At 52.0% G+C, this 57671-nt stretch carries 50 protein-coding genes and 6 tRNA genes (1 of these 56 cut by a window edge); 25 read left to right on the top strand and 31 right to left on the bottom strand.

Annotation, left to right across the window (positions count from 1 at the left end):
* From JYB63_RS10740 to JYB63_RS10705, 8 genes are all read right to left on the bottom strand, one after another.
* Nucleotides 1-1831, bottom strand: partial view of a bifunctional diguanylate cyclase/phosphodiesterase gene (locus JYB63_RS10740; RefSeq protein WP_205657868.1) — the 5' portion only. 1028 nt of this gene lie to the left of the window's left edge; only the first 1831 of its 2859 coding nucleotides appear in the window; the start codon lies at nucleotides 1829-1831; its stop codon lies beyond the left edge, outside the window.
* Nucleotides 1832-1846: 15 nt separating this feature from the next.
* Entirely contained in the window at nucleotides 1847-3040 is a 1194-nt protein-coding gene (locus JYB63_RS10735; RefSeq protein WP_205657867.1) for a TonB-dependent receptor, read from the bottom strand.
* Nucleotides 3030-3455, bottom strand: coding sequence for a hypothetical protein (locus tag JYB63_RS10730; protein WP_243431931.1), 426 nt, complete (start codon nucleotides 3453-3455; stop codon nucleotides 3030-3032). The genes JYB63_RS10735 and JYB63_RS10730 overlap by 11 nt, the downstream gene beginning before the upstream one ends.
* A gap of 165 nt (nucleotides 3456-3620) precedes the next feature.
* Nucleotides 3621-3696, bottom strand: a tRNA-Glu gene (locus JYB63_RS10725).
* Between the two features lie 24 nt (nucleotides 3697-3720).
* A tRNA-Gly gene (locus JYB63_RS10720) sits at nucleotides 3721-3796 on the bottom strand.
* Between the two features lie 14 nt (nucleotides 3797-3810).
* Nucleotides 3811-3886: transfer RNA gene (locus tag JYB63_RS10715), tRNA-Glu, on the bottom strand.
* Between the two features lie 244 nt (nucleotides 3887-4130).
* Nucleotides 4131-4206, bottom strand: a tRNA-Gly gene (locus JYB63_RS10710).
* A gap of 42 nt (nucleotides 4207-4248) precedes the next feature.
* Nucleotides 4249-4324: transfer RNA gene (locus tag JYB63_RS10705), tRNA-Glu, on the bottom strand.
* A gap of 362 nt (nucleotides 4325-4686) precedes the next feature.
* Here JYB63_RS10705 and JYB63_RS10700 point away from each other — a divergent pair.
* On the top strand, nucleotides 4687-5772 hold the full coding sequence (locus JYB63_RS10700) for an ABC transporter substrate-binding protein (RefSeq protein ID WP_205657866.1): 1086 nt from the start codon (nucleotides 4687-4689) through the stop codon (nucleotides 5770-5772).
* A 19-nt stretch (nucleotides 5773-5791) separates the two neighbouring features.
* Nucleotides 5792-9280 carry a bifunctional diguanylate cyclase/phosphodiesterase gene (locus JYB63_RS10695; RefSeq protein ID WP_205657865.1) on the top strand — a complete coding sequence of 1163 codons (3489 nt, stop codon included), beginning with the start codon at nucleotides 5792-5794 and terminating at the stop codon, nucleotides 9278-9280.
* 912 nt (nucleotides 9281-10192) lie between these two features.
* Here the strand turns inward: JYB63_RS10695 and JYB63_RS10690 are convergent.
* The 6 genes from JYB63_RS10690 to radC all read right to left on the bottom strand — a co-directional run bounded on the left by JYB63_RS10690 (nucleotide 10193) and on the right by radC (nucleotide 15641).
* Nucleotides 10193-12367, bottom strand: coding sequence for an EAL domain-containing protein (locus JYB63_RS10690; RefSeq protein WP_205657864.1), 2175 nt, complete (start codon nucleotides 12365-12367; stop codon nucleotides 10193-10195).
* A 152-nt stretch (nucleotides 12368-12519) separates the two neighbouring features.
* Entirely contained in the window at nucleotides 12520-13413 is an 894-nt protein-coding gene (locus JYB63_RS10685) for an alpha/beta hydrolase (protein WP_205657863.1), read from the bottom strand.
* Between the two features lie 12 nt (nucleotides 13414-13425).
* The gene (gene mutM / locus JYB63_RS10680) at nucleotides 13426-14238 is read right to left on the bottom strand and encodes a bifunctional DNA-formamidopyrimidine glycosylase/DNA-(apurinic or apyrimidinic site) lyase (RefSeq protein ID WP_205657862.1); all 813 of its coding nucleotides are present in this window, start codon (nucleotides 14236-14238) and stop codon (nucleotides 13426-13428) included.
* Nucleotides 14239-14356: 118 nt separating this feature from the next.
* Nucleotides 14357-14512, bottom strand: coding sequence for a 50S ribosomal protein L33 (gene rpmG / locus JYB63_RS10675; RefSeq protein WP_205657861.1), 156 nt, complete (start codon nucleotides 14510-14512; stop codon nucleotides 14357-14359).
* An 11-nt stretch (nucleotides 14513-14523) separates the two neighbouring features.
* Nucleotides 14524-14760 (bottom strand): 50S ribosomal protein L28, encoded by a 237-nt coding sequence (gene rpmB, locus JYB63_RS10670; protein ID WP_205657860.1) that lies wholly within the window; start codon nucleotides 14758-14760, stop codon nucleotides 14524-14526.
* 182 nt (nucleotides 14761-14942) lie between these two features.
* Nucleotides 14943-15641, bottom strand: a complete 699-nt coding sequence (gene radC, locus JYB63_RS10665; protein WP_205657859.1) for a RadC family protein — start codon at nucleotides 15639-15641, stop codon at nucleotides 14943-14945.
* A 219-nt stretch (nucleotides 15642-15860) separates the two neighbouring features.
* Here radC and coaBC point away from each other — a divergent pair, with 219 nt between their 5' ends.
* The 6 genes from coaBC to JYB63_RS10635 are packed head-to-tail and all read left to right on the top strand — an operon-like array spanning nucleotide 15861 to nucleotide 21311.
* Nucleotides 15861-17063, top strand: a complete 1203-nt coding sequence (gene coaBC / locus JYB63_RS10660) for a bifunctional phosphopantothenoylcysteine decarboxylase/phosphopantothenate--cysteine ligase CoaBC (RefSeq protein ID WP_205657858.1) — start codon at nucleotides 15861-15863, stop codon at nucleotides 17061-17063.
* A 5-nt stretch (nucleotides 17064-17068) separates the two neighbouring features.
* Complete coding sequence (gene dut / locus JYB63_RS10655; RefSeq protein WP_205657857.1) at nucleotides 17069-17536, top strand: dUTP diphosphatase; 468 nt, start codon at nucleotides 17069-17071, stop codon at nucleotides 17534-17536.
* Between the two features lie 38 nt (nucleotides 17537-17574).
* Nucleotides 17575-19050 (top strand): phosphomannomutase/phosphoglucomutase, encoded by a 1476-nt coding sequence (locus tag JYB63_RS10650; RefSeq protein WP_205657856.1) that lies wholly within the window; start codon nucleotides 17575-17577, stop codon nucleotides 19048-19050.
* Nucleotides 19037-19945, top strand: a complete 909-nt coding sequence (argB, locus tag JYB63_RS10645) for an acetylglutamate kinase (RefSeq protein ID WP_205657855.1) — start codon at nucleotides 19037-19039, stop codon at nucleotides 19943-19945. Before JYB63_RS10650 ends, argB begins: the two co-directional genes overlap by 14 nt.
* Nucleotides 19945-20538: a nucleoid occlusion factor SlmA gene (slmA, locus tag JYB63_RS10640; RefSeq protein WP_205657854.1), complete on the top strand. Its 594-nt coding sequence runs from the start codon at nucleotides 19945-19947 to the stop codon at nucleotides 20536-20538. The genes argB and slmA overlap by 1 nt, the downstream gene beginning before the upstream one ends.
* Nucleotides 20539-20546: 8 nt before the next feature.
* Complete coding sequence (locus JYB63_RS10635; protein WP_205657853.1) at nucleotides 20547-21311, top strand: sulfite exporter TauE/SafE family protein; 765 nt, start codon at nucleotides 20547-20549, stop codon at nucleotides 21309-21311.
* Nucleotides 21312-21331: 20 nt separating this feature from the next.
* On the opposite strand, the gene JYB63_RS10630 is transcribed toward JYB63_RS10635, so the two are convergent.
* The 4 genes from JYB63_RS10630 to gpmI form a co-directional block, all read right to left on the bottom strand.
* Nucleotides 21332-22183: a divergent polysaccharide deacetylase family protein gene (locus tag JYB63_RS10630; protein WP_336510875.1), complete on the bottom strand. Its 852-nt coding sequence runs from the start codon at nucleotides 22181-22183 to the stop codon at nucleotides 21332-21334.
* Between the two features lie 8 nt (nucleotides 22184-22191).
* Nucleotides 22192-23511 carry a S41 family peptidase gene (locus JYB63_RS10625; RefSeq protein WP_205657852.1) on the bottom strand — a complete coding sequence of 440 codons (1320 nt, stop codon included), beginning with the start codon at nucleotides 23509-23511 and terminating at the stop codon, nucleotides 22192-22194.
* Nucleotides 23512-23573: 62 nt separating this feature from the next.
* Nucleotides 23574-24725: a murein hydrolase activator EnvC family protein gene (locus JYB63_RS10620; RefSeq protein ID WP_205657851.1), complete on the bottom strand. Its 1152-nt coding sequence runs from the start codon at nucleotides 24723-24725 to the stop codon at nucleotides 23574-23576.
* 37 nt (nucleotides 24726-24762) lie between these two features.
* On the bottom strand, nucleotides 24763-26313 hold the full coding sequence (gene gpmI, locus JYB63_RS10615; protein WP_205657850.1) for a 2,3-bisphosphoglycerate-independent phosphoglycerate mutase: 1551 nt from the start codon (nucleotides 26311-26313) through the stop codon (nucleotides 24763-24765).
* Between the two features lie 369 nt (nucleotides 26314-26682).
* Between gpmI and JYB63_RS10610 the strand changes: the two genes are divergently transcribed.
* From JYB63_RS10610 to secB, 3 genes are read left to right on the top strand one after another with little or no spacing between them, the layout of a single operon-like run.
* Nucleotides 26683-27096: a rhodanese-like domain-containing protein gene (locus JYB63_RS10610; protein WP_205657849.1), complete on the top strand. Its 414-nt coding sequence runs from the start codon at nucleotides 26683-26685 to the stop codon at nucleotides 27094-27096.
* 4 nt (nucleotides 27097-27100) lie between these two features.
* Entirely contained in the window at nucleotides 27101-27355 is a 255-nt protein-coding gene (gene grxC / locus JYB63_RS10605) for a glutaredoxin 3 (protein WP_205657848.1), read from the top strand.
* Between the two features lie 27 nt (nucleotides 27356-27382).
* Nucleotides 27383-27868, top strand: a complete 486-nt coding sequence (gene secB / locus JYB63_RS10600; RefSeq protein WP_205657847.1) for a protein-export chaperone SecB — start codon at nucleotides 27383-27385, stop codon at nucleotides 27866-27868.
* A gap of 64 nt (nucleotides 27869-27932) precedes the next feature.
* Here the strand turns inward: secB and JYB63_RS10595 are convergent, their stop codons facing one another.
* The 4 genes from JYB63_RS10595 to glnL form a co-directional block, all read right to left on the bottom strand.
* Nucleotides 27933-28265, bottom strand: coding sequence for a hypothetical protein (locus tag JYB63_RS10595; RefSeq protein ID WP_205657846.1), 333 nt, complete (start codon nucleotides 28263-28265; stop codon nucleotides 27933-27935).
* 24 nt (nucleotides 28266-28289) lie between these two features.
* On the bottom strand, nucleotides 28290-28754 hold the full coding sequence (gene trmL, locus JYB63_RS10590) for a tRNA (uridine(34)/cytosine(34)/5-carboxymethylaminomethyluridine(34)-2'-O)-methyltransferase TrmL (RefSeq protein ID WP_205657845.1): 465 nt from the start codon (nucleotides 28752-28754) through the stop codon (nucleotides 28290-28292).
* 64 nt (nucleotides 28755-28818) lie between these two features.
* Nucleotides 28819-30234, bottom strand: a complete 1416-nt coding sequence (gene ntrC / locus JYB63_RS10585; RefSeq protein ID WP_336510874.1) for a nitrogen regulation protein NR(I) — start codon at nucleotides 30232-30234, stop codon at nucleotides 28819-28821.
* Nucleotides 30227-31342: a nitrogen regulation protein NR(II) gene (glnL, locus tag JYB63_RS10580; RefSeq protein ID WP_205657843.1), complete on the bottom strand. Its 1116-nt coding sequence runs from the start codon at nucleotides 31340-31342 to the stop codon at nucleotides 30227-30229. Before glnL ends, ntrC begins: the two co-directional genes overlap by 8 nt.
* A gap of 624 nt (nucleotides 31343-31966) precedes the next feature.
* Here glnL and JYB63_RS10575 point away from each other — a divergent pair.
* Nucleotides 31967-32545 (top strand): porin, encoded by a 579-nt coding sequence (locus tag JYB63_RS10575; RefSeq protein WP_205657842.1) that lies wholly within the window; start codon nucleotides 31967-31969, stop codon nucleotides 32543-32545.
* Nucleotides 32546-32615: 70 nt separating this feature from the next.
* Here the strand turns inward: JYB63_RS10575 and glnA are convergent, their stop codons facing one another.
* Nucleotides 32616-34019: a glutamate--ammonia ligase gene (glnA, locus tag JYB63_RS10570; protein ID WP_205657841.1), complete on the bottom strand. Its 1404-nt coding sequence runs from the start codon at nucleotides 34017-34019 to the stop codon at nucleotides 32616-32618.
* A gap of 642 nt (nucleotides 34020-34661) precedes the next feature.
* Between glnA and typA the strand changes: the two genes are divergently transcribed.
* The 8 genes from typA to JYB63_RS10530 all read left to right on the top strand — a co-directional run bounded on the left by typA (nucleotide 34662) and on the right by JYB63_RS10530 (nucleotide 45288).
* Nucleotides 34662-36479, top strand: a complete 1818-nt coding sequence (gene typA / locus JYB63_RS10565; protein WP_205657840.1) for a translational GTPase TypA — start codon at nucleotides 34662-34664, stop codon at nucleotides 36477-36479.
* A gap of 148 nt (nucleotides 36480-36627) precedes the next feature.
* A complete protein-coding gene (gene pip / locus JYB63_RS10560; RefSeq protein ID WP_205657839.1) occupies nucleotides 36628-37578 on the top strand; it encodes a prolyl aminopeptidase in 951 nt (316 codons plus the stop codon).
* Nucleotides 37579-37818: 240 nt separating this feature from the next.
* Nucleotides 37819-39297, top strand: coding sequence for a Na+/H+ antiporter NhaC (nhaC, locus tag JYB63_RS10555; protein ID WP_243431930.1), 1479 nt, complete (start codon nucleotides 37819-37821; stop codon nucleotides 39295-39297).
* A gap of 200 nt (nucleotides 39298-39497) precedes the next feature.
* Complete coding sequence (gene dtd, locus JYB63_RS10550) at nucleotides 39498-39935, top strand: D-aminoacyl-tRNA deacylase (RefSeq protein ID WP_205657838.1); 438 nt, start codon at nucleotides 39498-39500, stop codon at nucleotides 39933-39935.
* Between the two features lie 3 nt (nucleotides 39936-39938).
* Nucleotides 39939-40832 carry an AEC family transporter gene (locus tag JYB63_RS10545; protein ID WP_205657837.1) on the top strand — a complete coding sequence of 298 codons (894 nt, stop codon included), beginning with the start codon at nucleotides 39939-39941 and terminating at the stop codon, nucleotides 40830-40832.
* Between the two features lie 112 nt (nucleotides 40833-40944).
* Nucleotides 40945-42255, top strand: a complete 1311-nt coding sequence (gene bioA, locus JYB63_RS10540) for an adenosylmethionine--8-amino-7-oxononanoate transaminase (protein ID WP_205657836.1) — start codon at nucleotides 40945-40947, stop codon at nucleotides 42253-42255.
* A 35-nt stretch (nucleotides 42256-42290) separates the two neighbouring features.
* Nucleotides 42291-42722, top strand: coding sequence for an acyl-CoA thioesterase (locus JYB63_RS10535; RefSeq protein ID WP_205657835.1), 432 nt, complete (start codon nucleotides 42291-42293; stop codon nucleotides 42720-42722).
* Between the two features lie 241 nt (nucleotides 42723-42963).
* Nucleotides 42964-45288: an FdhF/YdeP family oxidoreductase gene (locus JYB63_RS10530; RefSeq protein WP_205657834.1), complete on the top strand. Its 2325-nt coding sequence runs from the start codon at nucleotides 42964-42966 to the stop codon at nucleotides 45286-45288.
* Nucleotides 45289-45478: 190 nt separating this feature from the next.
* Here JYB63_RS10530 and JYB63_RS10525 read toward each other — a convergent pair whose 3' ends face one another.
* A complete protein-coding gene (locus tag JYB63_RS10525; RefSeq protein ID WP_205657833.1) occupies nucleotides 45479-47074 on the bottom strand; it encodes a BCCT family transporter in 1596 nt (531 codons plus the stop codon).
* A 119-nt stretch (nucleotides 47075-47193) separates the two neighbouring features.
* On the opposite strand from JYB63_RS10525, the gene JYB63_RS10520 reads away from it, so the two are divergent.
* Nucleotides 47194-47826, top strand: a complete 633-nt coding sequence (locus tag JYB63_RS10520) for an ankyrin repeat domain-containing protein (RefSeq protein ID WP_205657832.1) — start codon at nucleotides 47194-47196, stop codon at nucleotides 47824-47826.
* Nucleotides 47827-47893: 67 nt separating this feature from the next.
* On the opposite strand, the gene JYB63_RS10515 is transcribed toward JYB63_RS10520, so the two are convergent.
* The 7 genes from JYB63_RS10515 to hemA all read right to left on the bottom strand — a co-directional run bounded on the left by JYB63_RS10515 (nucleotide 47894) and on the right by hemA (nucleotide 53341).
* Entirely contained in the window at nucleotides 47894-48247 is a 354-nt protein-coding gene (locus JYB63_RS10515; protein WP_205657831.1) for a RidA family protein, read from the bottom strand.
* Between the two features lie 157 nt (nucleotides 48248-48404).
* Nucleotides 48405-48755, bottom strand: coding sequence for a RidA family protein (locus JYB63_RS10510; RefSeq protein WP_205657830.1), 351 nt, complete (start codon nucleotides 48753-48755; stop codon nucleotides 48405-48407).
* A gap of 187 nt (nucleotides 48756-48942) precedes the next feature.
* A complete protein-coding gene (locus JYB63_RS10505) occupies nucleotides 48943-49356 on the bottom strand; it encodes a CoA-binding protein (protein WP_207758360.1) in 414 nt (137 codons plus the stop codon).
* A gap of 19 nt (nucleotides 49357-49375) precedes the next feature.
* Nucleotides 49376-50125 carry a HesA/MoeB/ThiF family protein gene (locus JYB63_RS10500; RefSeq protein ID WP_205657828.1) on the bottom strand — a complete coding sequence of 250 codons (750 nt, stop codon included), beginning with the start codon at nucleotides 50123-50125 and terminating at the stop codon, nucleotides 49376-49378.
* A gap of 17 nt (nucleotides 50126-50142) precedes the next feature.
* Nucleotides 50143-50982 carry a peptide chain release factor N(5)-glutamine methyltransferase gene (gene prmC / locus JYB63_RS10495; protein WP_205657827.1) on the bottom strand — a complete coding sequence of 280 codons (840 nt, stop codon included), beginning with the start codon at nucleotides 50980-50982 and terminating at the stop codon, nucleotides 50143-50145.
* Nucleotides 50982-52070, bottom strand: a complete 1089-nt coding sequence (prfA, locus tag JYB63_RS10490; protein ID WP_205657826.1) for a peptide chain release factor 1 — start codon at nucleotides 52068-52070, stop codon at nucleotides 50982-50984. Before prfA ends, prmC begins: the two co-directional genes overlap by 1 nt.
* A gap of 2 nt (nucleotides 52071-52072) precedes the next feature.
* A complete protein-coding gene (gene hemA / locus JYB63_RS10485) occupies nucleotides 52073-53341 on the bottom strand; it encodes a glutamyl-tRNA reductase (RefSeq protein WP_205657825.1) in 1269 nt (422 codons plus the stop codon).
* A 459-nt stretch (nucleotides 53342-53800) separates the two neighbouring features.
* Between hemA and JYB63_RS10480 the strand changes: the two genes are divergently transcribed.
* From JYB63_RS10480 to JYB63_RS10465, 4 genes are all read left to right on the top strand, one after another.
* Nucleotides 53801-55498, top strand: a complete 1698-nt coding sequence (locus JYB63_RS10480; RefSeq protein WP_205657824.1) for a tetratricopeptide repeat protein — start codon at nucleotides 53801-53803, stop codon at nucleotides 55496-55498.
* Between the two features lie 76 nt (nucleotides 55499-55574).
* A complete protein-coding gene (lolB, locus tag JYB63_RS10475; RefSeq protein ID WP_205657823.1) occupies nucleotides 55575-56180 on the top strand; it encodes a lipoprotein insertase outer membrane protein LolB in 606 nt (201 codons plus the stop codon).
* An 84-nt stretch (nucleotides 56181-56264) separates the two neighbouring features.
* Nucleotides 56265-56339, top strand: a tRNA-Gln gene (locus tag JYB63_RS10470).
* Between the two features lie 278 nt (nucleotides 56340-56617).
* Nucleotides 56618-57559, top strand: a complete 942-nt coding sequence (locus tag JYB63_RS10465) for a ribose-phosphate pyrophosphokinase (protein ID WP_205658355.1) — start codon at nucleotides 56618-56620, stop codon at nucleotides 57557-57559.
* The last annotated feature ends 112 nt before the right edge of the window (nucleotides 57560-57671 follow it).

The following is a 57671-nucleotide window of genomic DNA, read 5'->3' as shown; positions in this document are numbered from 1 at the left end:
TATCAGCAGCACTGCTGAGCAATACGGTAAACTCATCCCCGCCCAGGCGCGCCAGCAAATCCGTTTTCCGGATACAGTCATTTATCCGCCGGGTAGCAATTTGCAATAACTGATCCCCCACTGCATGCCCAAGGGAATCATTCACTTCTTTAAAACGGTCTAAATCTATAAATAAAACCGCCACATTCGCCCCTGCCATACGGGCTTTCTCAATCTCGTTATTCAGGCAACTCATGAAGAACTGGCGATTGGGTTTTTCAGTCAGGGGATCATGATTAGCCAGCCAGTGCAAACGACGTTCAGCCCTTTTACGGTCACTGATATCCATGCCAATAGACAACAGCATAGGGGTGCCCTGCTCCCGCCTCAGCTTTGCATGTAACCAGGAAATATCATGCTGATTGCCGGCGGCATCCACCAACACACTGTCTGTGCGCACCTGCGTTTCAAGACCTGACATCAGGCGCTCGGACTGGGTGGTGAAATCCTGCTTCTCGTCCTGCCTGAGCAGCAAATCAAAAAAGTTAAGCCGGACAGGTTCACCAGACTTATACCCCACTAACTGCATACCAAAGTGATTCAGCGTGAATATCTCGCCCCGGGGGTTCTGCGTCAGGATCACCATTGGCGCACTTTCCAGCAAACTGACCAGAAAATCCCGCTCTTTACGTAATTCAAAACGGCTCTTTTCCAGGCTTTCGGTTCGCTGGGTAACAACCCCTTCCAACCGCTCCAGCTGCCCGGTCAGATCAAGCGTACTCTGAAGCACAATGTCCCGTTCGTCATAACCAAACCGCCGGCCTGCTGAATTGAACTTCAGCAGCTCGGTACGCATCTTCGAATACTCACTTTTACTCAGCAACGGTAACTGCTCAGCCAGAGAAACCAGAAATGCCAGCGGGCGCCTCAACGTCATCGCCATCAGAAAACTGGCAATCACAATGCCAAACAGCCCCGTCAGCAAATAATTAAACAAGGTTGTTTCGATGGTGCTGATATCCATGGATATATCATCCAGCACTACCCAGTATGCCGTACCAACATCCACCCCCTGTACGGGCTCCAGCAATACTTCATAATCACTGTCCTGATAATGAATCCGGTAAACGCCCCCATCGACACTGAAAGCTTCACGGTTGTTCAGTAATTCTAGAATTGGCTGATTTCTCTGCCGGTTGGTCAGGGAGCTGATCAGCAGGCCCCAGTTATGTAATTCTCCGAGCTGCTCCGGAGCCTGCAGCGCCAAACCGATATCCAGTAAAGTCTGCTGTCTGACACTGTAAATAACATCGTAAAGAAAACTGCCAACCATCATGACGCCCACACGATGGTTATCCAGCAAAAGAGGCAGTAACACATAGCGAACACATTCAGAGGTGCAGATTAACTTCCGCACAGGTCGCTCTGTTTCAATAACCTGCTGAATTTCTGAGCCGGGAACAGATATTTTATCCCCCCAAAAACCACTCAGCTGTGCCTCCTGGTCATACAGATAAATCGCGCTGACAGCGCCGCTGAGTTGCAGAGCATTAAAGCGTCTGGCAACCGATTCCCGGAAACCGGCCAGCGCATCCTCCTGTCCGGTCACCATGCTGCGGGCGTCGATAGAAATCAGTTCTGCGGTTTCCAGCAACCCCTCATAAGACACTTCCAGCGAACCATTAAGCCGGCCAGTTTCAATTCGGTTAACATATTCCCGCTGCCGGTCAAACTGCTGTTCCAGCTGATACATGGAAAATAACGCATAGGCTCCCTGCACACCGATCAGCACCAGCACCAGAATAAAAAATATTCGCCACTTTAAACTGATAAACCGGGTCGCTTCCATCATTCCTCAGCCCTGTGTTTAAAACCGGTAAGTTACTTGCAACGCGAAGATATTCCAGTACCGCACCGTATCCGAATTATCCGTATTATCCTGTTCCGGTAACCAGCCGGTTCCATCAACATAATGATATTCAGCCCGGATCAACCAGGCCGGATCCGGCTGCCAGCCAATCCCCAGGGTGATATCTTTGGCAAAGAAGTTATAGGGCGCTTTACGAAACACAACACTGTTTTCTGCGCCGTTCCGGTCCGACTTATCCAGATACAGCACATCATAGCGGGCAATAAAATCCCAGCCAGGGGCAAAACGGTACTGGGCCTGCAAATAGTAAGACTCAAATTCGGTCTCCGGGCGCTGGGTAAACACGCCCCCCATTTCACGCCAGTCAACTTTATGCCACATATATTCCGACGTAAAACTCCATTGCTCGGTATTGTACTGGCCTGACAGCACCGCCACATCGACTTTAAGATCCCCCTCGCTGAACTCTTTAAGGTCAGCAGGAAAACTGTTACCGCTCTTCGGCTGATAACCCAGTTTGAATTCAGCCAGCGTCAGCCCTGTTCTGAAGCGGTTACCTTCAGTACTGTAAATCCCCCTCAGCATCATTCCCTCAGAGTCCTCGAAATGACCGCTGGCATCAAACGTCAGATAGGCATACTCAACATTTTCATCTTTACGGGGCATACCATAGACGAAATCCAGATCCAGCCTGCCGCTACCCAGATCGGTTCCTCCATACACCCCAAATCCGTCAATCGACAGTTCAAGATCTCTGGCCTGATCAAAATACAGCGACTGAGGGAGCATAATAGAAGGCCGGGTAAAAGCCACATCCCGGGTTTCATTATAAAAACCAAAAGGAATCTTCAGCCGCCCTGCCCGTACTCCATACTGTGAAGACGCATTTTCAGCTATCCGGTAATCCATTAACGCATAATCGATTTGCGGTGTTCCGTCATCCACCTCACCGGCACGGCGTGACATCACCTGCCCGGCAACATGCAACTGAGGCAGCACCCTGTAACGGGCATTCACCGCAACTTCCCGGAAGTCGAAACTGCCGTCCGAGCTTTTTCCGTAGATATTATTACTGTCGGTATAAAAGAAACCCTGAGTTATAAAGCCGTTTACACTCAACTCCTGAGCCGATATCCCTGGAGACAGAAATAAAAGACTGCTTAACAGCAGCGCATAAGCTCTAGTATTCATACACGACCCTCACGTTTTCCGTTCCTTTCAGATCCCGGTCGATATAGCCAATCGCCCCCTTACCCGCAGATATTTTCTGTAGCATTTCTTCAGCAGAATCCACCTGATGCGGAGCATCCCCCGAGCCGGTAAAAACCGCCCGGTCCCAGGCTGCACGCAATTGGTAAGGAAAGACTCTCAGATAACGCTTGGTAAAACTAAGATGAGCCGGATCATCATCCGCAAAGACATACACCTCGACCGGCATTCCATCCTGCCAGTAATTGAGACGCATAGAGAAAACAGATAGCAGTAATTGCCGGTTGATAGTCGCCGTATCAACATCAGGGCTGACAATAACCGCACCCGCCTGTAAGTTCAGGGGGCTGAAGAGCAGCATAATAAACAGTGCTGATTTCCGTATCACCGCTAACATTGCATTACCTGTTCAGTGGGCATGCTCTGAGTATAAGTAAGGCTTAACAGTAAGAATACGATTTACGGCGCAGGGATATCCCAAAACGGAAACACAAAACACTCTCAGACAGAGAAATACTTGTTAAAAACCGTTGAGAAATAAAGAAATTCTGAAGAAAAGAAGTGGCGTCCCATAGGGGGTTCGAACCCCTGTTACCGCCGTGAAAGGGCGGTGTCCTAGGCCACTAGACGAATGGGACGCATTTTACAGTCACACTGTAAATTGGAGCGGAATATCGGGCTCGAACCGACGACCTGAACCTTGGCAAGGTTCCGCTCTACCAACTGAGCTAATTCCGCCAAACCGGTGAAAGTGGCGTCCCATAGGGGGTTCGAACCCCTGTTACCGCCGTGAAAGGGCGGTGTCCTAGACCACTAGACGAATGGGACGCAACAGATACTTAAGTTATTCGCAGACCTAAGTAACTTCCTCACCAGAGGAGGCGCGTATATTAATGAGTCATCCGGGGTCCGTCAAGCAACAAATTAAGTTTTTATAAAAGTTTTTTTAAGCCTTTCACCGATAGCCATTTGCCACAGAAATTACAGGCACGGAAAAATCCACCGAGGAACTTCATCAGCGAAAAAACAAACGAAACAGGATGAAAAATAAGAAGATGAGAAAGGCAGGAATTGGAGCGGAATATCGGGCTCGAACCGACGACCTGAACCTTGGCAAGGTTCCGCTCTACCAACTGAGCTAATTCCGCGTCCTGCCAGAACGTACCTGAAGAAACAGGCAGTCTGAAAAATGGCGTCCCATAGGGGGTTCGAACCCCTGTTACCGCCGTGAAAGGGCGGTGTCCTAGACCACTAGACGAATGGGACGCTGCGGCCTTCGTTAAAAGACGGTGCGTATACTATTGATCCTGCGGCATCAGGTCAAGCACTACGGCAAAAAATATCTGAAAAATTAACTTTTTAGCCCTGTCCCCTGCTTTACCGGATTCTTTTGGCTATTTTTCAGACAGCTATCACTGGCAGACATTATTTTCGTCGCAAAAACCAGACACAACCACCATCCGATAACCCTGCCAAAACCGCCGAAGGTTACTAATAAATAAGGGGAAACATCCCAAATTCAATACAAAGATACTTGCACTATCAGATTGCTTTAGGTCTTATTATCCAAGCTATTCGGGGAAGCTGCCCCGAAAGATAAATCATTACCGCTCAGGAGGGGTATTTCGATGTTCAAACTGTACCGTGCGCCTCTTCGGGCATATCAGTTGATAACACTGGCTTTTACTTTTGTCCTACTGTCATTAAATATCACAGCGGCACAGGCAAATCAGACGGCAGTAAAAGATACTTATAAAGTATTTATTCTGCACAGCTACGAACTGGACCACGTTTGCGGACAACCGCAAAGTGCCGGCGTAACAGAAGCGCTTAACAATTCAGGATTCAGCGGCAAACGGCTGACGATAGAAGCCTACGCTATGGATACCAAGCGCACAAATACCACGCCAGAAAGCATTGCCGCCCAGGCTGAAATTGCATTGCAAAGAATCAGTGAGTTTCAGCCCGACGTTTTAGTCACGCTGGACGATAACGCCTTTTATTCAGTGGTTGATGCACTTGAAGACCCGACACTTCCTGTCGTGTTCTCCGGACTGAACAACCTGCCGGGCCCTGATACCCAGACCCGATGGCTGCAAAGTCGAAAGCAGCCTGGCGCCAACGTTACCGGGGTTTATGAAAAAATTCACTTTGTGACCGCCGTTCAGGTACAGCGCAACATTAATACTGAACTGCGTAAAATGCTGGTTCTCTCAGATAATTCACCCACCGGCAAAGCACTGATCCGGCAAATCCGTGAAGAACTTCAGCAAAACCCGCTGGATATAGAATTTGAATACCGGATTACCGACAGCTGGGAGGAATATCAGCAGTTCATTACTGAAGCTAACGCCTCAGATATAAACTCCCTTTACCCTGTTGCCCTGCGATTAATCGACCGCCAGGGAAAAACCTACACCGGTAACGAAATTTTGCAATGGACAGCAAAACACAGCCGTAAGCCATCAATTCCGCTTAACTTCTCATTTGTACAGTTAGGTTTATTTGGCGGTGCCGGTGTCGACTTTCATGCGATGGGATACCAGGCAGGTTTAAAAGCCGCCGCTATCCTGCAGGGCGAAGAGCCCGGCAATATCCCAATTGACGACGCCAGACGTTATGCGCTGGTCTTTAATCTGCCCCGGGCCCGGAATCTTGGTATAGAAATTCCGCAGGACATCTTGCTGGCAGCAGATATTGTCTATACAGAATAATTACAATCAAGGTGAATCGATGGGCTATCGATCCAAACAATACAGCCTGAAAAAAATAATCTTGCTGACCATCGCAGGGCTGAGCACCGCATCCACGCTCCTGACCGCCCTGCTCTTACATTACAATTATGACGGCAAACTGCTGCAGGAATTTCAAAGCAAGATTTCCACAGAAAGCCATAACGTCAGCCTTGGCCTGAGCAATAAACTGAACCAGGTCACTCACCAGTTGAAAGAAATCAGCCTGGATAACTCTATCCGGGTAACCCTTATGCTTGAAGTCGATACCCAGCTGGAAGAGCGGCTCAGCGCGTATCAGGGCTACCCTGAAAATACGGACTTCTTCCTGTGGAGCAGCAAGTCAAAGAACATTGCCGCCGCCACTGATCCTGCACTGACCGGCTTTGCTCAGGCACTGATCAACGGCGAAGCCGGCGAAGGTCAGGCCATCCGTGGAGATGCCGGAAAGTTTTTGATTGGATATGTACAGCCCATCAAACGTAAAGGGGAAATGCTTGGCAAAGGCGTTGCCATCTATACGTTTTCTGATGAGAGCATCAACACCCGTCAGTTTATGGCGGCCCCCGGCACAGAGGTACTGATCTCCGGTAAAGAAGACGACTTCTTCCTCGACTCAGGTGAACCGGCGGTACTGACTCAACAGGAACACGCGGCCCCTGTTCGCAGCTATGATGCGTATCACAATACACCGACAGACCAGCTAACCCACGTTCAGCTCAACCGTCAGGAAGGCATCCTGCTGCGCTTACCCAGCTTCAGCAATCTTTACTACTTTGCCCCCAAGCAGGAACTGCAACAGGCGCAAATGGAAAGTACCTTTATTTCCCTGGCGACCGGTCTGTTCTTTATCTGCCTGAGTATCATTTTTGCATTCTGGCTGACCCGCCGTATCGTACTGCCACTGCAAACCATTTCTGATATGGCCAAATCCCTTTCTGAAGGGAAAGCCGACACCCTGATTCCACACTCATCATTGACCGAACTCCACCAGTTCACCCGGTCACTGGTGGAAATCATGTCGAACTTAAAACAGGCAGAAAACAAGCTGCGAATCAACGAGCAACGTTTCCGCCAGCTGTTTGAATCCACCGACGGCATTGCTGTTCAGGGATATGACTCGCAACGTAAAGTCATTTTCTGGAACTCGGCCAGTGAAGAGCTTTATGGCTATTCGGCAAACGAAGCTATCGGCCAACAGTTTGAAGATCTGCTGCTGCAGTCCCGGGAGTCAGATCCCCTGCTTGGCCAGTTAATCGCCTTGCAGGAAAAAGGTGAATCACTGCCTTCCGGAGAACAGCGCCTGCACCATAAAAATGGTGAACCTATTCCGGTTTTCTCCAGCCAGATGCTGCAATACAACGTTGTCGGGGAACCGGAGCTGTTCCGTATCGACATTGATATACGCCAGCGCATTATTCTCGAACAGACCCTGATCAAAACCCGTGACTGCCTCAGCGCCCTGATGGACAACATTGACTCAATCGTCTTTGTTGCCGACCTGGACACCCAGAGCATCATCTTTATTAACCAGTACGGCATGGACGTATTGGGAGACGTCATAGGCCAGTGCCAGGGTAACCCACTGCAGACCACTGTTGACGCGCCTTTTGCCTGCCGTAAGAGCCTGCTGGAAGCGGACGGCACACCAAACGGCATCCACGTCTGGGAACAGTACGTCAGCGATACCGGCTGCTGGTACGAATGCCGTGACCAGGCGATTCAGTGGCTGGACGGACATCTGGTAAGAATGCAGGTAGCCACTGACATTACTGCCCGTAAAACCGCAGAACATAAACTGTTGCTTTCCGACGCGGTGTTTAACACCACCAGTGAAGGCATTATGGTACTTGATTCAGATTTCCGGATTCAGACCGTCAATCCGGCATTCAGTCATATCACCGGCTTCAGCGCTTCAGAAGCGAAAGGCATGGCCTCTCCGCTCCTTAAAGCACCTGAACAGCACCGCAGCGATCAGGATAAAGCCATTCATCATGCAATGTCCGGGGTCGGTCGCTGGGAAGGTGAAGTATGGAGTCAGCGTAAAAATGGTGAAAGCTATCCTGAATGGGTATCCATTAACCGCGCTAAAAACACCCACGACAGCAATGATTTTTATGTGGTGCTCTTCCAGGATATTACTACCCGCAAAGAAGCTGACGAAAAGATTCTTTATCAGGCTAACTTTGACGCCCTTACAGGATTACCTAACCGTAACCTATTTGCCCAGCGTTTACGCCAGGCCACTCTGGACGCAGAAGAAAATAACACAGATGTAGCACTGCTCTTTATTGGCCTCGGACGCTTTAAGCGGGTCAATGACAGCCTGGGACACAACTACGGCGATATGCTGCTGATCGAAGCCGCTCAGCGCCTGCGGGCAGCGGTTAAAAGTAACGATACCGTTGGCCGGCTTGGCGGTGATGAATTCAGCATCATCCTCTCAGACCTAAGAAATCCGGACAAAGTGCAGGACATCGTAGAGAAAATACTCGACAGCATTACCCGTCCTTACATGCTGGAGGATAAAAAAGCCTACGTTGCAGCCAGCATCGGTATCACTCTGCACTCCAGTGACGGCACAGACATCAATACACTGATGAAAAACGCTGACACGGCCATGTCCATTGCCAAGCGCCAGGATAACACCTATCGCTTCTTTACTCAGGACATGGATACTGAGGCTCGCCTGCGCCATGACCTGGAAATAGAACTGCGCAGCGCACTGAACACCCAGCAGTTTGTTCTGTATTACCAGCCGATCTATGACCCGTTCAGCGGCATTCAGTTAAGCACCGAAGCCCTGGTACGCTGGATACATCCGGAAAAAGGACTGATACCGCCAGACCACTTTATTCCGCTGGCAGAAGAAACCCAGCTGATCGTCCCACTGGGCTCTCAGATTCTCTTCCAGGCCTGTAAGGATGCGGCCAACTGGCCTGAGAACGAAGGCATTCAGCCAAGTGTTGCGGTCAATATTTCAAGCCAGCAACTATACCGGAGCGATATCATCCAGACCGTTAAGTACGCGCTGGAAATCAGCGGACTGCCACCGGAACGCCTGGACCTGGAAATTACCGAAAGCGTCCTGTTGTCTGACGACACCGCCGTTATGGATACCTTACAGGCGATCCGTAAACTGGGAGTTGGGATCTCCATTGATGACTTCGGCACCGGCTACTCATCACTGAGTTACCTGAAGAAATTCCCGGTCACCAAACTGAAAATTGACCGTTCCTTTATTGCTGATATTACCGAAGACACCGACGACCGGACGCTGGTACAGGCAATCCTGGCCATGGCAAAAGGCATGGGCCTCACGGTAGTAGCCGAAGGCGTGGAAGATGCCGAACAGCTGGAGTTCCTGCGTGAGCACCGCTGTGATCTGGTACAGGGATACTTCTTCAGCCGGCCAATACCCAACGAAGAGCTGCATGAATTGCTGGATTTGTCATTTGAAATCAGCGAAGCAGAAGATAGCGAAAAATAAATGACAATTAATCTCAAAAACAGTTGATAATAATTATCATTAAGATAATATAGATCCCGCTCGTAAGTGATCAGCAAAACCTCTCACCTCACCGGGAATTTGCTGCGGGAAGGTGCCTGATTTGGCCAGGCACTTTCTCAACCACACATTTACCGGCGACACGGTTACACCCTGGCAGGTGCAAACCGTTAGCTACAGGCTCTTGTCATAAGTATTTTTAACCGGATGCATGCATCCGGTTTTTTTTCGCCTGTAGTTTCTCAATAACGATTCAGCTCAATACCCCTATAAATAAATGATAATAAATATCAAAAAGAGTTGATAATCATTATCATTAATGTAATATTGATCCTGCTCGTAAGTAATCAGTAATACCTCTCACCTCACCGGGAATTTACTGAGAGAAAGTGCCTGATTTGGCCAGGCACTTTCTCAGCCACTTACCTGCAACGGTAATCACTCTGGCAGGTTATTACCGTTAGCAATAGGCTCTTGTCATAAGTATTTTTACCGGGTGCACGCACCCGGTTTTTTTTCGCCTGAAAAAGCCACAACGCGAGCGCAGAACAGATACACCGAACTCAGAGAGCAATCATTACTAAACGTGAGAAGGGAAATTCAACCGGCAGAAGAGCCGTATGGAACAGAGATAAAGTGGCGGGAAGAAAATAAAAAGGCACCTGAAGTAATATTTCAGATGCCTGTAATATCAAACCAGCATTAATAACAGCAGTGTTGCCGCAATAGCCGTTACAACAGGAAAGCTAAGGGCTGAAGCAATCGCTTGTGTATTGAAACTCATAACAACCTCCATGCTTAAAATCAGAGGCCATCATAACGGTAAAACGGCTACATGTAAATGATAATGATTATTATAAAGAATGAGTATTTATCACTTTATCTCTGCTGGTATTACGACACCAGCTCTGCACTCAGATTTTGCGTAATCTCGGCTTCAAGTCCCGGCAAAATAAATGCTTCAGGTAACGGTCTGCTATACAGATAGCCCTGCGCCTGATCGCAGTTAAGCTCCATCAGCAAAGCCCGCTCCTCTTCAGTCTCTACGCCCTCAGCGATGACCGACATACGTAAAGCATGCCCCATCTGCAATGAAGCCTTAACAATCTGCAAGCTGGAATTATCGTTGGTAATTTCACGGATAAAACCCTGATCCAGCTTCAGCTTATCAACCGGTAAATTCTTCAGATACAGCAAGGAGGAAAAGCCAGTGCCAAAATCATCAATCGCAAACTGGACACCTTTCCCGTTCAGCGCCAACATTGTTTCTTTGGCCTGGGACAGATCCCCCATGAAGAGAGACTCTGTAATTTCAAGCTCAAGTGCACTGGCAGGCAAGCCTGTTTCTTCAAGCGTACGGAGGACTTTTTCTACAAAATCAGGCTCAACAAACTGCTTAACAGAAACGTTTACCGCGACACGCTCAAACTCCACCCCCTGTCGCTGCCACTGTACTGCCTGTCGGCAGGCCATACTCAGCACCTGATCACCTAAAGTAATCATCATGCCTTCTTTCTCAGCAATTTCGACAAAGATATTCGGCGGAATGCGGCCTTTCTCCGGATGGTTCCAGCGAACAAGCGCCTCAAATCCACAGATTTTACCGCTGTCCATCACCAGCTGTGGCTGATATTCAAGATAAAGCTGTTTATTTTCCAGCGCGTCACGTAAGGCTGATGCGAGTGCCTGCCGCTCGTTCATCTGAGCAGTCATTTCCGCACAGTAAAACATATAGCCGCCGGGATTTACTTCTTTGGCACGGTGTAGCGCGAGATCGGCATACTCAAGCACGGCCAGCGTATCAAGAGCACCTTCATGGTTGCTGGCAATCCCCACGGAAGAAGCAATCGTCAGATTCTGATCACCGTGAGACATTGGCTTACTTACTTCAGCAATCAGTATCTCAACAAGGTTCTTCAGTGACACCTGATTGTTATCACCGGGTATAAACACCGCAAACTCATCACCGCTGATCCGGGCAACTTCGCACCCGGCTTCAAGACGGCTCTGAATACGTTCGGCAACCCGCTTGAGCATATAGTCTCCCACCTTATGCCCAAGTGAGTCATTGATAAGCCGGAATGCATCAAGTCCGAACAGCAATAATGAAAACGCCGGAGCCTTCTCTCCCTCAGCATCCAGATCCTGCAACATATCCTTGAAATACTGACGGTTACGCACCCCGGTAAGGTCATCATGGAATGCCAGATAGCGTACTTCTTCCTCTATCTTCTGGCGGTTTTTAACCTCTTTCTTAAGGCTCCGGTTCCACAGAAACAGCCCTGCCAAACCAACAGCCAGTAGCACCATTACTAACCACACAACGCCCTCCTTGACCTTGCCGATATCAACCCTCAGGCTATCCTCCGGCTTCAGCCACTCCTGGCTAAAACGGTCGACTGTGGCAGCCGGAATTGCTGCCAGTCCCTTACTTAATAACTGATGGAGCATTACCGCATCAATGCCTGTGGCAAAGGATACCCGGTAATCAAATCCCACATCGCCAACAATACTGAGATTATTAATGCCCTGCTGCAGCGAGTACTGATAACCACCGGAAGGATACGCCCCAACACCGGCCACCTCGCCGGTCACCAGTAAATCAAACGACTCTTTAATATCCCCCGTTTCTACCAACTCTACCCGGGGATAATTTTTACGGATGTATTCTGCCAGTGCAGTGTCAGCCCGTACGGAAAACTTCATACCGGCAAAGTCCGCCATTTCGGCGCTATCAAACAACTCTTTACGGGTAAAAATTTTATTCGGTAAATATGCGTAGCTGGGCGTAAAACGCAGATACTTCTCTCTATCTGCCGTCTTGGAAATACCGAAGATGACATCAATCTCGCCGGCACGCATCGCCGACATCATGGCACTGTAGGAATCAAACTTAATATAGTCAAACGGCGTTTCCAGCTGAGCTTCAATCTCCTGGAGAAAATCTACTGAAAGGCCTTCAACTTCACCATCATCGGTCAAAACTGTTAAATAAGGCGGCACAACAGCCAGACCAATACGCACAGGAGCCTGTCTGGCATCCAGCCACGCCTGTTCCTCAGCAGACAAATCAATTTTTGCCGCATTTACCCACGTAATGCTCAGCAAGCTTAATAACAAGCAACATACTGACAACAATCTAGCCACATCAACTCCCGGCTAACTACATGATTCAACTTAAATAAACTAAAGGATTGTACTTTGGGGAAAGCCCCCTGTTGTTACAAGGCCTTTCTCAGCCACTTTCCCACAATACCTGTCAGTTTGAGAGGTGATTGCAAAGGAAGCATATGCCCCTGGCCAGAAACAGTTATCACTTCTATCGGATGTACTGCCTGTTCCACAACTCTTTGCGCATAACTGAGCGATAACACCGTATCGGCATCCCCCTGAATCACCAGCAACCTGAAGGGATATGCCTGACGCATTACCCCTGTCCGGTGGCTGAAGAGCCCCGCCAGGGTCCTCAATGGATAGGCCATTATCAGTAACGGATCGCGCTGTAACAAGTCTTCCGCCGGGTGCCCGCTGATCAGTTGCCTGAAATCCAACACGCTGTCTAACGGTACCTGCCACTGCGGTAACCACTGGGAGCTTGCCCGGATCCATTGCCATCCCCAGAAATGCCACCAGTCCGGCGGTACTTCCGTTACCAGTAAAGTCTGGCAAATTACAGCCTCAATTCTGGGATCATGCTCTGCCGCTGCCACCGCCAGCATCCCGCCGACAGAATGACCGAAGGCAACTTTTGGTCCGCTGAACTCATCTTCCAGAACATCCAGAAGCTGAGATGTAATCCGCTGTATATCCTCCGGCAGATAACTCCCTGCAGTACCACCGGAATATCCATGTCCGGGAGGGTCAACACCCACTACATTGAATCCCTCCTCAGCCAGAGACGCTAACATTCCGGCATAAAGCTCAACGTAAGCAGACAAGCCCGGAAAGAAAATAACCAAAGGATCTGATGCGGAAGCTGAGCGGTACAGTTCACAACGGATATCGTCAGCAGTCAGTTGCAGGCATTCGCGCTGCAACAACGCGTCAGTATTACCCAGCGCATCATGAAGCTGACGGTGAAAATCACTGTCGCCGGAGCGGGCTGCGACGGCCATAGCTTCCCTCTGTTAACGCTGACAGTTCGGACAAAACACCGTACTGCGCTGCCCCAGGCGAATTTCAGTTAAAGGCGTATCACACCGGACACAGGCCTCTCCACCCCGTCCGTAAACTGATAACTCCTGTTTGAAGTATCCGGGCTTACCGTCGCCGCCGATAAAATCTTTCAGCGTGGTTCCGCCCTGCTCAATGGCAGCCGCCAGTATCCGCTTAATTTCGACGACTAACTGTTCTATTCGCTGTCGTGAAATACGTCCTGCCGCCCGTTTCGGATGGATACCTGCTGCAAACAACGCCTCATTGGCGTAAATATTCCCAACCCCGACAACCACAGCAGAATTCATCACCAACTGCTTGATGGCCACCTTACGCCCGGCGCATGCTGCCTGTAAATGATCCGCATCAAAAGCATCACTTAAAGGCTCCGGCCCCAGTTTAACTAACAGCTCGTGCTGCTCTCCCCGGGCCTGCCACAGCAGAGAGCCAAACCGCCGCGGGTCCGTCAGCCGCAGTGCCATGCCGTTTTTCAGCACCAGATCCACATGATCATGATATGCCGGCGGCTGATCCGCTGACACCATATATAAACTGCCGGACATGCCAAGGTGATACATCGCGGCACCCTGATCAGTATTCAGCAACAGATACTTACCCCGCCGCTGCACCGACTCAATGACCTTTCCTTTCAGGTAATCAGACAGTTGCTCCGGCACCGGCCAGCGCAACTTTGGCTGCCGCACGATCAACTGGTCAACCTGCTGTCCGACTATGTGAGGCTCTATACCCCGGCGTGTGGTTTCTACCTCAGGTAATTCCGGCATGACTTTTCCCAATCTAGATTAAACGCTGCGTTCAACTCTACTACAGCTGATATGTGGCACAAATGACAGACGAAAAAAAACCCGGACAAGCCGGGTTTTTTCTTTCAGTAGCAAGATCTTACTTGATCTTAGCTTCTTTATACATAACGTGCTGACGAACAACAGGATCGTACTTCTTCATTTCCAGCTTGTCTGGAGTAGTACGCTTGTTCTTAGTCGTAGTGTAAAAGTGACCAGTTTTTGCAGATGAAACCATCTTAATCTTATCGCGCATGATACTGCTCCTTAAACCTTGATGCCGTTCTTACGAACATCTACCAGCACAGCATCGATACCTTTCTTATCGATGATACGCATACCTTTAGAAGAAACGCGCAGACGTACAAACTTCTGCTCGCTCTCAACCCAGAAGCGGTGCCAGTGCAGGTTTGGCAGGAAGCGACGACGGGTTCTGTTCAGTGCGTGGGAAACATTGTTTCCTGTTACAGGACGCTTACCTGTAACCATGCAAACTCGAGACATGTTAAATACCTTTTTCTGTAATAATTGCCTTCACAGGCAGTTAACCCCTATCCGATACTTATCAACCGGTGAAAACTTACCGGCTTCAGGCGGAGCGTCTGTACCAGACAAAATCCCATACCATGGATAGAAGAGCGCGCATTTTACAGAAAATAAATAATATAAGCCAGTGCTATATGTATTTATTTATCCAGATTAACCGAAGGATAAAACAGCCCCCGTTCGGCCATCGAAATCACCTCAGAATCCCCGATCACCATATGATCCAGCAACTGCACATCCACCAGCGATAAAGCCTGCTGCAGGTGCCGGGTAATATCCACATCAGCATCACTGGGCTCAGCCACCCCGGAGGGATGGTTATGGCAAATAATCAGGGCCGCCGCATTATGCTTTAACGCCAGCTTTACCACCTCACGGGGATGCACACTGGCACTGTTGATCGTGCCGTAGAACAACTCTTTGAAACAGATAACCCGGTGCCGGTTATCCAGTAATAAAGCAGCAAAAACTTCCTGTGAATAATAACGCAGCTGGTTACCCAGATAATGTTTCACCTCCAGAGGAGAATCCAGCACTGAACTGTGCACCAGCGCCTCACCCTGAATACGCAGGCTGATCTGTAAAGCAGCCTGCAGCTGAACATACTTTGCAGTACCGATCCCCTTAACACCGCACAAGTCTTTCTGAGCAGCCCCGGCAACGCCGGCTAAACTGCCGAACTCTCTTAACAACTCACGGGCCATATCTACCGCACTGCTGCCGGAAATACCGGTACGCAGAAAAATCGCCAACAACTCTGCATCCGAGAGAGAAACCGCCCCTCTGTGTAACAACTTTTCCCGTGGGCGCTCCTGCGCCGGCCAGTCTGTAATCGCCATCCCTGATCTCCTGATTGTTATACATCCCTGTATTCTCTGACCGTCCCGCTCTGTCACGCAGAACCGCCGGTTACTGTTAACCCTAATAGGGCTTCAGGAAAAAACCAATAGCTATTCACCCGTCCGATGTATTTATTGCACCTGCAATAAGTGGTATCTTTGTCGGCCTTTTCAGACGCAGTCTGCGTCAACAGCTAGCAACGGTGGTCGCTCAAGGGTATGCACAGACTCACTAACCGACAGATTGTTTTAGGTATAACCGGCGGTATTGCTGCGTATAAAAGCGCCGAACTGACCCGTATTCTGAAAACCCACGGCGCCGATGTCAGGATCGTTATGACCCCTGCGGCCTGTGAATTCATTACCCCGCTAACCCTGCAGGCCCTTTCCGGCCACGCAGTCCATCAGCATATTCTGGACCCGGAAGCCGAAGCCGGCATGGGTCATATAGAACTGGCTAAATGGGCAGATATGATTCTGATCGCCCCCGCCAGCGCTGATTTTATGGCCCGCCTGAACAGCGGCATGGGCAACGACCTGCTCAGCACTATCTGTCTGGCCAGCGAAGCACCTGTGGTCCTCGCACCGGCTATGAATCAGGCCATGTGGCGTGATGTACAGACGCAGCAAAACGCCGCCGATCTGCAAAGCAAGAACATCCGCCTGCTGGGCCCCGGTGTTGGGGATCAGGCCTGTGGCGACAACGGTCCCGGCCGGATGCTCGAACCACTGGATATCGCCAGCCAGGCTGCCGCCCTCTTTGATCAGGGGGCTCTGGCCGGCAAGCAGGTATTCATTACGGCCGGCCCAACCCGGGAAGCACTGGACCCGGTACGTTACATCAGCAACCACAGCTCCGGAAAAATGGGCTATGCGCTGGCAGCCGCTGCTGCAGACGCCGGTGCCCGGGTAAAACTGATCAGCGGCCCGGTTAACCTTGAAGCCCCGGCACGCTGTGAACGGGTTCAGGTTGAAAGCGCCCAGCAAATGCTGGATGCCTCCCTGGACGGCATTGGCGACTGCGACATATTTATAGCTGCTGCTGCCGTTGCTGATTACCGGCCGGTATCGGTTGCCGAACATAAAATGAAAAAAGGCAAAGAAGAGCTGATGGAACTGCATCTGGTGAAGAACCCGGACATTGTAGCCACTATCGCCAGCCAGCCGGATAACCCCTTCTGTGTCGGTTTTGCAGCAGAAACACAGGACGTTGTTGCTTATGCCCAGGATAAATTACAGCGTAAAAACCTGGATCTGATCATTGCTAATGATGTGTCCCGCAGCGATATCGGCTTTAACAGCGATGACAATGCCGTCACTGTTATCAGCAAAACAGCGGCTACTCCTTTGCCACAAACCAGCAAGCGGTTACTGGCCAAACAGCTGATTAACCTGATCGCCGACCAGTACTCAGAGAGCTGAACACTATGACAACACAAAAACAGTCCCTGCAGGCAAAAATTCTGGACGACCGAATCGGCAGTGAGTTTCCACTCCCTCACTATGCTACCGAAGGTTCTGCCGGGCTCGACCTGCGCGCCTGTATCAACGAACCACTGACGCTGGCCCCCGGCGAAACCCAACTGTTACCCACAGGCCTGGCTATTCACGTCGCCGATCCAAACCTCTGTGCAATGCTCCTGCCCCGTTCAGGACTTGGCCATAAACACGGCATCGTACTTGGCAACCTCGTTGGCCTGATCGACTCAGATTATCAGGGACAACTGATGGTCTCCTGCTGGAACCGCAGCGACAGCACTTTTACGGTAGAACCCGGTGAACGTATCGCTCAGATGGTGCTGGTTCCGGTTATACAGGCCAGTTTCGAAATCGTTGAAGAATTCGACGACAGCGACCGCGGCGAAGGCAGTTTTGGCTCATCCGGCCGGCACTGAATCCCGGCCCGGAACAGATTAAGGACACCCTGAGCATCATGGCAAAACCCTCCGACACAGCGAACATCGACCCGAATATATTCCGGGCTTATGATATTCGTGGCATTTTCGGCCAGACACTCAGCGAAGCATGCGCCGAAAAAATCGGCCAGGCCATCGCCAGCGAAGCCCGTGCCCGGCATATCAGTACCCTGGCAGTCGGCTATGACGGCCGCTTATCCGGACCGGCACTCAACGACGCCCTGATCAGAGGTATCATCGCCGCTGGCGTCAACGTGGTCAGCATTGGCATGGTGCCGACCCCCGGATTGTATTTTGCAACCGTACTGCTGGGCACAGGTTCCGGCATCATGATTACCGGCAGCCACAACCCCACAGACTACAACGGCTTTAAAGTCATGCTCGGCGGCGAAACCCTGGCAGACGAAGCGATACAGCAGCTGTACCGGCGAATCCTCAGTGACGACTTACATACCGACCCAGTTGCCGGGCATATCCGTCATCAGGACGTACAGCCAGACTACATTGCCCGCATTGCCGAGCAACGCACACTGGATACAAAGAATACGCCCCTGAAAGTCGTCATCGACTGTGGCAACGGTGTGGCCGGCCCCTGGGTGATGGCACTGACAGAATATCTGGGCTGCGAAGTCATCCCTTTGTACTGTGACGTCGACGGTACTTTCCCCAACCACCACCCGGATCCGGAGCATGCGGTTAATCTGCAGGATCTGATCCGCACAGTTAAAGAGACCGGTGCAGATATCGGCCTGGCATTTGACGGCGACGGTGACCGCCTTGGCGTCGTGGACAATCGCGGTAACATCCGCGATACCGATGAACTGCTCTGCCTGTTCGCACTGGAAGTACTGCAGCAACACCCCGGCAGTGAAGTGGTGCATGACGTTAAATGCTCACTGAACCTGCGCCGCCTGATTGAAAACAACGGCGGTACAGCCACCATGTGGCGCTGTGGGCACTCCATGATTAAAGGCCGGATGAAGCAAACCGGAGCCGCGTTTGGCGGTGAATTCACAGGCCACCTGTTCTTTGCCGAAGACTGGTACGGATTTGACGACGCCCTGTATACCGCAGTGCGCGTTCTGGAACTGCTGATCCAGGCAAAAAACAACCGACAGGATGCAGCTGCGCTGTTCGATGCGCCTCTGGCCGGATACCCGACATGTATCTCAACACCAATGGTGCATATAAGCACCACCGAAGAGCACAAATTCGGCATTATCGGCGAACTGCAACAACTGGATTTTAATAATGCCCGGGTCAGCACCATTGACGGCCTGCGGGTAGAGTTTTCTGACGGTTGGTTTGGCATCCGTGCCTCCAATACCAGCCCGAACCTGACACTCAGGGCAGAAGCCGATACAACTGATGCCCTGCAACGTATTTACACGACCATTTACAGCCACCTTAAACAACTGGCACCTGAACTTCAGGTACCCCAGGAATGGCTGAAAACCGGAACAAACCAAGAGACAGATCATGCCTTTAACTAGAAAAGCGGCGATGAACACCGCCAACGTACTGAGTGAAGCACTGCCTTACATTCAGTGTTTTACCGGTAAAACTGTAGTGATCAAATACGGCGGCAACGCCATGATCGACGACAAGCTGAAAAACAGCTTTGCCCGCGATATTGTGATGATGAAAACCATCGGTATTAACCCGATCGTTGTTCACGGCGGCGGCCCGCAAATTGGCGACCTGCTGGAAAAACTGGCCATTGAATCCCACTTCGTTAACGGCATGCGGGTCACTGACTCAAAAACCATGGACGTTGTGGAAATGGTACTTGGCGGCATGGTTAACAAAGACATCGTTGGCCTGATCAACAGCAACGGCGGTAAAGCCATCGGTATGACCGGTAAAGACGGCATGCTGCTCAGCGCCCGCAAGCTGAAAGTGAAGCACAAAACACCGGAAATGAAAGCACCGGAAATCATCGACATCGGCCACGTGGGCGAAGTTGAAAACGTTAACGTTGATGTGCTGAACATGCTGGTGAATTCCGACTTCATTCCGGTCATCGCACCAATCGGTGTTGGCAAAGACGGTACCTCTTACAACATCAACGCGGACCTGGTTGCCGGTAAAGTCTCAGAAGTTCTGCAGGCTGAAAAACTCATTCTTCTGACCAACATTGAAGGCCTGCTGGATAAAGACGGCAAGGTACTGACCGGCCTGACCACCGAACAGGTAGACGGACTGATCGAAGACGGCACCATCTATGGCGGCATGCTGCCAAAAATCGACTGTGCCCTGAACGCCGTGAAAGCCGGCGTGACCAGCGCCCACATCATTGATGGCCGGGTAGAACACTCCTGCCTGCTAGAAATCTTCACCGATGAAGGTGTCGGCACCCTGATCACCAACAAAGCAGCGGACGCATAATGAACCAACCCGAAAAAGTTTCCCGCCGGGAACAAATTCTTCAGGCACTGGCAATGATGCTGGAAAGCGATCCCGGTGCCCGTATTACCACCGCTTCGCTGGCTAAGCAGGTCGGTGTATCTGAAGCGGCACTGTACCGACACTTTCCGAGCAAAGCGCGGATGTTTGAAGGGCTGATCAGCTTCATTGAAGAAACCATCTTCAGCCGGGTGACCCTGATCACCCAGTCAGATGCCACAGCACTGAAGCAGTGTGAGCAGATTCTGACGCTACTGCTGGCCTTTGTGGAACGTAATCCGGGGATGGCACGCATCCTCACCGGTGATGCTTTGGCCGGCGAAACCGACCGTCTGCGCCAGCGTATCAATCAGTTCTTCGAGCGGCTGGAAACCCAGATCAAACAGATTCTGCGGACCGCCGAACAAACCGAAGGCCTGCGTACTGAACTGCCGGGCGGGGCAACAGCCAATCTGCTGCTGGCCAGCGCCGAAGGCCGCATTCGCCAGTTCGTCCGCAGTGAATTTAAAAACCGCCCGACCCAGAACTGGGCTGATCAGTGGACCGTGCTCGCTAGCGCTGCAACCCGCAGCTAAGGCCCTACATGATCGAACAGCTGGGCCTGTTACTGATATCTCTGCTGGCCAATGGTTTATCAGCCATGGCCGGCGGAGGTGCCGGTTTACTGCAACTCCCCGTTCTGCTTTTTCTGGGGCTCTCCTTCAGTACAGCACTGGCCACCCACAAAATCGCCAGCGTTGCACTGGGTCTGGGCGCCACCCTCCGGCACCTGAAAGAAAGCACACTGGAACGGCGCTTCTGTGGCTACATTCTGGCCACCGGTTTGCCCGGCGTGGTGCTTGGCGGAATCGTCATCCTGCAGATTCCTGAAAAAATCACCCTGATCAGCCTCGGTATACTCACCGCCGGCCTGGGCATCTATTCGATTTTCAAAGCCAGTCTCGGACTGGAACATACGCCAAAGCACCGGGATCTCGCCGGTATGACCATTGGCGGAGCAGTGCTATTTTTTATCGGGGTTCTGAACGGTTCACTGACCTCAGGCACAGGCCTGTTTGTCACCCTCTGGCTGGTTCGCTGGTTTGGGCTGGATTATAAACGGGCCGTCGCCTATGTTCTGGTACTGGTTGGCATGTTCTGGAACGGCTCAGGTGCAATCACTGTCGCCCTGCAAACACCGCCGCAATGGTCATGGCTACCGGCACTGATTCTTGGCGCATTAATCGGCGCGTACGCCGGCGCGCATGTAGCGCTGGCCAAAGGAAACCGGGCGATCAAACGGATTTTTGAAGCACTGACGATTCTGGTCGGGATTAAACTGATACTCGACGGTATCGCGATCATCTGACGGAAAACAGGTTACGGCAGTTACTGGTGATACCCCTGAGCACGGCACTCTTCAGCTTCACAGAAATGCTGCCGGGCACGCTCCAGATCCTGACTGTCCTGCATCTGTAACAGGAAACCGCTCGGAGCAACCAGCTGAATACCCAGCTCTCCCAGACGGGGTAAGGCTTCCTGTAAAAAATTAATCGTCACCGGATACGGATGCCCGATCAGCACAGCAAAGCCACGCTCACGGGCCAGTGCCACACCGGCGTTAAACTGCCGCTCGACAAACTCCGGCGTTTGCTCATGATCAAGAAAAATATCCCGGATTAACCAGGGAATATCGGCCCTGCGTGCTGCTTTCCAGGCTACGGTATCTGAGGTAGTCAGGCTATCAATAAAAAACATCTGCTGTTTCTTCGCCACCTGCATCGCCCACTGCATTTGCGCTTCCTTCTGTGTCAGCAGGCTACCCATATGATTATTAAACCCCACCGCATAAGGTACGGCTTTGAGACCGTCCCGCAGGGTTTTAATAAACACATCCTTACTTAACGCATCTGTCAGTCCGCCGGGCCCCAGCGCCAACCGGTGGGTATTATCCATCGGCACATGCACCATGACATCTTTGCCCTGGCTATTAGCCATCTCAGCTAACACTTTGCTCTTAGGGGTATGGGGCAGAATGGCGTATGCGATCGGACCGGGTAAATTAATGGCGGCAATGCCCTGCGCCAGGTTATCCCCCATGTCATCAATGATGATAACCATACGGGGCTGCTGACTATCAGCACCGGCCAGCGGAGCAAAGACCGAACAGATAAACGCAAAACAGGCAAACAGCAACTCTGCTGTTTGCCTGTTCGGAACTAAAGATAACGATATTGCCACTGAACAGCCTAGTTCTGATCGACAGCCGTTTTTTCAGTCACTTTACGGGCGATAGCCAGACCGCGTAACAAACCGATGGCTTCATACAGCTGGTAATCGGTTTCAGCAATACGGCGAACATCGGTGATAGCATCCTCTGCACCGTCTTCACCATTTTCCAGGTGACCGCTCAGATCACTTTCTTTAATGAAGTTACCGCTTTCACGCAGCTTAATTTCAGCCTCAGCCACATAAATATCCGGCTTGATGCCCTGAGCCTGAATGGAACGGCCGCTCGGGGTAAAGTAGCGGGCGGTAGTGAGTTTCAGTGCTCGTTCCTTGGTCAGCGGCAGTACCGTCTGTACCGAGCCCTTACCAAAGCTATCCACACCCATAATCACGGCGCGGCCCTGATCCTGCAGGGCACCGGCAACAATTTCAGATGCAGATGCAGACCCCTGGTTGATCAGTACCACCAGTGGAATATCGGTCAGGCGTTCACTGGTCGCTTTATATTGCAGTTCAGAATTTGCTTTACGGCCTTTGGTGTAAACGATCAGCCCTTCATCCATAAATGCATCACTGACATCCACTGCCGCACGTAATACACCCCCGGGGTTATTACGCAGATCCAGTACCAAACCTTTCAGTTCGGTTGCATCTTCAAGCTTTTCCATCGCCCGCTTGAGGTCATTACCGGTATTCACCTGGAACTGAGTAATCCGCAGGTAACCGATACCGTCGTCCAGTACCCGCTGCTTAACACTGGCCACGCGGATAACATCCCGTACCACGGTAATTTCCAGCGGTTTTTCCTCGCCTTCACGAACGATGGTCAGAAGTAACTCAGAGCCTGCCGGGCCCCGCATCAGCTCTACAGCATCATTAAGATCCATCCCCTGAACGGCCTGATCACCCAGCTTAATGATCAGGTCCCCAGCTTTAACACCGGCCTTTTGCGCAGGCGTGTCGTCTATCGGCGTGATAACCCGGACAAAGCCGTCTTCCATGCCCACTTCAATGCCCAAACCACCAAATTCACCGCTGGTATGGGTCTGTAATTCTGAAAAAGCGCTCGGCTCGAGATAGGTAGAATGGGGATCAAGCCCTGCCAGCATGCCGCGGATCGCATCTTCCAGCAGTTGCTCATCGCTGACCTGCTCAACATAGTCCTGACGGATCCGGTCAAACACCTCAGTAAATACCCGGATCTCTTCCAGCGGCAGAGGCTTTATAACCGGCGCAGGCGCGTCTTCAGCCTGAACGACACCGCCCAGTAATGACATACTCAATAAACATGGCAAACCCAGAGGTTTACACAGACTCGCTAGCTGCTTCGTCAGCTTCATACTGAATCCTTAATTCTGTGGATACCGGAAGATGATATCCAGGCTACATTCCTGTTGGCCGGTCAGCGCCTCACCAGCCATTGCTTCGGATTTCGCGCTTTTCCTTTATACCGTAAGGCAAAGAATAAACCGGGCTTACTGTTACCGCCACTGTTTCCTACTGTGGCAACGGTTTCTTTGGCAGAGACCCACTCACCGACATCTTTCAGCAAACTGTCCGCCTGCCCGTACATGGTCATATAACCGCCGCCATGATCGATTATCAGCAACAGGCCATACCCTCTCAGCCAGTCAGAAAAAACCACCCGGCCATGATGGATCGCCTTAACCGCCCGCCCCTGTTTCGCCGTCAGTATCACGCCATCAAATCTGACACCTTCACGCATGCTGCCAAACCCACGGGTTAACGTCCCCTTCACAGGCCATGGCAGGCGGCCTTTCAGCTCGGAAAATGCCCGGTCATTACCGCCCAGCGCAACCTCACTGATGGAGATCTGCAATTGCGCCAGTACTTTTTCCAGCCTTTGCTGATCCGCTTTAAGGTTCTTCAGCTTTTTGCTGCCGGCCTTGAGATCTTTTTCCAGCCGGGCCAGTACCTGTTTCCGCTCGCTGCGACCGGCCTTAAGCTCAGTAGCACTTTTTTGTAACGCATCACGACGGTCAAAAACGGTTTGCTGGGTACTGCGGATTGCTTCTTCTGCCTGATCCAGTTTGACCAGATCATCGCGGAAATGTTGCAATTTATCTGCCAGCGTCTGATTAATCCGGTCATAGTATTGCAGCATCCGGGACACCTGTTCCGGGTCCCGCTGAGTCAGCAGTAACTGTAAACGCGGTAACTTACCGGTTTTATACTGTTGCTTCAGCTGCACTTCCAAGCCTTTGGCCTGTTCCCGCAGCGAGGCAAGAATTGGTTTGCGTGAGGCCTGCAGCTTCTTCAGCTTTGCTTCCGCACCACCCAGTTGCTTATTCAGCGTGCCAATTTGTTTGGCCAGCTTGCCGATTTTTTTATCGATGGTGCGCAACTCACCCTGAACGGACTTCTTCTCTCCCTGGGTTTCATTCAGGGCAGCTGTCAGTTGGCGGACGCTTTTCTGCAAGGCTTTAATCTGTGCAGCCGTGGCCGCTTCTTCATTCGCCGCGAATGAAAAAGACGGCATCAGCACACATAAAGAAAGTACCAGCAATATAGCTGGCCGATAAATCCGGCTCATAGAAAAATGGCCGCGTTGTGAATGGCGGCCATATTCATCAGCTGAAACGCACCAGCGACTGGCCGGTCATTTCTGCCGGTTTTTCCAGCCCCATCAGATCCAGCAACGAAGGCGCCAGATCACACAGGGCACCGTCTTCCAAACTCAGCTGAGCATGGCGTGGACCGTCATAAATCAGCGCAACAGGCCAGTTGGTATGCGCCGTGTGCGCCTGTCCGGTTTTAGGATTTACCATCAGTTCAACGTTACCGTGGTCTGCCGTGATCAGGGTTTCACCGGCAACGCTCTGCATAGCTTCCAGCACCTGACTGATCGCACCGTCAATCACTTCAACCGCCTTAACCGCCGCATCAAAGTTACCGGTGTGACCAACCATATCCGGGTTCGCAAAGTTACAGACGATCAGGTCGTACTGGCCGCTCTTAATCGCTTCAACCAGCTTCTCGGTCACTTCCGGTGCACTCATTTCCGGCTTCAGATCGTAAGTAGCGACATCCGGTGACGGCACCAGAATCCGGTCTTCACCGGCATACGGCTGTTCTTCGCCGCCGTTAAAGAAGAAAGTCACGTGGGCGTATTTCTCTGTTTCAGAAATACGTAACTGGGTCCGGCCCAGGTCAGACAGGTATTCACCCAGGCTGTTGGTCAGCTTGTTAGGCGGATATGCACAGCTGGTTTTAATCGTTGAGGCATACTCGGTCATCATGACAAAGTCAGCCAGTGCCGGCACACGGCTGCGCTGGAAACCGTCGAAGTCGGTATCAACAAACGCGCGGGTAATTTCCCGGGCACGGTCAGGACGGAAATTCGCACAGATCACTGCATCATTATCACGGATCAGAGCAACCGGCTGCCCGTCTTCACCGATAATGCAGGTCGCTGCCACAAACTCATCATTCTCGTCCCGCTCATAAGCATTAGCCAGCGCATCGGCCGCAGAAGTTTCATAGTAAGGCGCCAGACCTTTAGTCATGGCATCGTATGCGGTCTGCACACGGTCCCAGCGGTTATCACGGTCCATTGCATAGTAGCGGCCCACAACGGTTGCCAGTGCACCGGTACCCAGCTCCGCAAACTTTTTCTCTGCAGCTTCAATGGATGGCTGTGCACTGCGTGGTGGCATATCACGACCATCCAGTATGCCGTGCAGGTAAACCTTGCTGACACCCCGCTTTACCGCCATTTCCAGCAAAGCAAAAATATGCTCTTCATGGCTGTGTACACCGCCCGGCGACAGCAACCCCATCACATGCACAGCACCGTCAGCCGCTTTGGCTTTATCAATCGCATTTACCAGCACTTCATTTTCAAACAGGCTGCCATCATCAATGGCTTTACTGATGCGGGTATAGTTCTGGTACACCGTACGGCCGGCACCAATATTCATATGACCCACTTCGGAGTTACCCATCTGACCGTCCGGCAACCCAACCGCCATCCCGGAAGTGGCAATACGGCTGTTTGGCGCATTCGCCATCAGACGATCCCAGGTCGGGGTATTCGCGGCCATCACGGCGCTGGATTCTGTGGCTTCGACGCCGAAACCATCAAGAATAATCAAAGCTTTGGTGCTACGTTGCTCGGTCATGGGTGATCTTTTCCGGTGTGTTACTGCCCGGCAGCAAACATCAGACAGGCTGATACGGGCTTTTTAGCTGATATGTAAGACCGCGCATTTTACTTGGAATTCCCCCATAAGGCGAACCCGGCAGGCATCTGCAGTGAATTTTTCCTGGCCATGAAAGTCACCCAAAGGCATAACAGAAGGAATCCTCAGGAAATCATCATTATTTAGCCTCAGCCTGTTACCTCCACAGCAAACGCGGGGTATACTTGGCCGCTTTACAGATTTTAACTGCGGCATGCGCGGCCGGCCGGTTTCGGCAACTGCCGCTGAATGTCCGCCACTTTTTTCTAAATACTGCGGCTGAACAAAGCACATCTAAAAAGGTTTACGATGGAACAAGTGATCGAATTCGCAACCAATAACTTCATGCTGATTATCGCCTGGGTACTGACTCTGGCCATGCTGATCTTCACCGAACAGCGTAAAGGCGGTAAAGCCGTCAACACCCATGAAGCAACCCGCCTGATCAATAAAGAGAATGCGGTCATTCTGGATATCCGTCCAAAGAAAGAATATGACACAGGCCATATCACGAATGCGATTCACATTCCGGTTAACGAACTTGATACCCGCATGACTGAAATCAACAAGCACAAAGAAAAGCCTGTTATTGTGGTCTGCAACCTGGGTCAGACTGCTGGCGCGGCAACCAAGAAACTGATGGCTGCGGGCTTTAGCAACGTCGTCAAACTGTCCGGTGGCATGACAGAGTGGAAGGCACAGAGCCTGCCTGTTCTGAAGTAATCCCATGGCTGAGATTACAATTTACAGCAACGGCTGGTGTCCGTTTTGCCGCCGAGCCAAAATGCTCCTGGAACACAAGCAGGCAGAGTACACAGAAATTGATGTGGAACGTCAGCCAGGCGCACGCCAGGAAATGATTGAACGGACCAGACGCACGTCTGTACCGCAAATTTTTATCGGTGATTACCATGTGGGCGGCTGCGATGACCTGTTTGCCCTGGAACACCAAGACAAACTCGACAGCCTGTTACAGGGCTGATCATCGACTGATATTTAAGGATTTAACATGGCTGAGAACGAACAAGCGCAACAGGAACAGGCAGCACCACAGTTTGCTATCCAGCGCATCTACACTAAAGACTCTTCTTTCGAAGCGCCAAACTCTCCGGCAGTATTCACTAAGCAATGGCAGCCGGAAATCAATCTGGACATGAACACTTCAACCAACAAACTGGAAGAAGGCGTTTACGAAGTTATCCTGACCCTGACTGTAACAGCTAAAAATGCTGAAGAAACAGCTTTCCTGGCAGAAATCCAGCAAGCTGGCATCTTCACCATTTCCGGTCTGGAAGAGCAGGAACTGCACCACACACTGGGTGCATTCTGCCCGAACATTCTGTTCCCATATGCCCGCGAAACTGTGGACAGCATGGTTAACAAAGGCAGCTTCCCTGCGGTTATGCTGGCACCTGTTAACTTCGATGCCCTGTACGCACAGCAAATGCAGCAGCGCATGGCGGAAGCAGAAGCTTCTCAGGAAGCTCAGCACTGAGCACCTGCCCGGATATAAAAAAACCGCTCATCTGAGCGGTTTTTTATTATCTGTATAAAAGCATCTACTGCCCAGTTTGCTGTGCCAGCCAGTCTGCGGCCTGCCCATTGTCTATCAGCGCCTGCAGCCCCTGGGCAGGTACAGGCAAAATCCCCAGCATGGCCGTATGCGGAATCTGATGCTCCGACATTAAAGCCGTAAAAGCATCAGACATCACCGCTACCGGTAACTGCTGATGTTGCAGTGACAGAATATTAATCATCTGCCCCCGGATGCCGGAAAAAGTTAACTTTACCCCGCCAAAACCGGTCGCCTTTAACCAACATTGCTCACGGTCCGGCGAATATTCCGGCGGTGCCAACTCAGTAATCAGCCAGACTTTTGACTGTGCCATCATTCTCTCTCCCGACAAGAAACGGTGCTAAACCTGGCCACCAAACCCCAACTGACGCCACGCCTCATAGACAACAACTGCAACCGTATTAGACAGGTTCAGGCTGCGGCTATCGCCTTTCATCGGTAAACGCAGTTTCTGTTCCGCTGGCAACGCATCGCGCACTTCATCAGGCAGGCCTTTTGTTTCCCGGCCAAAAAGCAAGATATCACCAGCGCTGAAGGCCGCTTCGCTGTAATTAGCTGTTCCTTTAGTGGTCAGAGCCCAGACCTTTCCGGGGTTCAGAGCCGCCACACAGTCATCAAGACTGGCATAACGCTTCACTTCAGCAAATTCATGATAATCCAGCCCTGCGCGACGCAGTTTTTTATCATCAAAATCAAATCCCAGAGGCTCGATCAGATGCAACTGAAAACCGGTATTCGCACACAGGCGGATAATATTTCCGGTATTCGGCGGGATTTCCGGCTGGAACAGCACCACGTGCAGCATAAAACATCCTGATATTCAAAAAGACTGGGCGGCAATTATAGCCGCCTGGAGAAGGGATTACAGCTCAGACATCATCCATTGCCAGCTCTTTAATCTTCCGGGTCAGGGTATTACGCCCCCAGCCCAGCAGTTCGGCTGCATCTTTACGCCGCCCGCCGGTATGTGCCAGTGCCACCCGGATCATTACCTTTTCAAAATCCGGCACAGCTGTTGCGAGCACGTCCGAGCGCCCCTGCCCCAGCTCGGCTTCGACCCAGCGCTGCAGGCCCGCCTGCCAGTTCATGCCGGTATCATTACCGGTCGTCACGCTGCCAGTCTGATCAGCCAACTCAGGTGGCAGATCCGCCAGCAGAACTTCCCGGCCGGACGCCATCACAGTCAGCCAGCGACAGGTATTTTCCAGCTGCCGGACATTACCGGGCCAGCTCAGTCCGGCAAGAAATTCAGCGGTTACCGGGTTGAGCACTTTAGGCTCTACCGCCAGCTCCCGGGCAGAACTTTGCAGGAAGTGTTCGGCCAGCTTGGGAATATCTTCCCGCCGCTGCGCCAGCTTGGGAATATGAATACGGATAACATTTAAGCGATGGAACAAATCCTCACGGAAACGTCCTTCTTTCACTAGCTTTTCCAGATCCTGATGGGTGGCCGCAATGATACGCACATCCACTTTAACTGAGGTATGGCCACCGACCCGATAGAATTCCCCTTCAGCCAACACCCTCAGAAGCCGGGTCTGGGTATCCGCAGGCATATCACCGATTTCATCCAGGAAAAGCGTGCCGCCATCAGCCTGCTCAAAACGTCCGGGACGCCGGCTGGCAGCCCCGGTAAACGCGCCCTTTTCATGGCCAAACAGCTCAGACTCCATCAGATCTTTAGGAATGGCTGCCATGTTCAGAGGTATGAATGGCGATGCCGCCCGCGGACTGTGCTGATGCAATGCCTGCGCAACCAGCTCTTTACCGGTACCGGACTCACCGTTTATCAGCACCGTAATGTTGGACTGGGATAAACGCCCGATCGCCCGGAACACCTCCTGCATGGCAGGCGCTTCACCAATAATCTCTGTACTGGGCTCAGGCTTTACTTCCACCAGCGACTGCTGTTCATGAGCATGCTCCACAGCGCGCATCACGATGGCGGTTGCTTCATCAATATCAAAAGGCTTGGGTAAGTATTCAAAAGCCCCGCCTTTATAAGAAGCAACCGCGCTGTCCAGATCGGAATGGGCAGTCATAATAATAATCGGTAAGTCCGGATACTCACCGTGCACCTGCTCCAGTAACGCAAAACCATCAATGCCCGGCATACGAATATCACTGAGCACTACATCAGGGCGCTCTCTTTCAAGCCGACTGAGCATGGCATCGCCGCTGTCGAAAGATGTGACCTGCAGGGAATCGCTCTTCAGCGCCCGTTCCAGCACCCAGCGGATCGACTGATCATCATCAACCACCCATACATTTGCCTGATTAGCCACGGATATTCTCCTGTTGATCATGCATACCTGCAGGCAGGTCCGCCGGCAGCGCTTCCAGCGGTATGAGTAACTGGAAGCGGGTCTCACCGGGCACCGTCTTACATTCAATTAAACCACCATGCTGTGAAAGGATTGTCTGGGCGATTGCCAGCCCCAGCCCCGTACCGGAGGCTCTGCCACTGACCATCGGATAAAAAATCTTACTGAGTAATTCTTCAGGTACACCCGGACCGTTATCAATCACCTCAACGCTGCATAACAGCCGGTGTGTTTCACTGCCCAGGGTAATATTCCGCACCACTCTGGTGCACAGGGTAATGCGCGGCTGTTCCGTATTCGCTTCCTGCAAAGCCTGCATACTGTTACGGACGATATTCAACACCGCCTGTATCAGCTGCGTCTGATCACCGGCAAACTCAGGTAAACTCGGATCATAATCGCGAATCAGTTTTATTGAGCCTGCTGTCTCTGCTTCAAGCAAGCTGGCAACATGTTCAAGAACGACGTGAATATTCACTGATGCCAGTTGCGGCCGGCGGTAAGGCCCCAGCAAGCGGTCTACCAGGTCCCGCAACCGGTCTGCCTCACTGATAATCACCTGGGTGTAATCATGCAAGCCCGGATCAGCCAGCTCCCGCTGCAACAACTGAGCTGCGCCACGCAATCCGCCCAGAGGATTCTTAATTTCATGGGCTAGCCCGCGTACCAGATTAATCGATGTTTCGTGCTGGCTGAGCAGCTCTTCTTCCCGGGAAATACGCAACCACCTGTCACGGGGATGCAATTCCAGTAAAAGCAGCTTTTCCCCTTGCTGAAGCATCGGATTCACACTGTAATCCACCGTAAACTGATGCCCGGACAAGCTGTTTACCTTGGCTTCACGCTTGGTAAATGGTCGCTGATGCTCCAGCGCCTCTCTTAACAGCTCCCAGTCCTCATCCCCGAGCATCAGCCACTGACGGACAGGCACATGAAACAGCCTCCGTTCGCTGGCCTCCAGCAACATTTCCGCTGCCGGGTTCATATACACCAGTGAAAAACGGTCATCGATCAGCATGACCGCTGTGGTCAGGTTATCCAATAACTGCTTATAAAGTTTTGTGGCCATATAGTCGCCTGAAAATTCCCTTCCGAAGTTTGGTCTTATACATTCAAGACACGGTGCCAGCGTCTTATGCGCTGATCTGATCATCTGATATTTACTACTGCAAAAACCGAACCAGACTGACATCTCTCTGAAACCGGGAGAATTGTCAGCCATTTCTCTGTATTACATTATTACCGCGCACCAAAATAGTGCAAGCCTGTCCATCAAAGGTCACACTGTTCGCCAGAGGAAGAAAGAGAATTTAATCAGAGGAAGGATTAATCCGTTTTAACAATATGTCTGTTTCCGGGACATTCTAGGCACAATTTAAAAAGCTTCCTTTACGGCGACTTTTTACACAGCAATCCTCTGAATTCCACCAGTGAGATTTTGCCGGCGGTCAATCCCATCGACGTTCAATTCTTCTCACTCTTCTAAGAAGTCCACGAATACAGCTTTACAACACGCTGAAGTTCCTGCTGCTAACCACTCCGGTTAACCCCTTCAACAGCCACAACAACAAAGCCTTACAAAATAACATTTCATTTTCCTTAAGCACTAGCTATATACTTAGCCACAGATTTAATGCCCAGTCGTTAAATCTCAGAGGCATGGAGCCCGATATACATTAAAAGGAATTAAACCATGAGAAAAATCTCTTCTTCCCTGGCCATTCTGGCCTTTACTGCACTCTCCACCCCTACCCTAGCCGAAACACCAGACTGGCTGAATGACGTTTACATTTTTGGCAGTGCAGGCAGGGCTGACCTGGATTCAGATGAAAAAATAGATCCCCTGTATAAGGTGGATGATAACGACACAACCTTTGCCTTTGGTGCCGGCTATCAGATCAATAAAAACTTTTCAGCGGAACTGGGTTACACCGATTTAGGGGAAATCTCAGTCGAAGACAATAACGACAGAAAAGGCTCACTTGATGCCAGCGGTTACATACTGGGCCTGAAAGGCGAAATAATGGTAACCCGGGACATCAGCCTGCTGGCCCGTACCGGGGTACTTTTCTGGGATGTGGACACAAAGAGTTTATCCGGCAATAAAAGCAGCACCGACGGTACAGACTGGTATCTGAGTGTAGGCGCTGCATACCACTTCACTGAGCAACTGGCGGTCGACTGGCAATTTTCCCGCTACGCCCTTGAAAACAAAGACAACGACAAGCTTGATATTGACACTGTTACCCTTGGCCTGACCTACAGCTTCTAGGCAGCCCAGGTTTTCCATGCCCACAAAAAAACCTCCCGAAGGAGGTTTTTTTTTCATCTGCTATCTGCGATTAAACAGAGTAGTACAGATCGAATTCTACCGGGTGAGTAGTCATGCTGACTTTCTCGCACTCTTCACGCTTCAGCGCGATGAAAGCATCGATCATGTCATCAGTGAATACGCCACCAGCAGTCAGGAATTCACGGTCGTTATCCAGAGCATTCAGTGCTTCTTCGAAAGATGCAGCTACAGTCGGGATTTCCTTCGCTTCTTCAGCTGGCAGATCGTACAGATCCTTATCAGCTGCATCGCCAGGGTGAATCTTGTTCTGGATACCGTCCAGACCAGCCATCATCAGTGCCGCGAAGCACAGGTATGGGTTAGCAGACGGATCAGGGAAGCGAGTCTCAACACGGTATGCCTTAGGGTTAGTTACGTAAGGAATACGGATAGACGCTGAACGGTTACGGGCAGAGTAAGCCAGCATTACCGGTGCTTCGAAACCAGGTACCAGACGCTTGTAAGCGTTAGTAGAAGAGTTAGTCAGCGCGTTCAGTGCTTTAGCGTGCTTGATGATACCGCCGATGTAGTACAGCGCTTCTTCACTCAGACCCGCATACTGGTCACCGTGGAAGATGTTCACGCCGTCTTTAGACAGAGACATGTGAACGTGCATACCGGAACCGTTGTCACCAACCAGTGGCTTAGGCATGAAGGTAGCAGTCTTACCGTAAGCGTGAGCAACGTTGTGTACGCAGTACTTCAGTACCTGTACTTCGTCAGCTTTGGCAGTCAGAGTGTTTGGACCAACACCGATTTCACACTGACCGGCAGTTGCTACTTCGTGGTGGTGTACTTCAATGGTCAGACCCATTGCTTCCATTGCGTCACACATTGCGCCACGCAGATCGTGCAGGGAATCAACCGGTGGTACCGGGAAGTAACCGCCCTTAACACGTGGACGGTGACCGGTGTTACCGCCTTCGATGCTGTGGTTAGAAGACCATTCAGCTTCCTGAGAGTTGATGGTGTAACCGCAACCGCTGATGTCAGCGTGCCACTTAACTTCGTCAAATACGAAGAACTCTGGCTCAGGACCGAAGATAGCAGTATCAGCAATACCGGTAGACGCCAGATAAGCTTCTGCACGCTTGGCAACAGAACGTGGATCACGCTCGTAACCCTGGCCAGTAGAAGGCTCAACGATGTTACAACGAACGATAACAGTAGAGTCTTCAGCGAACGGGTCCATAACAGACGCGCTGTCATCAGGCATCAGGATCATGTCAGATTCGTTGATGCCCTTCCAACCGCCGATAGAAGAACCGTCGAACATTTTACCTTCTTCGAAGAAGTCTTCATTCACTTCGCTCGATGGGATAGTAACGTGCTGCTCTTTACCGTGAGTATCGGTAAAACGCATATCAACCCAACGTACTTCGTTTTCTTTAATCAGCTTAATAGTCTCTGACATTATCGTCATCTCCACTGGTTTAAATTTGTCTGTTCTGTACCGTCATTGCCGATGCCGTCACCGTACAGAAAAAATATGTTTGCTAGGGCACTGGTCAAACGTATAAGGCTTACCGGCACCTTCGCCGCGACTACCGTTATGGGCAAGTCTAAAAGCAAAGCACGTGCCAACATTTAAAAGCGGATATTAAAAACTGAAAAAAGCCGCCATTTAAACAGTAATGCCGGGGTAAAACCGCCAGTAAACCTGTACAGTTCCCAATAAACATCTGACTTTCAGGGATTTTTCTGACAGCCATCTGTTTCTTTGCATTTCTGTCGCCAAACACCCTTTTACAACTATTTAAAAAAGCTGCCCGGCTGGCTTTTTCCTAACCGCCAAGCCATATCGCACCAAAACAGTGCAATCAAAGTAAGCACGCCCCATAAAAGGGCAAGACATGTAACCAACACCGGTCATCATCATTTTCGCCGCACAATATTACTGCAGTTTTACCGTCATGCCCTGTGCCAGCCCATTAAATCAGTCACTTAATGTGACATTTTGGTGATTTTTTCAAAACATGAATAAGAAACACACAGCTTTGCCCGCATTCATGTATAATGCGCGCCTTATTTATTTTGTCTGCACAGGTTCTCAGACGTGATCGAAAAACTAAGAAACATCGCAATCATTGCGCACGTTGACCATGGTAAAACCACCCTGGTCGACAAAATGCTCTCCCAGTCCGGCACCCTGGGTCGCCGTGATGAAGGCACTGAGCGTATCATGGACTCCAACGACCAGGAGAAAGAGCGTGGTATTACCATTCTGGCGAAAAACACCGCCATTGAATGGAATGACTACCACATCAACATCGTAGATACTCCTGGCCACGCCGACTTTGGTGGTGAAGTAGAACGTGTACTGTCGATGGTTGATTGCGTATGTCTGCTGGTAGACGCGGTTGATGGCCCGATGCCACAAACCCGCTTCGTTACCCAGAAAGCATTCGATCAGGGCCTGCGTCCTATCGTTGTGGTAAACAAGGTTGACCGCCCGGGCGCCCGTCCGGACTGGGTTATCGATCAGGTTTTCGATCTGTTTGACAGCCTGGGTGCCAGCGATGAACAGCTGGACTTCCCGGTTATCTACGCATCTGCCTTGAACGGCATCGCCGGCCTGGATCCTGAAGATCTGGCTGAAGATATGACGCCACTGTTTGAAGCCATCGTTGAGCACGTTGAGCCACCTAAGGTTGATACCGAAGGTCCTTTCCAGATGCAGGTTTCCGCACTGGACTACAACAGCTACGTGGGTGTTATCGGTGTTGGCCGTGTTACCCGTGGTACTGTGCGCCTGAACCACCCGGTTAAAGTTATCGACCGCGAAGGTGCGGTACGTAACGGTAAAGTTCAGAAGATCATGGGTTACCTGGGTCTGGAACGTGTTGATGTTGAAACTGCCCGTGCCGGCGACATCATCTGTATTACCGGTATCGACAAGCTGAACATTTCCGACACCCTGTGTGATCCGGAACTGGTTGAAGCGCTGCCGGCCCTGTCTGTAGACGAGCCAACTGTATCCATGACCTTCCAGGTGAATGACTCACCTTTCGCCGGTCAGGACGGTAAATACATCACCAGCCGGAACATCAAGGACCGTCTGGACCGTGAGCTTATCCACAACGTTGCACTGCGCGTTGAACCGGGTGACTCTCCTGAGAAATTCAAAGTATCCGGCCGTGGTGAACTGCACCTGTCGGTACTGATTGAATCTATGCGCCGTGAAGGTTACGAGCTGGGTGTATCCCGTCCGGAAGTAATCCAGAAAGAAGTGGATGGCGAAATCCACGAGCCATATGAAATGGTGATGATTGATGTTGAAGACCAGCATCAGGGCAACATCATTGAAGAACTGGGCAAGCGCAAAGGCGACATGACCAACATGGAAGTAGATGGTAAGGGCCGGGTACGTCTGACCTTCATCATTCCATCCCGCGGTCTGATCGGTTTCCGTTCCCTGTTCCTGACCATGACTTCCGGTACCGGCATCATGACTTCCATCTTCGACCACTACGGTCCTGTTAAAGAAGGTGAAGTTGTCAGCCGTATCAACGGCGTACTGGTTTCAATGGTATCCGGTAAGGTTCTGGGCTACGCCCTGTGGAACCTGCAGGAACGTGGCCGTCTGTGCGTTGATCCGAACATCGACGTTTACGAAGGCATGATTCTGGGTATTCACAGCCGCAGCAACGACCTGGCCGTTAACCCGACCAAAGGTAAGCAGCTGACCAACGTACGTGCCTCCGGCAGCGATGAAAACATCCAACTGACACCGCCTATCCGCTTCACACTGGAACAGGCGCTGGACTTCATCGAAGACGATGAACTGGTTGAAGTAACACCGGAAAACATCCGTCTGCGTAAGAAGATGCTGACTGAAAACGAACGTAAGCGTGCTGCCCGCGCTGCCAAGTAATTCAGCTCCTGCCTGACAAGCCGGTTTTAAGCCTTTTAAAACCGCTTTCCGCCCGGACAGTACTCACTGTCCGGGCTATACTCCCCCTTGCATTCAGTTAAATTCTTTAAGTAGCATCAGTACTTAAACTGCTAAGCAAGGTTGCCCAATGCATACACTTTATCCGGATATAAGCCCCTACAAACTGCATTCGCTGGATGTTGATGCGCAGCATCGCCTGTACGTTGAAGAAAGTGGCAATCCCCGGGGCATTCCGGTGCTGTTCGTTCACGGCGGTCCCGGCGGCGGCACCAGCCCCCAGCACCGCTGCTTCTTTGATCCGGAACGCTACCGCATTGTGCTCTTTGATCAGCGCGGCTGCGGACGCTCAACCCCACACGCTGAACTGAATAACAACACCACTGACCATCTCATCGAAGATATCGAAAAAATCCGTGAACACCTGAACATCGATCAGTTTCTGCTGTTCGGCGGCTCATGGGGCGCAACCCTCAGCCTGCTGTACGCACAACGGCATCCGGAAAGGGTCAGCGGGCTGATTCTGCGCGGTGTATTTCTGTGCCGCCGGGAAGATATCCAGTGGCTGTACCAACAGGGTGCAAGTGCCGTTTTTCCGGATTACTGGCAGGATTACATTGGTGAAATTCCGGAAGCTGAACACGGTGACCTTCTCACTGCATACTACCGCCGCCTGACATCCGATAACGAGATCGCCCGCATGTCAGCTGCCAAGGCCCTGTCTGTCTGGGAGGGACGCTGCTCCACCCTCGACCCTAAACCTAACGTAGTCGATCACTACTCTGATCCGCACATCGCTCTGGCCATGGCCCGACTTGAAGCGCACTATTTTGTGAACGAAGGCTTCATCACCAGCAACCAGATCCTTGAGCAAGCCTACCGTATCAGCGAAATTCCGACGGTCATCGTTCATGGCCGTTACGATATGGTTTGCCCGCTGCAACAGGCCTATGCACTGTATCAGGCACTGCCTCAGGCAGAACTGCATATCGTCCGTGACGCCGGCCACAGCTTGATGGAACCGGGCAATATCGATAACCTGATCAAGGCCACTAAAGCCTTTTCCCTCTCACTGGCCTGAACACGTTTACCGGGCTGAAAATACCCTCAGCCTGGCAATTACTCCCTGACTTTCTCCACCAAACCCCGCACAAAATCCTTTTAAAAACAGCCCTGTAAACAGCAGTTCACATTCGGTTTACAAGGTTTTACAGGGCATTCACCACCGCTCCCGGTAAAGACTTTAGTATTAATCAGTGGCTGGCCATTCGGATACTCTTTATCGCCCTGCCACAGTCTGTAACAACCCCTGGAGCAACATATGAATAATAAAATTGCTAAGCCGGGCCTCATGATGGCAATGCTGCCAATTGTGCTGACGCTGGCCATTCTCGGCATTCAACTTTTCTATTTCGGTGACTTCACCCCGCATATTCCCCTGGCGATCGGCCTGGCAATTACCGCTCTGATTGGCTGGTGCCGTGGCTATCGCTGGGATGACATCGAAGACGGCGCCCTGCACGTCGTCCGGGTAGGCTTACCCTCCATCGCCATTCTGATGACGGTCGGCATGATCGTCGGTATCTGGATTGCCAGCGGCACCGTGCCACTGCTGATTTATTACGGTCTGAAAATCCTCAGCCCGGAAATCTTCCTCGCCGCCAGCATGCTGCTTTGTGCGGTGGTATCAGTCTCGCTGGGGACATCCTGGGGGACCACCGGTACTGTCGGTCTGGCCCTGATGGGCATCGGTGCCGGCTTTGACATTCCGATGTACTGGACCGCCGGTGCGGTTGTTTCCGGTGCATTTTTCGGTGACAAGATTTCTCCGCTGTCGGATACCACCAACCTGGCCCCGGCCGTTACCGGTGTAAATCTGTTCGATCATATCCGCAACATGATGCCGACCACTGTACCGGCCATGCTGATCGCCTTTGCTATCTACGCCACCGTCGGTTACACCCTGATCGGTTCACAGCAGGTAGACTTCTCCAAAATTGAAAGCATCACCGGAGGCATTGAAGCAAACTTCAATCTGTCACTGCTGTTGCTGCTGCCTCCGGTAGTCGTCATTGTGCTGGCACTGAAAAAGATGCCGGCGCTGCCATCCCTGTTTGCCGGTGTGTTACTGGGCGCAGTACTGGCGGTAACGGTACAGGGGATCTCCCTGCATGACATCTTCAGCTTCATGCATTCCGGTTATAAGATCGATACCGGCGTTGCTGAAATAGACGGCCTGCTCAACCGGGGCGGTATTACATCCATGACATGGGTGATTACTCTGGTACTGATCGCTCTGAGCTTCGGTGGCGCACTGGAACGGACCCGCTGTCTGGAAACCCTGATTGATGCCGTCGTGCGTCGCACTCACAGTTTCTTTGGCCTGCAGGCATCGGCAACCGGATCTGCGGTAGCAACCAACCTGGTCGCCGGCGACCCGTACCTATCCATTGCATTGCCTGGTCGGATGTTTGCACCGGCCTACACCAAAACCGGTTACTCAAAACTGAACCTGTCCCGGGCGGTCGAAGAAGGCGGCACACTGATTTCCCCTCTGGTACCGTGGAATGCCGGTGGTGCATTTGTGATAACCGCACTGGGGCTGGGTATCGGTGACGGCAACTTCGAAAACCTGCTGTACATACCACTGGCTTTTGCCTGCTGGCTGTCGCCGATTATCGGCCTGTTCTACGCTGCAACCGGCCGCTTCTCACCCAAAGCCTCTCAGCAGGAGCTGGCACAGGCTGAAGCAGAAGAACATGACGCACTGAGTCTTCAGGAAGCCAAATCAGCAACCTGATAAAACCGCATTTGCAGCATTCATGCTGCGATCTCCGCCAACGCCGTCGCAAGACGGCGTTTTTTTATATGCTCTGTCACCATAAGCCCGCAGACTTTTCTGACTATTTTCCCACTGGCCTGACCACAGACTGGTCAGCTTCAGCCGAAACCACTACCATGCCTCCCCTGACTTTCTGATAACAAATATAAGGCACGGGCATGAAAGCACTTATCCAGCGGGTTAAATCAGCAGCGGTAGACATTCACGGTGAACGCCACGGCGAGATCGGCCCCGGCATGCTGGTACTGCTGGGTGTTGAAAGAACCGACACCACCGCCGATGCCGACAAGCTGCTGAAAAAAGTGCTCGGCTACCGGATGTTTTCCGATGCCGACGGCAAGATGAACCTCAACCTGCAACAGGCCGAAGGCGGCTTACTGGTGGTATCCCAGTTCACTCTGGTCGCAGACACCCGTAAAGGCATGCGCCCGGGCTTTTCATCCGGCGCCTCTCCCCAGTTAGGCGAAGAACTTTATGACTACTTCGTTAAACAAGCCCGTGAACTGCATCATGAAGTGGGCACCGGTCAGTTCGGAGCCGACATGCAAGTCAGCCTGACCAATGACGGCCCGGTTACCTTCATGCTGGAAAGCTGATCAATGACCGACTCTTACGCACTGGCTGAACGGATCTTCCTGACCGTTTTCCCACTGTTTACCATTGTGCTGTCTGGCTATCTCTATGGCCGACTGAAAAATCCTGACATGCGGCTGGCTAACCAGCTCAACATGGATATATTCGTGCCGGCGCTGCTGTTCTTTGTGCTGTCCGCCAAGTCATTCGATTTACCGGCCTTTAAAACCCTGGCACTGGGTGCTGCGCTGGTTATTCTCGGGTCAGGACTGATCCTCTGGCCCCTGTGTAAACTGCTGAAAATTGCGCCGAAAACCTTTCTGCCGCCGATGATGTTCAGTAACAGCGGTAATCTCGGCCTGCCACTGATCCTGCTGGCATTCGGTGAATATGCCCTGCCAGCGGCCGTGGTGCTGTTCATTGTAGAAATGACCCTGCACTTCACTGTGGGCATTTACATGATGGACCCGCGCACCAATCCGCTACAGCTGCTGCGTATGCCCATCATTATCGCCACCATTGCCGGCCTGAGCTGGAGCAGCCTGGAACTGACCATGCCAGCTGGCATTGCCACCGCACTGGATATGCTCGGCCAGATCTCCATACCGTTACTGCTCTTTACCTTAGGAGTCCGCCTGATAGACGTGGACTTCAGCGCCTGGCGAATCGGTGTGCTCGGGGCCGTTCTCTGCCCGGCAGCAGGCATTCTGATTGCCCTGCTGCTTCAGCCTCTGTTACAGCTGGAAGGCGAACAGTACGCTTACCTGCTTCTTTTTGGTGCACTGCCTCCTGCAGTCCTGAATTACATTGTGGCTGAACAGTTTAATCAGGAGCCCCGTCAGGTTGCCTCCATCGTACTGATTGGCAACATCGGCGCATTGCTGTTTATTCCGGCCACCCTGTATTTCGTTTTACGCTAACCGCGAAGGCTCAACCTTTGCGGTTTGCTTTCTCTGCGAAAGCCCGCTGTAATAGCGCCAGTTTCTTTTTTGGCGCATTACATCTGCCCGCCTGAATAACCGGATTACCGTCATGACATCAATCACCCAGACAGACCTCAGTTTCGACCAGCAACACATCTGGCACCCATACTCTTCTATGATCAGCCCACCATCTATGTACCCGGTGGTATCTGCAGAAGGCGTGCGCATCAAGCTGGAAGACGGCCGTGAACTGATTGACGGCATGGCGTCCTGGTGGTCTGTGATACACGGCTATAACCACCCGGAGCTGAATCAGGCAGCGCACGGACAGATCGATAAAATGTCCCATGTAATGTTCGGCGGCATTACCCACCAGCCAGCCATCGAACTGGCCAGACAACTGGTGGAAATGACACCGGAAAATCTGGACAAGGTATTTCTGGCGGACTCCGGTTCCGTGGCCGTTGAAGTGGCGATTAAAATGGCCATTCAGTACTGGCATGCCCGCCGCGCCCACGAAGGTAAAGCCAATACCAAACACAAATTACTGACCATCCGAAACGGCTATCACGGCGATACCTTCGGCGCGATGTCTGTGTGTGACCCGGTCAACGGTATGCATGAAATCTTTACCGAAGTTCTGCCACAACACTTCTTTGCACCGGCACCACGAACCGGCTTTAACGAAGACTGGGATGAAAGCGACTGTGCAGAACTGAAACGTCTTTTCGAAGCACACCATGAAGAAATCGCCGCGCTGATACTGGAACCCATTGTTCAGGGTGCCGGCGGTATGCGCTTCTATTCTCCTGAATATCTGAAAACCGCCCGTCAGCTATGCGATGAATATGATGTCCTGCTGATCGCCGATGAAATTGCCACCGGCTTCGCCCGCAGTGGTGCCCTGTTTGCCTGTGATCATGCCGGTATCGCACCGGATATTATGTGCCTGGGCAAGGCTATTACCGGGGGGTATATGACGCTGGCGGCCACACTGACCACCAGCCATATCGGTGAAACCATCTCCTCCGGCGGCGCTGGCTGCTTCATGCACGGCCCCACTTTCATGGGTAACCCGCTGGCCTGTGCGGTCGCCAATACCAGCCTGAAACTGTTGCGTGAATCCGACTGGAAAACCAACACCCAACGCATTCAGCAACAACTTGAACAGGGGCTTGCACCCTGCCGGGAGCTGAACTCAGTTGCAGAAGTCCGCTGTCTGGGTGCGATCGGTGTGGTTGAAATGAAACAGCCAGTGGACGCCCGCCGTATTCAGCAGGCATTTGTTGATGCTGGCATCTGGGTCAGACCATTTGGTAAGCTGGTATATGTGATGCCACCCTATATTATGAGTAATGAGGACCTGGCGATTCTCACCGGTGCTATGCATCAGGTGCTGGTGCAGATGGAAAACACATAACGTCAGGGAAATACTATTCGACACGGAGTTTACCTATGGCCCGTATAAAAATAGACATGCCCGACAACTACAGCTTCAGCACTGATATGCCGGTGCGGATCAGTGACATCAACTACGGCGGACATTTAGGCAATGACGCCGTGCTCTCCATGATCCACGAAGCCAGAGTGCGTTATCTTGCCAGCTTCAATTACACTGAAATGAATGTCGAAGGTCTGGGCATCATCATGACCGACTCCGCCATTGTATATAAAGCTGAAGGCTTTCACGGTGAACAGATTCAGATCGATATTGCCGTGGGTGACTTCAACAAGTACGGCTGCGATATCTATTATCTGTTAACCAATAAACAAACCGCCGTCGAAATCGCCCATGCCAAAACCGGCATTGTCTTCTTCGATTACGAAGCCCGGAAAGTCACCGGTATCCCCCAGGCTTTCCAGGATAACATCCGTAAAGATACCTGATTGATCTCCCTGACCGGCGTTATCACCGCCGGTCATCCCACCTCCCCTGACGCTCCTGTCACACCAAGGTCGCAGACGGTTTAGAAAGCGTTTTCTTACCGACAAAAACTTTTTTTACCACGACATAAGCTTTGTTAATAATAATTATCATTTGCAAAACTCTTCAAGTTTCTGTACAAGTAGCGCCATTTCTATGCTTAGCCGTTTTACACGGCAATAATAATTCCCAAAGAGGACCAAAATGGCCAAAAAAAAGATCGCCACCTATAAAGGCTCAGCCGGTGGCTGGGGGGCGCTCGCCAGTACATCGAGGCACTTGCTGAAAAGTGAGAACCCGGTCAAAAACATTCGCAGCCTGATGCGTACCAACCAGCACAAAGGCTTTGACTGCCCGGGCTGTGCCTGGGGTGACCAGAAGTCCGGCCATAAGGTCAGCTTCTGTGAAAACGGCGCTAAAGCCGTTAACTGGGAAGCCACTGCGAAGAAAGTTGGCGCGGACTTTTTTGCCAAAAATACCGTCAGCTATCTGGATACCCAGAGCGATTACTTTCTGGAGTATCAGGGCCGTCTGACAGAACCTATGCGTTACAACCGCGACACTGACCGCTATGAACCGGTCAGCTGGGATGCGGCTTTCCAACTGATTGCCCGCCACCTGAATGCACTGGATAACCCGGATCAGGCAGAATTCTATACCTCCGGACGGGCCAGTAACGAAGCGGCCTTCCTGTACCAGTTGTTTGTCCGCAGCTACGGCACCAACAACTTCCCGGACTGCTCCAACATGTGCCACGAAGCCAGTGGCGTTGCCCTGCGTGAAACCATTGGTGTGGGTAAAGGCACCGTCACCATGGATGACTTTGCCCAGGCCGATGCCATCTTCGTATTCGGCCAGAACCCGGGGACTAACCACCCGCGGATGCTGGACACCTTGCGTCAGGCATCCAAGCGCGGCGCAACCATCGTCAGCTTTAACAACCTGCGCGAACGGGGTCTGGAGCGTTTTACCAACCCGCAGAAGCCAATGGAAATGCTGACTAACGGTTATACCGAAATCAGTAAGCATTACTACACGCCTAAACTGGGCGGCGACATGGCACTGGTACGGGGCATTGTAAAAGCTCTGCTGGAGCTGGATGCCGAGCGTCAGTCCATGGGTAAAAACAGCCTGCTGGACCACCACTTCCTGACCCAGCACGCTGAAGGTGTCGATGCTTATCTGGAACTTGTCAGGGAATCTGACTGGGCCGTTCTGGAAGATCAGTCCGGCATCAGCCGCGAAGACATGTTCAAGGTTGCCGGCATCTACGCCCGCTCTGAACGGGTTATCTGCAGCTGGGCAATGGGTCTGACCCAGCACAAGCACTCTGTTGCTATTCTGCAGGAAATCGTCAACCTGCTGCTGTTACGGGGCAACATCGGTAAGCCAGGCGCCGGCGCCTGCCCGGTACGGGGCCATAGTAACGTACAGGGTGACCGCACCGTCGGTATCGACGAGAAAGCACCTAAGCCGCTTATCGACAAGCTGGAAGCGGTCTTCAAAACACCGATGCCACGGGAACGGGGTCACAACGCCATTCAGGCCGTACAGGCCATGCTGGACGGTGAGAGTAAAGTATTCATCGGCATGGGCGGCAACTTTGCTGCAGCCATGTCTGATACCGACGCTACCCGCCAGGCGCTGCGTAACTGTAACCTGACGGTAAACGTCAGCACCAAGCTGAACCGCTGCCACCTGACCCCGGGACAGGACTCCCTGATCCTGCCGTGCCTGGGCCGCACCGAAGTAGACCAGACCAGCGCCGGTGAACAGCGTATTACCGTGGAAGATTCAATGTGCATGGTGCACAGCTCCGGCGGCGTACTGCCACCGGCCAGCGACCAGCTGAAATCTGAAGTGAACATCATCGCCAACATGGCACAGAAAACTCTGGGCAACCACCCGGTTGACTGGCTGCACCTGGCGGAAGATAACGACCGCATCCGTAAGCTGATCGAAGCCTGCATCCCGGGCTTCCACGACTTCAATGAACGTCTGGAACAACCTGGCGGCTTCTACCTGGGTAACACCGCAGCACAACGGATCTGGATGACCGAAAACCGTCGTGCCAATGTCATGAGCAACCCGTTGCCGGAACAGCTGATCGCCGATCAGATCAAGCAGCAGACCGCCCCTGAAGGCACGGATATTTTCACCCTGCAGACCCTGCGCTCTCACGACCAGTACAACACCACCGTATACGGCTATAACGACCGTTACCGGGGCGTGAAAGGCATCCGTAAAGTGGTCTTCATGCACCAGGAAGACATGGACAAACTGGGCCTGAACCCGGAACAGGAAATCACCCTGACGTCCCACTGGCACGATGGCAGCGAACGTTCAGTAAGCGGCTTCAAAGCAGTTGCCTATGATATTCCGAAGGGCAACATGGCAGCGTACTATCCGGAAACCAACCCACTGGTACCACTGGACAGCTACGGCGACCGCAGCTTTACACCTACCTCGAAAGCTATTGCCATCAGCATCAAAACTGACAGCAACAGCAACGCGATAAAGCTAAGCTAGAGAGTTCAGCTAGAGAGTTCAGCTAAAGAGCTCGGCTAAAGAGCTCGGCTAAAGAGTCAGGCTAGAGAGTCAGGCTAGAGAGTTCGGATAAAGAGTTCGGATAAAGGGCTCGACTAAAGAGCTCGGATAAAGAACACTCCTGAAACACACAGGCCCGGTATTCACCGGGCCTGTTTATTTCCGGTAGCACCTATAACTGTTTACTGGCTTTGCTCAGCCCCATATACAGGCTGATACACATTGCCAGCAACACTACAGTGAACGGCAGGCCCGTGGATACGGCCATTGCCTGTAAAGCACCCAGCGCCTCTGAACCACCCACCAGCAAGAGAACAATCGCCACGATACCCTCAAACGAGCACCAGAACACCCGCTGGGATACCGGCGCATCGTTCTTACCACCGGCGGTTATTGAGTCGATAACCAGCGAACCTGAATCCGATGAGGTAATAAAAAACACCAGCACCAGCACAATGCCCACCATCGACAGTAACGCGCTGAACGGGAAGTCCTGCACCATTTCAAACAGTTTCAGTTCCTGTGCAACCGCAGCTACCGGTGCACTGGCATCGGCAACCACCTGGCTGATCGCAGTTCCGCCAAATGCCCCCATCCAGGCAACGCAAAGCAACGTAGGAATAAAGATCACACACAGGACAAATTCCCTCACGGTACGCCCCCGGGATACCCTGGCTATGAACATGCCGACAAATGGCGACCATGAAATCCACCAAGCCCAGTAAAACGAGGTCCAGCCCTGGGCGAAGTTGGTATCCTCACGGCCAAACGGCATCGACAGCCAGACAACCTCTTTCACGTAAGCAGCACCGCCGGAAAAGATAGCCGTCATGATGTCACCTGTGGGCCCGACAAACATGATCACCAGCAGCAGTAACAGCGCCAGCCCCATATTCACCTCAGACAGCACCTTCACACCGCCGTCCAGCCCCCGCACGACTGATACAATCGCGATGGCCGTAATCACTGTGACCAGCACCACAATCGCGACAGACCCCGTGCCCCAGCCAAACAGATAGTTAAAGCCGGACAACGCCTGTTTAGTACCGAAGCCCAGCGAGGTTGTCAGCCCGAACAAGGTAGCGAACACCGCCAGGGTATCAATAAGATGTCCCCAGAAGCCCCAGACCCGCTCGCCCAACAAGGGGTAGAACGCCGACCTTAGCGTCAGGGGTAAATTATGGTTATAGGCAAAGAATGCCAGCGCCAGTGCCACCACGGCATAAATCGCCCAGGGGTGCAGCCCCCAGTGAAAGATGGTTGCAGCCATTGCCAGATCCCGGGCGGCAGCTACATCTCCGGCAGCCGCGCCTAAGGGTGCCCAGTCAGTCCGTACGCCATTGTCCCCCACGGCCACGCCGCCCATGGAAGACCCGAAATGGGAAATAGGTTCCGATACCCCGAAGAACATCAGACCAATCCCCATACCGGCAGCAAACAACATGGCAAACCAGCCGATATAACTGAAATCCGGGGTGGCATCCTGGCCACCCAACCGCACTTTACCCAGTGGCGTTACCACCAGCAAAATGCCGAATAAAACAAAAATATTGGCCGCGGAAAGAAAGAACCAGTCAAAGGTGCTGGTAATTGCCGGACGCAGCCAGCCGAAGAATGCCGCAGCACCTTCCTGAAACATCAGGGTAATTAAAACAAAGGCAACAATGCTCAGTCCTGAGATTAAAAATACCGGATTATGGATATCCAGTCCGAAGGGCGTGATATTATCCTGACCAATTTTATAACTGGTCTTTATGTCATCACTCATAGTACTACTCCAATCTAGTGTTATTGTAGTAATAGCAAAGATGCGCCCATGTACCATGTTTTTAAGCCTGAAATCATGGCTTAGCGGCAACAGATACACTCAAATGCAGCGAAATTGATATGCAATTTTTCAAACAGCGCCGGCAACACAAATTGCGCCAGAGTATTGTTGACGGCGATATCATGGCGGTGAAAAAACAACTGGAAAAACTGGGCAGCGATGCTCAGACAGTACTGCTGGATGGCCCGGACGCCGGCAGTATTTCCCCGCAGGAACTGGCCATTCTCAGCAACCAGCCAAAGGTACTGGAACAGTTGCTTCAGGCAGGTTTGTCCGCCAACCGTAAGGACAGCCAGGAGCAGCCACTGCTGTATTTGGCACTGCAACAGGAGCAGAGCCTGGCGCTGATCAGCGCACTGCTGCAGAACAGTGCCTCTACTGAACCGGATGATCTGAATGATCAGTTGCCGGAAACAGCCCTGCTGGCATGTCTGGTGTATACGGTCAGCCCACTGACGCTGCATATCAGCCGCTTGGCGGAACAGGGCGCAGACCTGCACTGTACTGACCGGAATGGAAACAACCTGCTGCATTACGCTCTGCTACTGGAAGATCAGAACCTGATCCAGTTACTGATTAATAGCGACCTGACTCCTGACGATCTCTCACCGGAGCAATACCCGACAGCAATGTTCGCATACGCTAAACGCTGTGCCGAAGACTTGCGGGTACGGCGTCTGATGATGGGCTGAGCAACGCCAGCACAAACAAAAACGCCCCGGTAAAAACCGGGGCGTTATCTGTCGCTCAGTTACAGCATTACTTTTTAACCGCAGCAATCACCGAGATTTCAAACAGCAATTCCTGACGGGCCATACGGGCCTCAACGCAAGCACGGGCCGGTGCAAAACCGGTTGGCACCCAGGCGTTCCAGATTTCGTTCATCGCGGCGAAATCCTTCATATCCCGCAGGTAAATGGTGGCAGACAGGATGTGTTCCAGATCGCTACCAGCCTGGGTCAGTAGCGCCTCAACCTTATCCAGTGTGCTCTGAGTCTGTTCCTGAATACCTGCAGAGGCATCTGCAGCCACCTGGCCACACAGATAAATAGTGTCGTTGTGAATTACAATGCGGCTGGAGCGTTCGTTGGTATCCTGGCGTTCAATAGTCATATGGCTTTCCGAAGTCTGTAAATTATCAGTCAAAGGCCGACAGTCTACCCGCTCAACCGCCTGTTGCCAGCCCACGGGCCTAAAAATTTCACAGTCAGAAAACAAAAACGCCCCGGCACAGACCGGGGCGTTTCTAAAACGGCTATCAGAGCGGTTGTTACTTTTCAGCCGCAACCACTGAGATTTCAACCAGCAGTTCAGGGCGAGCCATACGGGCTTCAACGCAGGCACGTGCGGGTGCGTGGCCAGCCGGTACCCAGGCATCCCATACTTCGTTCATGGCTGCGAAATCTTTCATATCGCGCACATAGATAGTGGCAGACAACATGTTCTCACGATCGCTGCCAGCCTGTTCCAGCAGAGCATCCACTTTATCCAGCATGGTCTGGGTCTGTTCTTTGATGTCTGCAGAAGCATCTGCAGCCACCTGACCACACAGGTAAACTGTACCGTTATGCTTAACAATGCGGCTCATGCGCTGCTGAGTTTCCAGGCGTTCGATAGTCATATGTCTTTCCGATATCTGTAATTAGTCTGTAAAGCGCAATAGTTTACCTGCTGAAGTGCGTGTTTCCAGCGGGATCACTTCAAAATAGTCACACAAAACAGGGAATAATAACGAATATTCAAAAAAAGACAGGAAATTAAATAAAACAGATGACTGCTGCGGGACCGCAGCAGTCGGTCAGAGAGAATTATGCGCTTTGCGGCAATTCCAGACGGGGTAATTCAATGGCCGGACACTTATCCATAACCACCTGCAAACCTGCCGCCGCAGCCTTAGCAGCAGCCGGCTCATTAATCACCCCAAGCTGCATCCACACAGCTTTGGCATTCACCGCAATGGCTTCATCCACCGCGTCGCCCGCTTCAACCGAGTTACGGAAGATATCCACCAGATCGATTGGCTCATTGATATCTGCCAGGCTGGCCACCACTGTCTGGCCATGAATTTCTTCACCAACCTTGTTCGGGTTAACCGGGATAACTTTGTAGCCTTTAGAAAGCAGGAAGTGCATGACCTGATTGCTGGCGCGGTGTGTTTTCGGGCTCGCGCCCACCATCGCAATTGTTTTGGCACTGGTTAATACAGAACGTATTGTATCCATCACTCAACCTTCCTTCCGGTCATTTTTTTCCACAGCATGGACACTGCGGATCGCGTTTTAACTTCAGACTGCGCCACTCCATGTAACGCGCGTCCAGTAACAGTAACTTACCTACCAGTGGCGTACCGACACTGGCCAGAACCTTCAACGCTTCCATTGCCTGGACAGAACCGATAATGCCCACCAATGGCGCCAGTACACCGCTTTCAGAACAGGTCAGATTTTCATCACTGCCTTCACGGTATAAACACCGGTAACAGGGTGAATCATCCTGCCGCGGATCAAACACCGCAACCTGTCCTTCAAGGCGTATAGCTGACCCGGAGACTAGTGGCTTTTTATGGGTTACACAAGCTTGATTGACACCAAAGCGGGTATCAAAATTGTCCGTACAATCCAGTACCAGATCCACTTTTTGCACCCATTCGCCCAGATCATCAGGACTCAGGCGCTGCTCAACGGTCTCGATCTCAATATCCGGATTGATCGATGCCAGCGTTGCCGCCGCAGACGCCACTTTAGCGCTACCGATGTCTTCGGTACCGTGGGCAATCTGGCGCTGTAAATTGGTCAGTTCTACCTTGTCGTCATCCACCAGAATCAGCTTACCGACACCCGCCGCAGCCAGATACATGGCAACCGGACTCCCCAGGCCACCAACGCCCAGCACCAGTACGGTTGAATTCAGCCAGGCTTCCTGTCCGCCAATTTCCACTTCCGGCAACATAATCTGCCGGCTGTATCGCAATAATTGCGCATCATCTAACATCAGAATCCTCTACGCTGCTATAAGACCAACAGCTTACGTCCCCAGGTCATCCGGTCATTACCGGCCAGATCCTGAGCGGACGCCACTTGTGAATATCCCTGCTCCCGCAGGATGTTCTGCACGGCAGCTGCCTGATCATAACCGTGTTCAAACAACAGCCAGCCTTCGTTGCTCAACTGCTCCCACGCCTGGGCTGAAATGGTCCGGATATCCGCCAGACCATGATCATCTGCCACCAGCGCAGAAAGCGGCTCAAAACGGACATCTCCCTGCTTAAGGTGCGGATCTTCAGGATCAATATAAGGCGGATTACTCACCACCATATGTAACTCTTCAGATACCGGTTCCAGCCAGCTACCCTGTAGCACGGTGACATTACTAAGACCCAGGGTCTGCCGGTTCTGTTCCGCTAATTCTGCAGCGTCTGCCACAAAATCCACCGCAAACACCTGCCAGGCAGGCCGCTCAGTGGCCAGCGCCAGCGCAATTGCACCGGTGCCCGTCCCCAGATCAGCAACCTTTGCCGGCCCCGGAGGCAACAGCTCCAGTGCTTTTTCAACTACACACTCGGTATCCGGCCGGGGAATCAGCGTGCTGGCATTCACCGCCAGATCAAAATTCCAGAAACTCCACTGCTCCAGTATATGAGCTACCGGCTCGCCATTGATGCGCCGTTGCAGCAATGCCTCAAACTGCACCTGCTGATCAGCCGACAGTTCAGCACCAGGGTGCATCATCAGATAGGTTCGGGATTTATCAATTACGTGGCATAACAACAGTTCAATATCCAGCCGCGCTGACTCGCTCAGCGCGTCCAGATCAACACTGCGTTGCAATGCCTGTCGGATATCAGGCATCAGTTTTCAGCAGACAGAGCGCCCAGCTGTTCCGCCTGATACTCGTTCACCAGCGGATCAACCACTTGCCCCAGCGCCCCTTCCATCACTTCAGACAGTTTATAAAGCGTCAGGTTAATACGGTGATCAGTCACCCGGCCCTGTGGATAGTTATAGGTACGGATACGCTCTGAACGGTCGCCGCTGCCCACCAGACTCTTACGGGTGCTGGCCTGTTCTGCCGCGTGCCGTTCCTGCTCCGCCGCCTGTAAGCGGGATGCCAGCAATGACATCGCCTTGGCACGGTTTTTATGCTGGGAACGCTCTTCCTGACATTCAACCACAACCCCGGTAGGAATATGGGTCAGACGAATCGCTGAGTCGGTTTTGTTTACGTGCTGACCACCGGCACCGGATGCCCGGAAGGTATCCACCCGTAAATCAGCCTTATTAATTTCGATGGCATCCGCTTCATCCATCTCTGCCATGATCGCAACTGTACAGGCAGAGGTATGAATACGGCCCTGGGATTCAGTTTCAGGCACCCGTTGCACCCGGTGTGCACCGGATTCAAACTTCAGACGGGAATACACATCTTTGCCAATGATCCGGGTAATGATCTCTTTATAACCGCCGTGCTCACCTTCGTTGGCACTGACCACTTCCACTTTCCAGCCCTGGGTTTCTGCAAACCGGGAATACATGCGGAATAAATCACCGGAGAAAATGGCCGCCTCGTCACCACCGGTACCGGCACGGACTTCCAGAAATACGTTACGGGAATCATTCGGATCTTTTGGCAACAACAGGATCTGCAGCCGGCCTTCCAGCTCTTCAATCTGCTGCTTGGCACCGGCCACTTCTTCTTTGGCCATTTCGCGCATATCCGGATCTGAATCTTCCTGCATCAGCAGCGCTTCTTCCAGATCATCCTGCGCGCTCTGATACGCCTGAAAACACTGCACAACCGGTTCAATTTCTGCATACTCCATCGAGTAAGCACGGAACTGATCCTGGTTACCGATAACACCTGCATCACCCAGCAGGGCCGCGAGCTCTTCGTAGCGATCGGCCAGTGTTTCCAGTTTGGTTAAAATTGACGCTTTCATTTTTAATCTTCTTGTCGTTGTTCTTCCAGCTGAAATAACTGCTGGGCAATATCAAGCATTTCTGTCCGCCCTTCAGCACTAGCCTGACGCAGCTGCACTGTCGGGTGGTGAATTAATTTGTTGGTCAGGCCCCGGGCCAGATTGGCCAGTACTGTTTCAGGGTCCTTACCGTTAGACAATTGCTTCATCGCCTTATCAAGCTCCTGCTGGCGCAGTTTATCCGCCTGATTACGCACCGCCATTACCGTGCCGACAGCTTCCAGCGAACGCAGCTGGCGCATAAACTCAGTGGCACCGACAGCAACCATCGCCTCAGCTTCCCGGGCGGCAGATTCGCGACTGCGGACGTTTTCTTCGATCACTTCCCGCAGATCATCAACGGTATAAAGATACACGTCATCCAGCTCAGACACCTGAGGCTCGATATCCCGCGGAACCGCAATGTCCACCATAAAGATAGGCCGGTGTTTACGCTTTTTCAGCGCGGCTTCTACCGCACCCTTGCCGAGAATCGGTAACTGACTGGCAGTAGATGCAATGACAATGTCAGCATCTTCCAGAGCTTCGGGAATATCCCCCAGGAGAATCGCTTTGGCATTAAAGCTCTCGGCCAGTGTCTCAGCACGCACCAGTGTACGGTTCGCCACAGTCATTTCACTGACGCCAGCTTCTTTCAGATGCCGGGCCACCAGCTCAATGGTTTCACCGGCCCCGATCAGCAGTGCTTTACTGGTACTCAGATCCGCAAATATATGTTGCGCCAGGCTGACGGAAGCATATGCAACAGACACCGGGTTTTCACCGATCGCCGTATCAGTACGTACCTTTTTGGCAACCGAGAACGTTTGCTGGAACAGTCGGGACAGTTCAGCCCCCACAACGCCGACTTCCTGAGAGACCGCATAGGCAGATTTCAGTTGTCCGAGAATCTGCGGCTCGCCTAAGACCAGCGAGTCCAGACCACTGGCGACCCGCATCATATGCTGTGCGGCATCCTGATCCCAGTGAGCATAACTGGCCTGCTGGAGTTCGTCTGCGTCCAGTTGATGATAATCCCCCAGCCATTCAAGTAAGGCGCGGGTGCCTTCCAGCTGAGTAGAGCAATACAGTTCGGTTCGGTTACAGGTCGACAGGATCACTGCTTCACGAAGTTTTGCAACCTGACAGGCCTGCGACAGCGCATCAGCCATCTGCTCCGGAGCAAAGGCTACTTTTTCACGAACTGCGACAGAAGCTGTCTTATGATTTATTCCCAGTGCCAACAAAGCCATGGAGGTAAACGCCACCCCTGTTTAAGATCGATATGAAGCATGTATTTGTAGCCCGCAACAATAGCCGCCAGCACAAATAAGCGCGTCATAATACACCTTATTGTTTAAAAGGTTAAAAGCCTAACAACAAACAAGAAGATTTTTCTTGATCTGAGTGCAACCCTGACACAAGTTTTGTGGTCTACTAAGCAGAAATGCATCTTATAGACGCATCCGCAGACATGACAACTCAGTCTGGATTCATCTATAGTGATCACAATAAACGGACTCTGCAAAACGTGTCGATAAGCCCCGTATGCTGTACCGGATGCTTACCAGGGACCCGACAGACACTTATCAGTAAGGCAACTATATATAGTGAATACACAATTCAGAACCAGGTTCCTTCCATACCGCCTGGCGGTGTCACAACTATCCGGCGCTATACTGCGCTCCCTGCCCGGCAGAACAGCCGGCGCAATGGCACTTGCCGGCCTGCTGATCAGTGGCTGCGCGCAACAGCCATCCCAGCCTGACAGCCTGCTGCAGAGCCGTCAGACAGACTTACCTGCTGTTGAATACACCCGCGGTGAACTGAACCGCGAAACCCTCTACGATCTGATTATTGCAGAGCTGGCAGGTCAGGAAGAACAGTTTGAATTGTCACTGGCTAACTACCTGCGTCAGTCCCGGCTGACCAAAGACCCGGCAATCGCCAAACGGGCAACCTACATTGCCCAGTATATGAACCAGCCCCAGCGGATACTGGAAGCCTCAAACCTGTGGCAGGAAGCCGAGCCGGATAACCCGGAGCCTTACCAGATTTCTGCCAGCATCCTGTTGCAACAGGGTGACTTTGACCACGCCCTGCCACTGCTAAACAAAGCACTTGATCACAGCAACCCGCAAACCCTGCAAATGATTGCCAACAGCTCGGGCAAACTCAGCAAAGACGAACGTCAGGCCTACATTGACGTACTCAGCACGAAGAATACTGATACAGCTAACGCAACCCTGCTGACCACACTGGGCATTCTGTATAAAAGTAACGACCAGCCTGAAGAGGCAGAAAAAGCCTTCGACCAGGCCATCAAACTGTCGCCCAAGCACCACGGTGCCCTGTTTCAGAAAGCGGAACTGCTTCGCCAGCAGGGAGAAATCAAACCGGCCCTCGCTTTACTGGAAAATATTGTAGAAGGAAAACAGCCTGAACAGCAGCTGCGTACCCTTTATATTCAGTTGCTCTTTCAGGACAACCAGAACGAAAAGGCTGTTAAACAGGCAAACCTGTTACTGGAACTGCGCCGCGCCGAGCCTCAGCTGGGCTTCTATCTGGCATTACTGATGCTGGAAAAAGATCTGGTGGACGAAAGTGAAGCTGTCTTCAAGAAAATCCTGGTTCGCTACCCACAGAACACAACCCCATACTACTATCTGGGGCTGATAGAACTGCAGCGTGAAAACGATGAGCAGGCACTGGAGTATTTCACCAAGGTTAAAGATCCCAATAACCTGCTGCCGGCGCTGAGCAGAATTTCAGACCTGCTGGACAACGCAGACAAACGGACACAGTTGCAGAAAATCATGCTCGACGCCCGCAATTCTACGCCGGAACGGGCAGTACAGATCTTCATCATTGAAGCAGAATGGCTGGATCTGCACGATTATAAAGATGCCGCCATCAATCTGCTGGATGAAGCCCTGCAGGAAGATGAAGAAGATATCGCCCTGCTTTACGCCCGGGCCATGATGATGTCACCTCAGGACTTTAAGCTGATGGAACAGGACCTGCGCAAAGTGCTGGAGCTTGATCCTGATAACAGCATGGCGATGAATGCGCTGGGCTATACCCTTACCCTGTACACTGACCGCTATGATGAAGCGCTGGATCTGATCAGACGAGCGCTGGAAATCACCCCTGACGATGCCGCTGTTCTGGACAGTATGGGCTGGATTCTTTACAAGCTGAACCGCAATGATGAAGCCCTTCCCTATCTGGAACGCGCTTATGAAATGTACCCGGACGCAGAGGTTGCAGGCCACCTAATTCAGGTCTACTTCGCTCAGGGCCAGGTAGCTGAAGCAATGAAACTGCTGAAGAAGAGCCAGGCTGAACATCCGGATAATCTTTACATTCTGGAAGCCGCCGAAGCCATCGGCCAGACTGCGGCTAACTGACCCGTATCTGAACATAAGCCTGAGCTAACCCTCAGGCTTTTACTGACCATCCCCCACGCTGACGAGACATAATTTCATGCTGTTCCGTGCCCTGCTAACTGTTTTACTGGCCATCACCCTTTCTGCCTGTTCTTCGCTGACACCGGAACCTGAACCGATAACCGATACAGATATCAGTTGGGAAGACCATCTGGCCAGACTGCAAACCATTGAGGCCTGGGAAGTCACCGGTAAAGCCGGTATCCGGGACAGTAAAACCCGGCACAGCGCCAGTCTGGCATGGCAGCAACAGGCAGAATTCTTCAACATCGAACTGACCGGCCCGCTCGGCCAGGGGGGCGCCAGAATCACCGGCAGCCCGCGGGGCATTGAAATCCTTGCCGCCGGCGAAGCCCCGATCTATTCAAATGCACCGGAAGCCCTGATGGAGGAGCGGCTGGGCTGGCGTTTTCCACTGAATGACTTACCGTTCTGGATGAAAGGCCAGCCAGCACCGGGCAGTGAATACACACCGGTTTTTGACACCAACAGACTCAAGTCTCTACAACAAAATAACTGGCAGATTAACTACTTACGCTACACCTCCCGGGACGGTATTCCCCTGCCCGGCAAAATCGTCCTGAATCAGGGCAATCTGCGGATTACCCTTATAGCTAAAGAGTGGCAGATCGGAGCACGATAACCCCCGGTTTTGCATTGACTTTGCAACACGGTTCCTAGAAAATGTGCGCCGTTATTCAGGCCTGGTTCCTGTAAGGGTTAATGTTGGGATATCGCCAAGCGGTAAGGCAACGGGTTTTGATCCCGTCATGCGGAGGTTCGAATCCTCCTATCCCAGCCATCTCTGAGAGACTTCTCAGCATGGCTCACGGCATTTTCTCCGGTTAAATACATCCGACACCTTTTACCTGCCTTAGCAAAGACGGGTTGGGGTTATTTTTGTGTTCAGCCAGCAGCAAACCCAGTGCCCCGTTGACCGGCGGTAAAAAAAGCCTCTGGTCTGAAACAGGCAATAATGAGAGATTTCTGCAGTTTCAGTGATTTACTGAACAGCTGCCAGGCCAAAACCACATGAATGAATCTCTGTTAACCACTACAGCATCCGAGAAGGTAACCACCGTGCCTAAAATGATGGTCTTCACTGGCAACGCCAACCGAGAGCTTGCCGAGAAAGTCGTTGAACGCCTAGATATCCCAATGGGCGAAGCAGTAGTCACCAAGTTTAGTGACGGTGAAGTAAACGTCGAAATCAATGAAAACGCACGTGGTAAAGACGTTTTCATTCTGCAGTCGACCTGCGCACCAACCAATGACAACCTGATGGAACTGATTGTCATGGCTGACGCCCTGCGCCGCGGTTCTGCTACCCGTATCACTGCGGTTATCCCGTACTACGGTTATGCCCGTCAGGACCGTCGTCCACGTTCCGCCCGTGTAGCAATCAGCGCAAAAGTTGTTGCTGACATGCTGGCAGGCGTAGGTATCGACCGCGTACTGACCGTTGACCTGCACGCTGACCAGATCCAGGGTTTCTTTGATATCCCTGTTGATAACGTATACGGCTCTCCGGTACTGCTGGACGAAATCGCCCGTCAGAACTACGAGAACCCACTGGTTGTATCTCCGGACGTAGGCGGTGTGGTACGTGCCCGTGCTGTGGCAAAACAACTGGACTGCGATCTGGCAATCATCGACAAGCGTCGTGAAAAAGCCAACGAAGCTCAGGTAATGAACATTATCGGTGACGTACAGGGTCGTACCTGCATTCTGGTAGACGACATGTGTGACACCGCCGGCACCCTGTGTAAAGCCGCAAGCGCTCTGAAACAGAACGGCGCTGCCAAGGTTGTTGCTTATGCAACTCACCCTGTGCTTTCAGGCCCTGCTATCGACAACATCAACAACTCTGAACTGGATGAGTTGGTTGTTACCGATACTATCCCACTGTCACCGGCTGGTGAGAAGTGTGACCGCATTCGTCAGCTGACCCTGGCGCCAATGCTGGCAGAAGCGGTACGCCGCGTCTGCAACGAAGAATCTATCAGTGCAATGTTCCGGTAGGAAGATTGCACCGATAACCCCCTTCCATCCGGGAAGGAACTTAGCCAACTGGCTTAACTGACTGCAAGACCTGGTCGCAAGGATTTTGCAGTTTTACTTTTTAAAGGTATTA

The sequence above is a fragment of the Aliamphritea spongicola genome (genome assembly GCF_017051665.1).
GTDB classification, from domain to species: Bacteria; Pseudomonadota; Gammaproteobacteria; order Pseudomonadales; family Balneatricaceae; genus Amphritea; species Amphritea spongicola.
This window is presented reverse-complemented; position numbering and strand designations above follow the sequence as displayed.

Excerpts from the sequence above, each read along its gene's own strand:
- JYB63_RS10735 (WP_205657867.1), bottom strand. The coding sequence starts at position 3,040 with ATGAATACTAGAGCTTATGCGCTGCTGTTAAGCAGTCTTTTATTTCTG.
- JYB63_RS10730 (WP_243431931.1), bottom strand. The coding sequence starts at position 3,455 with ATGTTAGCGGTGATACGGAAATCAGCACTGTTTATTATGCTGCTCTTC.
- JYB63_RS10700 (WP_205657866.1), top strand. The coding sequence starts at position 4,687 with ATGTTCAAACTGTACCGTGCGCCTCTTCGGGCATATCAGTTGATAACA.
- JYB63_RS10695 (WP_205657865.1), top strand. The coding sequence starts at position 5,792 with ATGGGCTATCGATCCAAACAATACAGCCTGAAAAAAATAATCTTGCTG.
- JYB63_RS10685 (WP_205657863.1), bottom strand. The coding sequence starts at position 13,413 with ATGGCCGTCGCAGCCCGCTCCGGCGACAGTGATTTTCACCGTCAGCTT.
- mutM (WP_205657862.1), bottom strand. The coding sequence starts at position 14,238 with ATGCCGGAATTACCTGAGGTAGAAACCACACGCCGGGGTATAGAGCCT.
- rpmG (WP_205657861.1), bottom strand. The coding sequence starts at position 14,512 with ATGCGCGATAAGATTAAGATGGTTTCATCTGCAAAAACTGGTCACTTT.
- rpmB (WP_205657860.1), bottom strand. The coding sequence starts at position 14,760 with ATGTCTCGAGTTTGCATGGTTACAGGTAAGCGTCCTGTAACAGGAAAC.
- radC (WP_205657859.1), bottom strand. The coding sequence starts at position 15,641 with ATGGCGATTACAGACTGGCCGGCGCAGGAGCGCCCACGGGAAAAGTTG.
- coaBC (WP_205657858.1), top strand. The coding sequence starts at position 15,861 with ATGCACAGACTCACTAACCGACAGATTGTTTTAGGTATAACCGGCGGT.
- dut (WP_205657857.1), top strand. The coding sequence starts at position 17,069 with ATGACAACACAAAAACAGTCCCTGCAGGCAAAAATTCTGGACGACCGA.
- JYB63_RS10650 (WP_205657856.1), top strand. The coding sequence starts at position 17,575 with ATGGCAAAACCCTCCGACACAGCGAACATCGACCCGAATATATTCCGG.
- argB (WP_205657855.1), top strand. The coding sequence starts at position 19,037 with ATGCCTTTAACTAGAAAAGCGGCGATGAACACCGCCAACGTACTGAGT.
- slmA (WP_205657854.1), top strand. The coding sequence starts at position 19,945 with ATGAACCAACCCGAAAAAGTTTCCCGCCGGGAACAAATTCTTCAGGCA.
- JYB63_RS10635 (WP_205657853.1), top strand. The coding sequence starts at position 20,547 with ATGATCGAACAGCTGGGCCTGTTACTGATATCTCTGCTGGCCAATGGT.
- JYB63_RS10625 (WP_205657852.1), bottom strand. The coding sequence starts at position 23,511 with ATGAAGCTGACGAAGCAGCTAGCGAGTCTGTGTAAACCTCTGGGTTTG.
- JYB63_RS10620 (WP_205657851.1), bottom strand. The coding sequence starts at position 24,725 with ATGAGCCGGATTTATCGGCCAGCTATATTGCTGGTACTTTCTTTATGT.
- gpmI (WP_205657850.1), bottom strand. The coding sequence starts at position 26,313 with ATGACCGAGCAACGTAGCACCAAAGCTTTGATTATTCTTGATGGTTTC.
- JYB63_RS10610 (WP_205657849.1), top strand. The coding sequence starts at position 26,683 with ATGGAACAAGTGATCGAATTCGCAACCAATAACTTCATGCTGATTATC.
- grxC (WP_205657848.1), top strand. The coding sequence starts at position 27,101 with ATGGCTGAGATTACAATTTACAGCAACGGCTGGTGTCCGTTTTGCCGC.
- secB (WP_205657847.1), top strand. The coding sequence starts at position 27,383 with ATGGCTGAGAACGAACAAGCGCAACAGGAACAGGCAGCACCACAGTTT.
- JYB63_RS10595 (WP_205657846.1), bottom strand. The coding sequence starts at position 28,265 with ATGATGGCACAGTCAAAAGTCTGGCTGATTACTGAGTTGGCACCGCCG.
- trmL (WP_205657845.1), bottom strand. The coding sequence starts at position 28,754 with ATGCTGCACGTGGTGCTGTTCCAGCCGGAAATCCCGCCGAATACCGGA.
- glnL (WP_205657843.1), bottom strand. The coding sequence starts at position 31,342 with ATGGCCACAAAACTTTATAAGCAGTTATTGGATAACCTGACCACAGCG.
- JYB63_RS10575 (WP_205657842.1), top strand. The coding sequence starts at position 31,967 with ATGAGAAAAATCTCTTCTTCCCTGGCCATTCTGGCCTTTACTGCACTC.
- glnA (WP_205657841.1), bottom strand. The coding sequence starts at position 34,019 with ATGTCAGAGACTATTAAGCTGATTAAAGAAAACGAAGTACGTTGGGTT.
- pip (WP_205657839.1), top strand. The coding sequence starts at position 36,628 with ATGCATACACTTTATCCGGATATAAGCCCCTACAAACTGCATTCGCTG.
- nhaC (WP_243431930.1), top strand. The coding sequence starts at position 37,819 with ATGAATAATAAAATTGCTAAGCCGGGCCTCATGATGGCAATGCTGCCA.
- dtd (WP_205657838.1), top strand. The coding sequence starts at position 39,498 with ATGAAAGCACTTATCCAGCGGGTTAAATCAGCAGCGGTAGACATTCAC.
- JYB63_RS10545 (WP_205657837.1), top strand. The coding sequence starts at position 39,939 with ATGACCGACTCTTACGCACTGGCTGAACGGATCTTCCTGACCGTTTTC.
- bioA (WP_205657836.1), top strand. The coding sequence starts at position 40,945 with ATGACATCAATCACCCAGACAGACCTCAGTTTCGACCAGCAACACATC.
- JYB63_RS10535 (WP_205657835.1), top strand. The coding sequence starts at position 42,291 with ATGGCCCGTATAAAAATAGACATGCCCGACAACTACAGCTTCAGCACT.
- JYB63_RS10530 (WP_205657834.1), top strand. The coding sequence starts at position 42,964 with ATGGCCAAAAAAAAGATCGCCACCTATAAAGGCTCAGCCGGTGGCTGG.
- JYB63_RS10525 (WP_205657833.1), bottom strand. The coding sequence starts at position 47,074 with ATGAGTGATGACATAAAGACCAGTTATAAAATTGGTCAGGATAATATC.
- JYB63_RS10520 (WP_205657832.1), top strand. The coding sequence starts at position 47,194 with ATGCAATTTTTCAAACAGCGCCGGCAACACAAATTGCGCCAGAGTATT.
- JYB63_RS10515 (WP_205657831.1), bottom strand. The coding sequence starts at position 48,247 with ATGACTATTGAACGCCAGGATACCAACGAACGCTCCAGCCGCATTGTA.
- JYB63_RS10510 (WP_205657830.1), bottom strand. The coding sequence starts at position 48,755 with ATGACTATCGAACGCCTGGAAACTCAGCAGCGCATGAGCCGCATTGTT.
- JYB63_RS10505 (WP_207758360.1), bottom strand. The coding sequence starts at position 49,356 with ATGGATACAATACGTTCTGTATTAACCAGTGCCAAAACAATTGCGATG.
- JYB63_RS10500 (WP_205657828.1), bottom strand. The coding sequence starts at position 50,125 with ATGTTAGATGATGCGCAATTATTGCGATACAGCCGGCAGATTATGTTG.
- prmC (WP_205657827.1), bottom strand. The coding sequence starts at position 50,982 with ATGCCTGATATCCGACAGGCATTGCAACGCAGTGTTGATCTGGACGCG.
- prfA (WP_205657826.1), bottom strand. The coding sequence starts at position 52,070 with ATGAAAGCGTCAATTTTAACCAAACTGGAAACACTGGCCGATCGCTAC.
- hemA (WP_205657825.1), bottom strand. The coding sequence starts at position 53,341 with ATGGCTTTGTTGGCACTGGGAATAAATCATAAGACAGCTTCTGTCGCA.
- JYB63_RS10480 (WP_205657824.1), top strand. The coding sequence starts at position 53,801 with ATGGCACTTGCCGGCCTGCTGATCAGTGGCTGCGCGCAACAGCCATCC.
- lolB (WP_205657823.1), top strand. The coding sequence starts at position 55,575 with ATGCTGTTCCGTGCCCTGCTAACTGTTTTACTGGCCATCACCCTTTCT.